Source organism: Streptomyces sp. NPDC005648, from assembly GCF_040605395.1.
Classification (GTDB): Bacteria; Actinomycetota; Actinomycetes; order Streptomycetales; family Streptomycetaceae; genus Streptomyces.
On sequence record NZ_JBEXCS010000035.1, the window covers coordinates 1 to 57,133 of the forward strand.

Annotated in this window: 54 protein-coding genes, 1 tRNA gene and 2 pseudogenes (1 of these 57 cut by a window edge); 10 read left to right on the forward strand and 47 right to left on the reverse strand. The window is 66.3% G+C overall.

The window, feature by feature from the left end:
• Positions 1-129: 129 nt before the first annotated feature.
• From ABZT17_RS21005 to ABZT17_RS21125, 25 genes are all read right to left on the reverse strand, one after another.
• Entirely contained in the window at positions 130-504 is a 375-nt protein-coding gene (locus ABZT17_RS21005; RefSeq protein WP_356350926.1) for a F0F1 ATP synthase subunit epsilon, read from the reverse strand.
• 134 nt (positions 505-638) lie between these two features.
• A complete protein-coding gene (atpD, locus tag ABZT17_RS21010) occupies positions 639-2,075 on the reverse strand; it encodes a F0F1 ATP synthase subunit beta (RefSeq protein ID WP_356350927.1) in 1,437 nt (478 codons plus the stop codon).
• Positions 2,075-2,992 (reverse strand): F0F1 ATP synthase subunit gamma, encoded by a 918-nt coding sequence (locus ABZT17_RS21015; RefSeq protein WP_356350929.1) that lies wholly within the window; start codon positions 2,990-2,992, stop codon positions 2,075-2,077. Before ABZT17_RS21015 ends, atpD begins: the two co-directional genes overlap by 1 nt.
• A 21-nt stretch (positions 2,993-3,013) precedes the next feature.
• Positions 3,014-4,603, reverse strand: coding sequence for a F0F1 ATP synthase subunit alpha (atpA, locus tag ABZT17_RS21020; RefSeq protein ID WP_356350931.1), 1,590 nt, complete (start codon positions 4,601-4,603; stop codon positions 3,014-3,016).
• 155 nt (positions 4,604-4,758) lie between these two features.
• The gene (locus ABZT17_RS21025; RefSeq protein ID WP_356350933.1) at positions 4,759-5,574 is read right to left on the reverse strand and encodes a F0F1 ATP synthase subunit delta; all 816 of its coding nucleotides are present in this window, start codon (positions 5,572-5,574) and stop codon (positions 4,759-4,761) included.
• A complete protein-coding gene (locus ABZT17_RS21030) occupies positions 5,571-6,122 on the reverse strand; it encodes a F0F1 ATP synthase subunit B (RefSeq protein WP_356350935.1) in 552 nt (183 codons plus the stop codon). The genes ABZT17_RS21025 and ABZT17_RS21030 overlap by 4 nt, the downstream gene beginning before the upstream one ends.
• 38 nt (positions 6,123-6,160) lie before the next feature.
• Complete coding sequence (locus ABZT17_RS21035; protein WP_015657805.1) at positions 6,161-6,397, reverse strand: hypothetical protein; 237 nt, start codon at positions 6,395-6,397, stop codon at positions 6,161-6,163.
• A gap of 74 nt (positions 6,398-6,471) precedes the next feature.
• The gene (gene atpB, locus ABZT17_RS21040; RefSeq protein WP_356351023.1) at positions 6,472-7,242 is read right to left on the reverse strand and encodes a F0F1 ATP synthase subunit A; all 771 of its coding nucleotides are present in this window, start codon (positions 7,240-7,242) and stop codon (positions 6,472-6,474) included.
• A gap of 273 nt (positions 7,243-7,515) precedes the next feature.
• The gene (locus tag ABZT17_RS21045; protein ID WP_356350937.1) at positions 7,516-7,953 is read right to left on the reverse strand and encodes a hypothetical protein; all 438 of its coding nucleotides are present in this window, start codon (positions 7,951-7,953) and stop codon (positions 7,516-7,518) included.
• Between the two features lie 304 nt (positions 7,954-8,257).
• A complete protein-coding gene (locus ABZT17_RS21050) occupies positions 8,258-9,610 on the reverse strand; it encodes an MraY family glycosyltransferase (RefSeq protein ID WP_356350939.1) in 1,353 nt (450 codons plus the stop codon).
• A 149-nt stretch (positions 9,611-9,759) separates the two neighbouring features.
• The gene (gene glyA, locus ABZT17_RS21055; protein ID WP_356350940.1) at positions 9,760-11,001 is read right to left on the reverse strand and encodes a serine hydroxymethyltransferase; all 1,242 of its coding nucleotides are present in this window, start codon (positions 10,999-11,001) and stop codon (positions 9,760-9,762) included.
• Positions 11,002-11,109: 108 nt separating this feature from the next.
• Entirely contained in the window at positions 11,110-11,790 is a 681-nt protein-coding gene (locus tag ABZT17_RS21060) for a protein-tyrosine-phosphatase (protein WP_356350942.1), read from the reverse strand.
• The gene (locus tag ABZT17_RS21065) at positions 11,787-12,434 is read right to left on the reverse strand and encodes an L-threonylcarbamoyladenylate synthase (RefSeq protein ID WP_242766302.1); all 648 of its coding nucleotides are present in this window, start codon (positions 12,432-12,434) and stop codon (positions 11,787-11,789) included. Before ABZT17_RS21065 ends, ABZT17_RS21060 begins: the two co-directional genes overlap by 4 nt.
• Positions 12,435-12,513: 79 nt before the next feature.
• Positions 12,514-13,359 carry a peptide chain release factor N(5)-glutamine methyltransferase gene (gene prmC / locus ABZT17_RS21070; protein ID WP_356350944.1) on the reverse strand — a complete coding sequence of 282 codons (846 nt, stop codon included), beginning with the start codon at positions 13,357-13,359 and terminating at the stop codon, positions 12,514-12,516.
• A gap of 51 nt (positions 13,360-13,410) precedes the next feature.
• Positions 13,411-14,487 carry a peptide chain release factor 1 gene (gene prfA, locus ABZT17_RS21075; protein WP_356350946.1) on the reverse strand — a complete coding sequence of 359 codons (1,077 nt, stop codon included), beginning with the start codon at positions 14,485-14,487 and terminating at the stop codon, positions 13,411-13,413.
• A 105-nt stretch (positions 14,488-14,592) separates the two neighbouring features.
• Positions 14,593-14,817 (reverse strand): 50S ribosomal protein L31, encoded by a 225-nt coding sequence (gene rpmE, locus ABZT17_RS21080; RefSeq protein WP_019326867.1) that lies wholly within the window; start codon positions 14,815-14,817, stop codon positions 14,593-14,595.
• 137 nt (positions 14,818-14,954) lie between these two features.
• Complete coding sequence (locus tag ABZT17_RS21085) at positions 14,955-16,091, reverse strand: LCP family protein (RefSeq protein WP_356350948.1); 1,137 nt, start codon at positions 16,089-16,091, stop codon at positions 14,955-14,957.
• 206 nt (positions 16,092-16,297) lie between these two features.
• Positions 16,298-18,073, reverse strand: a complete 1,776-nt coding sequence (locus tag ABZT17_RS21090) for a trypsin-like serine protease (RefSeq protein WP_356351024.1) — start codon at positions 18,071-18,073, stop codon at positions 16,298-16,300.
• Between the two features lie 183 nt (positions 18,074-18,256).
• On the reverse strand, positions 18,257-20,257 hold the full coding sequence (gene rho / locus ABZT17_RS21095) for a transcription termination factor Rho (RefSeq protein WP_356350949.1): 2,001 nt from the start codon (positions 20,255-20,257) through the stop codon (positions 18,257-18,259).
• A gap of 417 nt (positions 20,258-20,674) precedes the next feature.
• The gene (gene thrB, locus ABZT17_RS21100) at positions 20,675-21,604 is read right to left on the reverse strand and encodes a homoserine kinase (protein ID WP_356350951.1); all 930 of its coding nucleotides are present in this window, start codon (positions 21,602-21,604) and stop codon (positions 20,675-20,677) included.
• A gap of 283 nt (positions 21,605-21,887) precedes the next feature.
• Positions 21,888-22,946, reverse strand: coding sequence for a threonine synthase (gene thrC, locus ABZT17_RS21105; RefSeq protein WP_356350952.1), 1,059 nt, complete (start codon positions 22,944-22,946; stop codon positions 21,888-21,890).
• Positions 22,947-22,952: 6 nt separating this feature from the next.
• Positions 22,953-24,245 (reverse strand): homoserine dehydrogenase, encoded by a 1,293-nt coding sequence (locus ABZT17_RS21110; RefSeq protein WP_356350954.1) that lies wholly within the window; start codon positions 24,243-24,245, stop codon positions 22,953-22,955.
• Positions 24,246-24,434: 189 nt separating this feature from the next.
• Positions 24,435-25,826 carry a diaminopimelate decarboxylase gene (lysA, locus tag ABZT17_RS21115; RefSeq protein ID WP_356350955.1) on the reverse strand — a complete coding sequence of 464 codons (1,392 nt, stop codon included), beginning with the start codon at positions 25,824-25,826 and terminating at the stop codon, positions 24,435-24,437.
• Between the two features lie 12 nt (positions 25,827-25,838).
• Positions 25,839-27,047, reverse strand: a complete 1,209-nt coding sequence (gene nrtL / locus ABZT17_RS21120; RefSeq protein WP_356350956.1) for an ArgS-related anticodon-binding protein NrtL — start codon at positions 27,045-27,047, stop codon at positions 25,839-25,841.
• A 231-nt stretch (positions 27,048-27,278) separates the two neighbouring features.
• A complete protein-coding gene (locus ABZT17_RS21125) occupies positions 27,279-27,800 on the reverse strand; it encodes a response regulator (RefSeq protein ID WP_356350958.1) in 522 nt (173 codons plus the stop codon).
• 142 nt (positions 27,801-27,942) lie between these two features.
• On the opposite strand from ABZT17_RS21125, the gene ABZT17_RS21130 reads away from it, so the two are divergent.
• Positions 27,943-28,014 (forward strand) — tRNA-Arg (locus tag ABZT17_RS21130).
• A gap of 217 nt (positions 28,015-28,231) precedes the next feature.
• Here the strand turns inward: ABZT17_RS21130 and ABZT17_RS21135 are convergent.
• The 10 genes from ABZT17_RS21135 to ABZT17_RS21180 form a co-directional block, all read right to left on the reverse strand.
• A complete protein-coding gene (locus ABZT17_RS21135; protein ID WP_356350960.1) occupies positions 28,232-29,086 on the reverse strand; it encodes a nuclease-related domain-containing protein in 855 nt (284 codons plus the stop codon).
• A 180-nt stretch (positions 29,087-29,266) separates the two neighbouring features.
• The gene (locus ABZT17_RS21140; RefSeq protein WP_356350961.1) at positions 29,267-30,640 is read right to left on the reverse strand and encodes a site-specific integrase; all 1,374 of its coding nucleotides are present in this window, start codon (positions 30,638-30,640) and stop codon (positions 29,267-29,269) included.
• Positions 30,637-30,831: a helix-turn-helix domain-containing protein gene (locus tag ABZT17_RS21145; protein ID WP_329293860.1), complete on the reverse strand. Its 195-nt coding sequence runs from the start codon at positions 30,829-30,831 to the stop codon at positions 30,637-30,639. Before ABZT17_RS21145 ends, ABZT17_RS21140 begins: the two co-directional genes overlap by 4 nt.
• Positions 30,807-32,141 (reverse strand): replication initiator, encoded by a 1,335-nt coding sequence (locus ABZT17_RS21150; RefSeq protein ID WP_356350962.1) that lies wholly within the window; start codon positions 32,139-32,141, stop codon positions 30,807-30,809. Before ABZT17_RS21150 ends, ABZT17_RS21145 begins: the two co-directional genes overlap by 25 nt.
• A gap of 120 nt (positions 32,142-32,261) precedes the next feature.
• Positions 32,262-32,510, reverse strand: coding sequence for a SpdD protein (locus ABZT17_RS21155; protein WP_356350964.1), 249 nt, complete (start codon positions 32,508-32,510; stop codon positions 32,262-32,264).
• Positions 32,511-32,544: 34 nt separating this feature from the next.
• Complete coding sequence (locus ABZT17_RS21160) at positions 32,545-32,730, reverse strand: hypothetical protein (RefSeq protein WP_356350966.1); 186 nt, start codon at positions 32,728-32,730, stop codon at positions 32,545-32,547.
• Positions 32,731-32,746: 16 nt separating this feature from the next.
• The gene (locus ABZT17_RS21165) at positions 32,747-32,938 is read right to left on the reverse strand and encodes a mobile element transfer protein (protein ID WP_033531892.1); all 192 of its coding nucleotides are present in this window, start codon (positions 32,936-32,938) and stop codon (positions 32,747-32,749) included.
• Positions 32,939-32,950: 12 nt separating this feature from the next.
• The gene (locus ABZT17_RS21170; protein WP_356350967.1) at positions 32,951-33,583 is read right to left on the reverse strand and encodes a DUF2637 domain-containing protein; all 633 of its coding nucleotides are present in this window, start codon (positions 33,581-33,583) and stop codon (positions 32,951-32,953) included.
• 85 nt (positions 33,584-33,668) lie between these two features.
• The gene (locus ABZT17_RS21175; protein ID WP_356350968.1) at positions 33,669-35,045 is read right to left on the reverse strand and encodes an FtsK/SpoIIIE domain-containing protein; all 1,377 of its coding nucleotides are present in this window, start codon (positions 35,043-35,045) and stop codon (positions 33,669-33,671) included.
• Complete coding sequence (locus tag ABZT17_RS21180) at positions 35,045-35,401, reverse strand: hypothetical protein (protein ID WP_057608710.1); 357 nt, start codon at positions 35,399-35,401, stop codon at positions 35,045-35,047. The genes ABZT17_RS21175 and ABZT17_RS21180 overlap by 1 nt, the downstream gene beginning before the upstream one ends.
• Positions 35,402-35,585: 184 nt before the next feature.
• Between ABZT17_RS21180 and ABZT17_RS21185 the strand changes: the two genes are divergently transcribed.
• Positions 35,586-35,948 (forward strand): hypothetical protein, encoded by a 363-nt coding sequence (locus tag ABZT17_RS21185; RefSeq protein ID WP_356350969.1) that lies wholly within the window; start codon positions 35,586-35,588, stop codon positions 35,946-35,948.
• A gap of 22 nt (positions 35,949-35,970) precedes the next feature.
• Here ABZT17_RS21185 and ABZT17_RS21190 read toward each other — a convergent pair whose 3' ends face one another.
• Positions 35,971-36,762, reverse strand: coding sequence for a GntR family transcriptional regulator (locus tag ABZT17_RS21190; protein ID WP_062244632.1), 792 nt, complete (start codon positions 36,760-36,762; stop codon positions 35,971-35,973).
• A gap of 109 nt (positions 36,763-36,871) precedes the next feature.
• Here ABZT17_RS21190 and ABZT17_RS21195 point away from each other — a divergent pair, with 109 nt between their 5' ends.
• The 3 genes from ABZT17_RS21195 to ABZT17_RS21205 are packed head-to-tail and all read left to right on the forward strand — an operon-like array spanning position 36,872 to position 38,143.
• Positions 36,872-37,279 (forward strand): NUDIX hydrolase, encoded by a 408-nt coding sequence (locus ABZT17_RS21195; protein ID WP_062025426.1) that lies wholly within the window; start codon positions 36,872-36,874, stop codon positions 37,277-37,279.
• A gap of 46 nt (positions 37,280-37,325) precedes the next feature.
• Complete coding sequence (locus tag ABZT17_RS21200; protein ID WP_356350970.1) at positions 37,326-37,754, forward strand: ATP-binding protein; 429 nt, start codon at positions 37,326-37,328, stop codon at positions 37,752-37,754.
• Positions 37,754-38,143: a hypothetical protein gene (locus ABZT17_RS21205; RefSeq protein ID WP_356351026.1), complete on the forward strand. Its 390-nt coding sequence runs from the start codon at positions 37,754-37,756 to the stop codon at positions 38,141-38,143. The genes ABZT17_RS21200 and ABZT17_RS21205 overlap by 1 nt, the downstream gene beginning before the upstream one ends.
• A 61-nt stretch (positions 38,144-38,204) precedes the next feature.
• On the opposite strand, the gene ABZT17_RS21210 is transcribed toward ABZT17_RS21205, so the two are convergent.
• The 4 genes and pseudogenes from ABZT17_RS21210 to ABZT17_RS21225 form a co-directional block, all read right to left on the reverse strand.
• A complete protein-coding gene (locus ABZT17_RS21210; RefSeq protein WP_356350971.1) occupies positions 38,205-40,016 on the reverse strand; it encodes an IS481 family transposase in 1,812 nt (603 codons plus the stop codon).
• A gap of 476 nt (positions 40,017-40,492) precedes the next feature.
• Positions 40,493-42,379, reverse strand: coding sequence for a hypothetical protein (locus ABZT17_RS21215; protein ID WP_356350972.1), 1,887 nt, complete (start codon positions 42,377-42,379; stop codon positions 40,493-40,495).
• 571 nt (positions 42,380-42,950) lie between these two features.
• Positions 42,951-44,204 (reverse strand): dsDNA nuclease domain-containing protein, encoded by a 1,254-nt coding sequence (locus tag ABZT17_RS21220; RefSeq protein ID WP_356350973.1) that lies wholly within the window; start codon positions 44,202-44,204, stop codon positions 42,951-42,953.
• A 1,094-nt stretch (positions 44,205-45,298) separates the two neighbouring features.
• A pseudogene (locus tag ABZT17_RS21225) lies at positions 45,299-46,093 on the reverse strand (ISKra4 family transposase); the annotation flags it as partial.
• Positions 46,094-46,791: 698 nt separating this feature from the next.
• Here ABZT17_RS21225 and ABZT17_RS21230 point away from each other — a divergent pair.
• Positions 46,792-47,253: a hypothetical protein gene (locus ABZT17_RS21230; RefSeq protein WP_356350974.1), complete on the forward strand. Its 462-nt coding sequence runs from the start codon at positions 46,792-46,794 to the stop codon at positions 47,251-47,253.
• 183 nt (positions 47,254-47,436) lie between these two features.
• Positions 47,437-47,560 (forward strand): annotated as a pseudogene (locus ABZT17_RS21235) (GNAT family N-acetyltransferase); the annotation flags it as partial.
• 103 nt (positions 47,561-47,663) lie between these two features.
• Here the strand turns inward: ABZT17_RS21235 and ABZT17_RS21240 are convergent.
• Positions 47,664-48,839 carry a hypothetical protein gene (locus ABZT17_RS21240; RefSeq protein ID WP_356350976.1) on the reverse strand — a complete coding sequence of 392 codons (1,176 nt, stop codon included), beginning with the start codon at positions 48,837-48,839 and terminating at the stop codon, positions 47,664-47,666.
• A 615-nt stretch (positions 48,840-49,454) separates the two neighbouring features.
• Here ABZT17_RS21240 and ABZT17_RS21245 point away from each other — a divergent pair.
• Positions 49,455-49,652, forward strand: coding sequence for a hypothetical protein (locus tag ABZT17_RS21245; RefSeq protein ID WP_356350977.1), 198 nt, complete (start codon positions 49,455-49,457; stop codon positions 49,650-49,652).
• Positions 49,653-49,805: 153 nt separating this feature from the next.
• Here ABZT17_RS21245 and ABZT17_RS21250 read toward each other — a convergent pair whose 3' ends face one another.
• Both ABZT17_RS21250 and ABZT17_RS21255 read right to left on the reverse strand, forming a co-directional pair.
• Entirely contained in the window at positions 49,806-50,168 is a 363-nt protein-coding gene (locus ABZT17_RS21250) for a hypothetical protein (RefSeq protein WP_356350979.1), read from the reverse strand.
• Between the two features lie 391 nt (positions 50,169-50,559).
• Positions 50,560-51,366, reverse strand: a complete 807-nt coding sequence (locus ABZT17_RS21255) for a PIN domain-containing protein (protein WP_356350981.1) — start codon at positions 51,364-51,366, stop codon at positions 50,560-50,562.
• A gap of 455 nt (positions 51,367-51,821) precedes the next feature.
• Between ABZT17_RS21255 and ABZT17_RS21260 the strand changes: the two genes are divergently transcribed.
• Positions 51,822-53,057: a restriction endonuclease gene (locus tag ABZT17_RS21260; protein ID WP_356350982.1), complete on the forward strand. Its 1,236-nt coding sequence runs from the start codon at positions 51,822-51,824 to the stop codon at positions 53,055-53,057.
• A 250-nt stretch (positions 53,058-53,307) separates the two neighbouring features.
• Here the strand turns inward: ABZT17_RS21260 and ABZT17_RS21265 are convergent, their stop codons facing one another.
• The 4 genes from ABZT17_RS21265 to ABZT17_RS21280 form a co-directional block, all read right to left on the reverse strand.
• A complete protein-coding gene (locus ABZT17_RS21265; RefSeq protein ID WP_356350984.1) occupies positions 53,308-54,345 on the reverse strand; it encodes a hypothetical protein in 1,038 nt (345 codons plus the stop codon).
• 730 nt (positions 54,346-55,075) lie between these two features.
• Positions 55,076-55,396 (reverse strand): hypothetical protein, encoded by a 321-nt coding sequence (locus tag ABZT17_RS21270; protein ID WP_356350985.1) that lies wholly within the window; start codon positions 55,394-55,396, stop codon positions 55,076-55,078.
• A 4-nt stretch (positions 55,397-55,400) separates the two neighbouring features.
• The gene (locus ABZT17_RS21275; RefSeq protein WP_356350986.1) at positions 55,401-55,721 is read right to left on the reverse strand and encodes a hypothetical protein; all 321 of its coding nucleotides are present in this window, start codon (positions 55,719-55,721) and stop codon (positions 55,401-55,403) included.
• Entirely contained in the window at positions 55,711-56,271 is a 561-nt protein-coding gene (locus ABZT17_RS21280) for a bifunctional DNA primase/polymerase (RefSeq protein ID WP_356350988.1), read from the reverse strand. The genes ABZT17_RS21275 and ABZT17_RS21280 overlap by 11 nt, the downstream gene beginning before the upstream one ends.
• A gap of 405 nt (positions 56,272-56,676) precedes the next feature.
• On the opposite strand from ABZT17_RS21280, the gene ABZT17_RS21285 reads away from it, so the two are divergent.
• Positions 56,677-57,133, forward strand: partial view of a hypothetical protein gene (locus ABZT17_RS21285; RefSeq protein WP_356350990.1) — the start only. 791 nt of this gene lie beyond the right edge of the window; the window shows 457 of its 1,248 coding nt (coding positions 1-457); the start codon lies at positions 56,677-56,679; the stop codon falls past the right edge of the window.

A 57,133-nucleotide genomic window follows, 5' to 3' on the forward strand; every position in this document is an offset into this window, starting at 1 on the left:
GTGTCTGGAAACCCCCGTCCTCGGGGCGGGCCGCGGAGGCCGCCCGGAACTGGGCGACGACCGTACGGGTGCTCCGGATCGCTCCGGTGCCGACCGCGGCTGAGTGACGTCATACAGTCTCGCGGGTGTTCAGCTCGTCGCCGCCGCACGCAGTCGTACGTCCGCGCGGCGCTCGGCGGCGGCATCGCCCTCCGCCTTCGCCCGCTCCAGCTCGCGCTCCGCGCTCTGGACGTCGATCTCGTCCGACAGCTCGGCGATCTCGGCCAGCAGCGACAGCTTGTTGTCGGCGAACGAGATGAAACCGCCGTGCACCGCGGCGACGACCGTTCCACCCTCACTCGTACGGATGGTCACCGGGCCCGACTCCAGCACACCGAGCAGCGGCTGGTGACCGGGCATGACGCCGATGTCGCCGGACGTGGTGCGCGCGACGACCAGGGTGGCCTCGCCGGACCAGACCTCTCGGTCGGCCGCGACCAGCGCGACGTGCAGCTCAGCAGCCAAGGTGGCTCCTCGGGTCACCACCCGGCGGTTCGGCCGGGTGTTGGGTTACAAGTCTAGTAGGCGTGAAAGAGGGGGCGGGACGTACCCCGCCCCCTCACACATGAGCCGTAGGGCTCAATTCGAACTCAGGGAGTTCAGGAGACGCCCAGCTCCTTGGCGTTGGCCTTCAGGTCCTCGATGCCACCGCACAGGAAGAACGCCTGCTCCGGGAAGTGGTCGTACTCCCCGTCGATGATCGCGTTGAACGCGGTGATCGACTCGTCCAGCGGGACGTCCGACCCGTCGACGCCGGTGAACTGCTTGGCGACGTGGGTGTTCTGGGACAGGAAGCGCTCCACGCGACGGGCACGGTGGACGACGAGCTTGTCCTCCTCGCCGAGCTCGTCGATACCGAGGATCGCGATGATGTCCTGGAGGTCCTTGTACTTCTGGAGGACCGTCTTGACGCGCATCGCGGTCTCGTAGTGGTCCGCCGCGATGTAGCGCGGGTCCAGGATGCGGGACGTGGAGTCCAGCGGGTCCACGGCCGGGTAGATGCCCTTCTCGGAGATCGGACGGGAGAGCACCGTCGTCGCGTCGAGGTGGGCGAAGGTGGTGGCCGGGGCCGGGTCGGTCAGGTCGTCCGCGGGGACGTAGATCGCCTGCATCGAGGTGATCGAGTGACCACGGGTCGAGGTGATGCGCTCCTGGAGGAGACCCATCTCGTCGGCCAGGTTCGGCTGGTAGCCCACCGCGGAGGGCATACGGCCGAGCAGGGTCGAGACCTCGGAACCGGCCTGCGTGAAGCGGAAGATGTTGTCGATGAAGAACAGCACGTCCTGCTTCTGCACATCGCGGAAGTACTCCGCCATGGTCAGACCCGCCAGGGCCACGCGCAGACGGGTGCCCGGGGGCTCGTCCATCTGGCCGAAGACCAGCGCGGTCTTGTCGATGACGCCCGAGTCGGCCATCTCCTCGATGAGGTCGTTGCCCTCACGGGTGCGCTCGCCGACACCGGCGAACACGGAGACACCGTCGTGGTTGTTGGCGACGCGGTAGATCATCTCCTGGATGAGCACCGTCTTGCCGACGCCGGCACCACCGAACAGACCGATCTTGCCGCCCTTGACGTACGGGGTCAGCAGGTCGATGACCTTAACACCGGTCTCGAACATCTCGGTCTTCGACTCGAGCTCGTCGAAGTTCGGGGCCTTGCGGTGGATGGACCAGCGCTCGCCCTCGTACTTCTCGTCGACGTTCAGCACCTCACCGAGGGTGTTGAACACCTTGCCCTTGGTGAAGTCGCCGACCGGGACGGTGATGCCCGTGCCGGTGTCGGTGACGGCGGCCTGGCGGACCAGACCGTCGGTGGGCTGCATGGAGATGGTGCGGACCAGGCCGTCACCCAGGTGCTGGGCGACCTCCAGGGTCAGCGTCTTCTTCTCGCCCTCCTTCGCCGGGTCAAGGACCTCGACGTGCAGAGCGTTGTAGATGTCGGGCATCGCGTCGACGGGGAACTCCACGTCGACGACCGGGCCGATGACCCGGGCGACGCGGCCCGTGGCAACGGCCGTCTCAACTGTCGTCGTCATTACCTGTCACTCCCCGCGGTCGCGTCGGCCAGGGCTGCGGAGCCACCGACGATCTCGCTGATTTCCTGGGTGATTTCGGCCTGGCGGGCCGCGTTGGCAAGTCGGGAGAGCGTGGTGATGAGCTCTCCCGCGTTGTCGGTGGCCGACTTCATCGCACGCCGCGTGGCGGCGTGCTTGGAGGCGGCCGACTGGAGCAGCGCGTTGTAGATGCGGCTCTCCACGTAGCGCGGCAGCAGGGCGTCGAGGACGTCCTCCGCCGAGGGCTCGAAGTCGTACAGCGGGAGGATCTCGCCTTTGGGCGTGGCCTCCTTGGCCACCTCTTCGAGGCTGAGCGGGAGCAGACGGTCGTCGAGCGCCGTCTGCGTCATCATCGACACGAACTCGGTGAAGACGATGTGGAGTTCATCCACGCCGCCCTCGGCCGTCTCCGTCTCGATGGCCTCGATCAGCGGACCCGCGACCTTCTTGGCGTCCGCGTACGTGGGCTCGTCGGTGAAGCCCGACCACGACTCCACGACCTTGCGCTCGCGGAAGTTGTAGTGGGCCAGACCGCGGCGGCCGACGATGTACGTGTCGACCTCCTTGCCCTCGGCCTCAAGGCGCGCCGTCAGCTGCTCGGCGACCTTGATGGCGTTGGAGTTGAAGGCGCCGGCCAGTCCACGGTCGCTCGTCAGGAGCAGCACAGCGGACCGGGTGACCGTCTCGGCCTGGGTGGTCAGCGGGTGCTTCGTGTTCGAACCGGTACCGACCGCCGTGACCGCGCGGGTGAGCTCGGTCGCGTACGGCATGGAGGCCGCCACCTTGCGCTGCGCCTTGACGACGCGCGAGGCGGCGATCATCTCCATCGCCTTGGTGATCTTCTTGGTCGCGGTGACGGATCGGATGCGACGCTTGTAGACCCGGAGCTGGGCTCCCATGAGTCAGGTCCCTTCCTTACGTCACTTGGCCGCGGCCGGGGCGTCCTCGCCGAGAAGCTTGCCGTCCGAGGTCTCGAACTGCTTCTTGAACTCGACGATCGCGTCGGCAACAGCGGTGAGGGTGTCGTCCGACATCTTGCCGCCCTCCTTGATGGAGGTCATGAGGCCCTGCTCCTTGCGGTGCAGGTACTCGAGGAGCTCCTTCTCGAAGCGGCGGATGTCGGCGACCGGGACGTCGTCCATCTTGCCGGTGGTGCCGGCCCACACGGAGACGACCTGGTTCTCGGTCGGCATCGGCTGGTACTGAGCCTGCTTGAGCAGCTCGACCAGGCGCTGACCGCGCTCCAGCTGCGACTTCGACGCGGCGTCCAGGTCGGAACCGAAGGCGGCGAAGGCCTCCAGCTCGCGGTATTGGGCGAGGTCGAGGCGCAGTCGGCCGGAGACCTGCTTCATCGCCTTGTGCTGCGCGGAACCACCGACTCGGGAGACGGAGATACCGACGTTCAGCGCGGGGCGCTGACCGGCGTTGAACAGGTCCGACTCCAGGAAGCACTGGCCGTCGGTGATGGAGATGACGTTGGTCGGGATGAACGCCGAGACGTCGTTGGCCTTGGTCTCGACGATCGGCAGACCGGTCATCGAGCCGGCGCCCATCTCGTCGGAGAGCTTCGCGCAGCGCTCCAGCAGACGGGAGTGCAGGTAGAAGACGTCACCCGGGTAGGCCTCACGGCCCGGCGGGCGGCGCAGCAGCAGGGACACGGCGCGGTAGGCGTCGGCCTGCTTCGAGAGGTCGTCGAAGATGATGAGGACGTGCTTGCCGTCGTACATCCAGTGCTGACCGATGGCCGAACCGGTGTACGGCGCCAGGTACTTGAAGCCGGCCGGGTCGGAGGCCGGGGCGGCGACGATGGTCGTGTACTCCAGCGCACCGGCCTCTTCGAGGGCGCCACGCACCGAGGCGATGGTCGAGCCCTTCTGACCGATGGCGACGTAGACGCAGCGGACCTGCTTCTTCGGGTCGCCCGAGCGCCAGTTGTCACGCTGGTTGATGATCGTGTCGACGGCCAGGGCGGTCTTGCCGGTCTGACGGTCACCGATGATCAGCTGACGCTGGCCACGGCCGATCGGGGTCATCGCGTCGACGGCCTTGTAGCCGGTCTCCATCGGCTCGTGCACCGACTTACGGGCCATGACGCCCGGAGCCTGCAGCTCAAGGGCGCGACGACCACTGGTCTCGATCTCGCCGAGGCCGTCGATCGGGTTGCCGAGCGGGTCGACGACACGGCCGAGGTAGCCCTCGCCGACCGCGACGGAGAGGACCTCACCGGTGCGCCGCACCGGCTGACCCTCCTCGATGCCGCTGAACTCACCGAGGACGATGGCGCCGATCTCGCGCTCTTCCAGGTTCAGCGCGAGGCCGAGGGTGCCGTCCTCGAACTTCAGCAGTTCGTTGGCCATGGCCGAGGGCAGGCCCTCGACCTTCGCGATGCCGTCGCCGGCAAGGGTGACCGTACCGACCTCCTCGCGCGAGGCCGCGTCCGGCTTGTACGACTGGACGAAGTTCTCCAGCGCGTCCCGGATCTCCTCCGGCCGGATCGTGAGCTCCGCCATCTGGGTTCCCTGCTCTCCTTGTTGGGCCCGAAGTTTCAACTTGGGGGGATGGGGACTCCCCCTCAAAGAAGGTGAATCCTCTGCACGACCCAACCGGGCCGTAGGTACGTACTGCTGTACTGCTTGTCTTGCCGTCGTGCTTGTGAAGTTGCTGCTCAGCCCGCCAGGCGGCGGCCGGCGTCCTCGATGCGGTCCGCGATCGAGCCGTTGATGACCTCGTCGCCGACCTGCACCCTGATCCCGCCGAGGATCTCGGGGTCCACGTCGATGTTGAGGTGCATCGTGTGGCCGTAGAGCTTCGCGAGAGCGGCGCCCAGGCGCTGCTTCTGCGTGTCGCTCAGCGGCACCGCCGAGGTGACGACCGCGACCAGGCGGCTGCGGCGCTCGGCGGCGAGCTTGGACAGGGACTCCAGTCCCGACTCCAGGCTACGTCCCCGCGGCGCGGTCACAAGGCGCGTGACCAGACGCTCGGTCGTCGCGTTCGCACGGCCGCCCAGCAGCCGGCGCAGCAGCTCGGCCTTGGCCGAACCGGTGGCGGCGCGGTCGGTCAGCGCGGCGCGCAGCTCGGTGCTGGAGGAGACGATCCGCCCGAAGCGGAACAGCTCGTCCTCCACGTCGTCGAGCGCGCCGGCCTTCTGCGCGGCGGTGAGGTCGGCGGTGTTCGCCAGCTCCTCCAGGGCGTCCACCAGGTCGCGGGACTGCGACCAGCGGGAGCGCACCATGCCGGACACCAGGTCGACGGCGGCGCCGCCGACCTGCGAACCGAGCAGGCGCTGGGCCAGCTCGGCCTTGGCCTCACCGGCCTGCGCCGGGTCGGTCAGGACCCGACGCAGCGACACCTCGCGGTCGAGCAGCGCGGTGACGGCGGCCAGCTCGTCGGCGAGCGTGCCCGCGTCGACGGACGTGGAGTCCGTCAGCGCGTCCAGACGCTCGCGGGCGGCGGCCAGTGCCTCGCGGCTCGCTCCGTTCATCGGGTGGCCTCGGCCTTCTCCTCGAGGTCCTCGAGGAAGCGGTCGATGACACGGCTCTGGCGGGCGTGGTCCTCGAGGGACTCGCCGACGAGCTTGCCGGCCAGCTCGGTCGCGAGGTGACCGACGTCCTGCCGCAGCGCGGACGCGGCGGCCTTGCGGTCGGCCTCGATCTGCGCGTGACCGGCGGCGACGATCTCCTCGCGCTGCCGCTGGCCCTCGGCACGCATCTCGGCGATCAGCGCGGCACCCTGCTCCTGCGCCTCCTGGCGCAGACGCGCGGCTTCGTGCCGGGCCTCGGCGAGCTGGGCCTTGTACTGCTCGAGAACGCTCTGGGCCTCGACCTGAGCCGCCTCGGCCTTCTCGATGCCACCCTCGATCGCCTCGCGGCGCTCCTCCAGAACCTTGTTGATGTTCGGGAGCAGCTTCTTCCAGAAGAAGAAGAACACGATGGCGAAGGCGATGGCGCCGACGAGCAGCTCGGGACCCTCGGGAACCAGCGGGTTTCCGCCGTGCTCAGGGGCCGCCAGCTGTACCAGGTTGGCGATCACATCAGTGCCTTTCGTCGATGCGTGTCAGTAAGGAGTGGTTACTTACCGAACACGAACGGCATAACGATGCCGATGAGGGCGAGCGCCTCACAGAAGGCGAAGCCCAGAATCTGGTTGGCGCGGATCAGACCGGCGGCCTCGGGCTGGCGGGCCAGGGCCTGGGTGCCGTTGCCGAAGATGATGCCGACGCCGACGCCGGGGCCGATGGCGGCGAGGCCGTAGCCGATGGAGCCGAGCGAGCCGGAGACGGCGGCGAGGGTCTCAGTGGCAGCCATGCTGATTCTTCCTTCTCTTTACGGACCGGTGGGAGTTGGCCACCGGACGATCAGGGGGTTGGTGGGGGCGGGACTCAGTGGTGCTCGGCGAGAGCGCCCTGAATGTACGAGCAGGCCAGCAGCACGAAGACGTACGCCTGGACGGCCTGCACGAAGAGCTCGAAGAGGATCATGACCATGGTCATGACGAAGGAGACACCGGCCGCCGGGATCATCGCGCCGTTCAGCAGGTACCAGGAGGCGACGGTGAACATCACCAGCATCAGGTGACCGGCGAACATGTTGGCGAAGAGTCGCACCGCGTGCGTGAACGGGCGGACCAGCAGGTTCGAGAAGAACTCGATGACCATGACGAGCGGCAGCACCGCGCCGAGCGACTTGTCGTAACCCGTGACGTTCTTGAAGAAGCCGACGAAGCCGTGCTTCTTGAAGGTCAGTGCCACCCACGTGATGTAGACGACGGCGGCCAGGACGATCGGGTACGCGATGATCGACGACACCGGGAACTGTGCCAGCGGGATCACGGACCAGACGTTCATGATCCAGATGAAGAAGAAGAGCGAGACCATCAGCGGGACGTACTTCTCGCCCTCGCGCTTGCCGAGCGTCTCGTAGACGATGCCGCGGCGCACGAAGTCGTAGCCGGCCTCGCCGACCATCTGCAGCTTGCCCGGGACCACCTTGGCCTTGCCGAACGCCACCGTGAAGAACGTGATGACGAGCAGGGTGGTCAGCAGGACGAGCAGCATCACCTTGTTGAAATCGAACCCGCCGACCGTGAAGAGCGGCTGGAACAGGAACGAGTGCAGGCCCGGAGCCGGGAAGCCACACCCGTTGTCGGACATGATCCGACAACTCCAGTCAAAGGCGAGCTGGGTCTGGTCAGCACTCACCGCGGGCTCCTTCGGCGTGACGCATGGGTACGGCAACCTCGTTGTGTCGGCGCGGCATGCTGCCGCGGGTCGGCACCGGACTGGTGTGACGAATGTGGGGGCGGCTGAGGGGCTTCGAGCCTCGCGCTTGAGCAGGCGTCAGCTCGAATGCCCGCGCCCGCGATGCCGCAGTTGGCACCGGACGATAGCAGGAGATCTCGCAAGCCTTTATTCCGCCCCTACCCCTCACGACGAGGACCCTGTCTTCTCGGGCTTCTCGCTCTTCGCGGAGGCGGGGTCGACGTAGAAGATCTTGGCCTTCATGTACGCACGAGCCTGTGCGGCCATCCACACGACGGTCGCGACGACGAGCGAGATCGCGAACGCCTTCGCGTTGAAGAGAGAGGTGTCCTTGAAGAGGGCCACGAAGATGAGGAGCAACAGCAGTTGAGCGACATAGAGCATCAGCCCCATGGCCTGGAAGAGCTGCGGGAGCGTTTTTGCCGTCCACTGCAGCACGTACAGGCCGATCCCCATGAACAGGATCGCGAGCACCACCCCGACCGCCGCGCCGAGCGCACCTTTGCCGCCGGCGACCGCAGCGCTGACGGCGACAGTGAGCGCGCCGACAGCCGCTGTGGGCACAGCGGTCTGCAAGAGGTTCCGGACGTCATTGGACGGCATGGCGGCAACTCCGCTTTCACAGGGGGGCGGGGGGGTGTCGTCATGGACGAGCGTAGTCCCGGGGCGAGTGGGGAACTCGCGGCCAATGGACCGTCGCACTACGGTCCTTCGGCTCTGTCCGGGGTTCTCGTGAACCGTATCACAAACTATTTGATGCGGTCTTTACCAAGTGGGTGTGCTCGCCGTCACACATGAGAGTGACAGTGCCCGTCTGTGCAAAAACAGGGGCGACTTGTCTGGTATTGGGGATCTTTGCTCCCCCACGACTTGGCAATGCTCTAGTCAGATTCTTACCTTGCCGACGTCAGCGCGACGTTCCGGCCTTGCGCCTGTCCAGGAAGCGCGGACGGGCGCCCAGGGCCGTCGCTCCATTGACTCCCGCCACACCGGCCGCCACCGGAGTGCGCGCCTCCGCGTCCTCGTCGGCGGTGTGAGCGGCCTCAACTGCCGTCTCCCGCAAGGGAGCTGAGGCGGCGATGCGGGCGGCGCGACGGCGCCGGTAGCGGGGCGGCACGAAGGCCTCGGCCCAGCGCGGGGTGCGGGGCGTGAAGCGCGGCAGCAGCAGAAGGACCAGGCCGATCGCGCTGAGGATCACGATGCCGAGCACGATCCACATTGACGCGGAGTTGACCGAGTAGGCGAGCGCCCCGAAGGCGATCAGCGCCGACCAGAAGTACATGATCAGCACCGCCCGGCTGTGCGAGTGGCCGATCTCCAGGAGCCGGTGGTGCAGATGCCCCCGGTCCGCGGCGAACGGCGACTGGCCGCGCCAGGTGCGCCGTACGATCGCCAGGACCAGGTCGGCGGCCGGGATCGCGATGATCGTCAGCGGCAGCAGCAGCGGGATGTAGACCGGCACCGTCTGGTGCACGGCCGCCTTCTCGGACCCGGCGAACAGCTTCAGCGCGTCCGGGTCGACCTGTCCCGTGATGGAGATCGCGCCCGCGGCCAGCACCAGCCCGATCAGCATCGAGCCGGAGTCCCCCATGAAGATCCGCGCCGGGTGCATGTTGTGCGGCAGGAAGCCGATGCACATGCCCATCAGGATCGCCGAGAACAGCGTGGCCGGGGCGGCCGCCTCGATGCCGTACGAGTACCAGATGCGGTAGGCGTACAGGAAGAACGCGGCGGCCGCGATGCACACCATGCCGGAGGCGAGACCGTCGAGGCCGTCGACGAAGTTCACCGCGTTGATGGTGATGACCACGAGCGCCACCGTCAGCAGGGTGCCCTGCCACTGGGTCAGCGCCACGTTGCCGGCGCCGGGGACCGGCAGCCACAGGATCGTCAGACCCTGCATCACCATCACACCGGCGGCGATCATCTGACCGCCGAGCTTGATCAGCGCGTCGATCTCGAACTTGTCGTCGAGGACGCCGATGAGCCAGATGAGAGCCGCTCCGGAGAGCAGCGCCCGCGGTTCGTTCGACTTCTCGAAGACCTGGTTGAGGTTGGTCAGATGGTCCGCGACCAGCAGGCCCGCGCACAGACCGAAGAACATCGCGATACCGCCGAGACGCGGAGTGGGCTCCCGGTGCACGTCACGGGCCCTGATCTCCGGCATGGCTCCGGCCACGATCGCGAACTTCCGTACCGGCCCAGTCAGCAGATACGTCACCGCGGCCGTGATGCAGAGCGTCAGCAGGTATTCACGCACAGGCTTCCCCACAGGTCTCGCTGGCCATCTCAGCCCCACACCCTAGCGACGGACGCATAACAGTGGGGACTTCCGGGTAGCGACGATGGTTGCACGCGTGGCTGTGCGTGCGGTTGCACGCAGATGTACGCAGGTGCGCCTACCCCCGCTCAGCCGGGATACGGCTGAAATCTACCGGCCAGCTCACGGACTTGATCACGCGCCTTCTGGCTCTCGGTCTCTCCGCGCAGCACACCTGCGAACAAAGTGGCGATATATACCATCTCCTCCTCGCCCATTCCCTGGGTCGTCACGGCCGCGGTCCCGAGCCGCAGTCCGCGCGCGTCGCCGTGCGGCAGGGCGCAGCAGTCGAGCACCATCCCGGCCGCGGCGAGCCGTCCGCGCGCGGTGCGGCCGTCGACGCCGAGGGGCGCGGCGTCGGCGGTGATGAGATGCGTGTCGGTCCCGCCGGTCGTCACGACCAGTCCCTCGGCGGCGAGCCCGGCCGCGAGAACCCTCGCATTGGCGACCACCTGATGGGCGTACGCGGTGAACGCCGGTGTTGCCGCCTCGCCGAACGCGACGGCCTTCGCGGCGATGGTGTGCATCTGCGCCCCGCCCTGGGTGAAGGGGAAGACGGCCCGGTCGACCCGCTCGGCGAGCTCCGCGCCGCACAGGATCATCCCGCCCCGCGGCCCCCGCAGCACCTTGTGCGTGGTCGCGCAGACGACATCGGCGTACGGCACCGGACTGGGCGCCGCCTTCCCGGCGACGAGCCCGATGGGGTGGGCGGCGTCGGCGATGAGGTAGGCCCCGACCTCGTCCGCCACCTCCCGGAAGAGCGCGTAGTCGATGTGCCGGGGGTAGGCGATGGAGCCGCACACGATCGCCTTGGGCCGGTGGCCGAGGGCGAGCGTGCGCACCTGGTCGTAGTCGATGAGCCCGGTCTCGGCGTCGACGCCGTACCCGATGAAGTCGAACCAGCGGCCGGAGAAGTTGGCGGGCGAGCCATGGGTGAGGTGGCCGCCGTAGGGCAGTCCGAGGGCGAGGACGGTGTCACCCGGCCGCAGCAGCGCGGCGTACGCGGCGAGGACCGCCGACGACCCCGAATGGGACTGCACATTGGCGTGCTCGGCCCCGAACAGCGCCTTCGCCCGGTCGACGGCGACCCGCTCCGCCACGTCGACGATCTCGCACCCGCCGTGGTACCGGGCGCCCGGATACCCCTCGGCGTACTTGTTCGCGAGCGGCGACCCGAGCGCGGCCAGCACCGCCGGCGAGGAGAAGTTCTCGGCGGCGATCAGCTGCAGCGTCGTCGACTGCCGGTCGAGCTCCCCGAGCAGGATCTCGGCCAGCTCGGGGTCCTGCCGCCGCAGGACGTCGGCGGTCTCAGGGGCATGGGTGACCGGCATGGTGGACTCCGAGCGACGCTGTTTCGGGCGGTTCGCCCGATGACGTACGACCAATGTAGGCCGGGGACGTCTGGGGCGCCCGGTGTTGACGCCTACCGCTTTCGCCGCCTACGCCCGCGCCGGCACACCCGTCAGCGCCGTCACCACCGGATCCAGCGCCTGGTGTATCTCGTCCCCCACCGAACGGAAGAAGCCCAGAGGGGCGCCGTACGGGTCGTAGACCTCGTCCGCCTCCAGGGTGGGGGCCAGGAGCCACCCGCGTAGAGCCGCCGCCGCCCGGACCAGGGCGCGTGCGCGGACCACCACGCCGTCCTCCAGGGGCGGCAGGGTCGCCGGGTCTATCGCCCGGACCAGACGGGTGAACTCCTTCAGGGTGAAGGTGCGCAGGCCCGCCGAGTGGCCCATGGAGATGACCTGGGCGCGGTGGTCGCGGGTCGCCGTGAGGACGAGGTCGGCCATGATGACGTGCTCGTCGAGGAGCTCCCGGCCGAAGAAGCCGGAGGCGTCCGCGCCGAAGTCGGCCAGCACGGTCTCCGCGTTGGCCTCCATGGGGGCGCCCTCATGGCCCCAGGTGCCCGCGCTCTCCACGATCAGCCCGCCGCCCAGGATGCCGAGCCGCTGTTTCACGTAATGCCGGGTCAGCCGCTCGGTGATGGGCGAGCGGCACACATTGCCGGTGCTGACGTGGAGGATGCGGAAGCTGTCGCGCGGCAGCCCCACGAACGTCGTCGTGATCTCCGCCGCGCTTTCCCCGTTGCCTATGCCACGCCCCGCGTCAGGGGCTGTCAATTGGCCACCTCGAGGTCTGGGACGACCTTGCGCAGCTCGTCGGGCGAGAGGGCGCCCTCGCGCAGCAGCACGGGTACGGGGCCCGTGACGTCGACGATCGAGGACGGCACGTTGCCCGGGGTGGGGCCGCCGTCGAGATAGACGGAGACCGAGTCGCCGAGCATCTCCTGGGCGGCGTCGCAGTCCTCCGGCGCCGGGTGGCCCGTCAGGTTCGCCGAGGAGACGGCCATGGGGCCGACCTCCGTCAGCAGCTCGATGGCGACCGGGTGCAGCGGCATGCGCACGGCGACCGTGCCCCGGGTGTCGCCCAGGTCCCACTGGAGGGACGGCTGGTGCTTGGCGACGAGCGTGAGCGCGCCCGGCCAGAAGGCGTCGACCAGCTCCCAGGCCAGCTCGGAGAAGTCGGTGACGAGACCGTGGAGGGTGTTCGGGGATCCGATCAGCACGGGGGTGGGCATGTTGCGGCCCCGCCCCTTGGCGTCGAGCAGGTCCGCGACCGCCTCCGAGGAGAACGCGTCCGCGCCGATGCCGTACACCGTGTCGGTCGGGAGGACCACGAGCTCGCCACGGCGGACGGCGGACGCGGCTTCGCGCAGACCGGTCGTACGGTCCGTCGCGTCGTTGGTGTCGTATCGCCGTGCCATATCTAGCGGTCTCCTTTTTTCGTAGCTCGGTCGGCCTCCGGGGCGCCTGTCGCCGCTGCTTCCGTAGCGGGCGCGGCTGTCACGGCAGTGCCTTGCGGGCCGTGGCGAAACGGGGGCGGTTGTTGAGGTCCGGGTGGTCGGCCGCGTCGGCCCAGCCCCGCTCCTCCGTGAAGATCCACGGCACCTGGCCGCCCTGGGTGTCGGCGTGCTCGACGACGACGACGCCGCCGGGGCGCAGGAGCCGGTGCGCGGTCCGTTCCAGACCGCGGATGAGGTCGAGGCCGTCCTCCCCCGAGAACAGGGCGAGTTCGGGATCGTAGTCCCGCGCCTCGGGAGCGACGTACTCCCATTCCGTCAGCGGAATGTAGGGCGGGTTGGAGATGACCAGGTCGACATGGCCGTCGAGGTCGTGGAAGGCGTCGAGGGCGTTGCCCTGGCGCAGGTCGACCCGCGATCCCTCGACGTTCTTACGGGTCCACTGCAGCGCATCCTCGGACAGCTCCACGGCGTGCACGCGCGAGCGCGGGACCTCCTGCGCCAGGGCGAGCGCGATGGCGCCGGAGCCGGTGCACAGATCGACGATGCGGGGCTCCACGACGTCCATGGCGCGTACCGCGTCTATGGCCCAGCCGACCACGGACTCGGTCTCCGGGCGCGGCACGAACACGCCCGGCCCCACCTGGAGTTCGAGGTAGCGGAAGTAGGCCCGCCCGGTGATGTGCTGCAGCGGCTCGCGCTGCTCGCGACGGGCGATGACCTCCCAGTAGCGGGCGTCGAAGTCGGAGTCCTTCACGGAGTGCAGCGCGCCCCGCTTCACGCCGTGCACGAACGCGGCGAGCTCCTCCGCGTCGTTGCGCGGCGAGGGCACGCCGGCGTCGGCCAGCCGCTGGGTGGCCTGTGCCACCTCTGCGAGCAGCAGGTTCACGCAAGTCCTCCGTGTCTTACTGGGTCGTGCGCAGGTACCTCTTCCGCGGCCTTACGCGGCCGCCAGCTTCGCCGCCGAGTCCGCGTCGACGCAGGCCTGGATCACCGCGTCGAGGTCGCCGTCCAGGACCTGGTCCAGGTTGTACGACTTGAAGCCGACGCGGTGGTCCGAGATGCGATTCTCCGGGAAGTTGTACGTGCGGATCTTCTCGGAGCGGTCGACGGTGCGGACCTGGCTGCGGCGGGCGTCGGCGGCTTCCTTCTCCGCCTCCTCCTGTGCCGCGGCGAGCAGCCTGGAGCGCAGGATACGCAAGGCCTGCTCCTTGTTCTGCAGCTGGCTCTTCTCGTTCTGGCAGGAGGCGACGACTCCGGTGGGGAGGTGCGTGATGCGCACGGCGGAGTCGGTGGTGTTGACGGACTGTCCGCCGGGCCCGGAGGACCGGTAGACGTCGATCCGCAGGTCGTTGGGGTTGATCTCGACGTCGACCTCCTCGGCCTCGGGCGTGACCAGCACACCGGCCGCGGAGGTGTGGATACGGCCCTGCGACTCGGTGGCCGGCACGCGCTGCACCCGGTGCACGCCGCCCTCGTACTTCAGCCGAGCCCAGACGCCCTGTCCGGGCTCGGTGGCGCCCTGACCGCCCTTGGTCTTCACGGCGACCTGGACGTCCTTGTAGCCGCCCAGCTCGGACTCGGTGGAGTCGATGATCTCGGTCTTCCAGCCGACCCGCTCGGCGTACCGCAGGTACATGCGCAGCAGGTCGCCGGCGAAGAGGGCGGACTCGTCGCCGCCCGCGCCGGCCTTGATCTCCAGAATGACGTCCTTGTCGTCACTCGGGTCACGGGGCACGAGCAGCAGCCGCAGCTTCTCCGTGAGGTCCTCGCGCTGCTTCTCCAGGTCCTTGACCTCGGCCGCGAAGTCGGGGTCGTCGGCGGCGAGTTCCTTCGCCGTGCCGATGTCGTCACCGGTCTGCTTCCAGGAGCGGTACGTGGCGACGATCGGGGTGAGCTCGGCGTAGCGCTTGTTCAGCTTGCGCGCGTTGGCCTGGTCGGCGAAGACCGACGGATCTGCGAGCTTCTTCTCCAGGTCGGCGTGCTCAGTGACCAGTTCCTCGACGGCCTCGAACATCTTGGGCTCCTGTATGCGTACGGGGGTGAAGTGCGGGCGACCAAAAACGCCGGTCCCGGCGCGCCTGTTTCAGGGCGCGGCCGTGGACCGGCGGATTGGAGCTCGCTACTTCTTGGAGCCGGCTGCAGCCTTGCCGAAGCGGGCCTCGAAGCGGGCCACACGGCCACCGGTGTCGAGGATCTTCTGCTTGCCCGTGTAGAACGGGTGGCACTCGGAGCAGACCTCGGCGCGGATGGTGCCGCTCTCGATCGTGCTGCGGGTGGTGAACGACGCGCCACAGGTGCAGCTGACCTGCGTCTCGACGTACTCGGGGTGGATGTCGCGCTTCAAGGTGTCTCCTAGTATCGGGAGGGCGCCGGGTCGCAGCCGCGGGATGCGGAGGCGTGAACCGGAGCCGACGTACCAGTCTGCCAGGACTGGCGCCATCTCCCAAAACGGGGGGTGACCGTCGTTTGTTCCCCGCGCCCCTAACCGGCGTGGACGACGCCCTTGGCCTCGCCCGTGGCCGTGCCCTTGGTGGCCGAGGCCGGGACCGGCAGGTCGTTCTTCAGGGCCGTCCACACCTGCTGGGCCTTGGCCTGCTGCACGATCACCCGGTTGGGGTTGGCCGGGTCGTACTCGACCGGCATGGTGATCATGTGCATGTTCGAGGAGCTGATGCCCTTGAGGCCATTGGCGAAGGAGGCCAGAGCGCCCACCGAGCCGAGGCCGGAGTCGGTCGTGACAGAGCTGGTGGCGGTGTCGGCGAGCTGGTAGAGCTTCTCCGGGCTGGTGAAGATGCCGACGTGCTTGACCTGGGTGACCAGGGCCTTGATGAAGGCCTGCTGGAGCTGGATGCGGCCGAGGTCGGAGCCGTCACCGACGCCGTGGCGGGTGCGGACGAGCCCGAGTGCCTGCCGGCCGTTGAGCGTGTGGGTGCCGGCCTTGAGGTTCAGATGGCTCTGCTTGTCGCTGATGTTCTTGGTCGTGGTGACCGGGACCCCGCCGAGGTCGTTGATGAGCTTCTCGAAGCCGCTGAAGTCGACCTCGAGGTAGTGGTCCATGCGCAGTCCGGTGAGCGACTCGACGGTCTTCACCGCACAGGCCGCGCCTCCGGTGGTGTACGCGCTGTTGAACATCACACCGGACGCCGCGTCGTGCCTGGTGCCCTTGGTGTCGGTGCACTCGGGCCGGTCGATGAGGGTGTCCCGGGGGATCGAGACCACGTCGGCCTTCTTGTGGCCCTTGTACACATGGATGATCATCGCCGTGTCGGAGCGGGCGCTGCCGTCGTCCGGGCCGCCACCCAGCTTCCGGTTGCTGCCGGAGCGCGAGTCCGAGCCGAGGACCAGGATGTTCTCGGAGCCGTTGTCGACCTTCCGCGGCCGGTCCGTGCCGAGCGCGCCGTTGATGTCGACGCTCTTGATGTTGCCGTTGAGCTTGAAGTACAGATAACCGGCGCCGGTACCGCCCAGCACGACGATGCCCGCAGCGGTCCAGGCCATCAGCCTCAGCGCCTTGCTGTGCTCGCTGCGCTGCTTGCGGGGGCCCTTGGCGCGGTGGCGCGGGCCGTCGGTGCCGGGCTCCCCCGGTATGCCGGGCTCCGGCGTGCTCTCGGCGGACATGTGCTCCTCGAATCTCGTCCGGTCGGTTACCCCCTGCTTTCAGGGACGGGCCTGGATCGGCGCGGTTGGTACCGCTCCATCGTCGCTCCGTCGGGTCAGACGGGGAAACTCGAGAAAGGGTTGCACAACGCTCTGTGCCCACCTCGTGGAGAATTGGACACAGAGTGTGATCGCGTCACCGGGTCGGACCCGGCTCACCTGCGGCTTCAGCCGAAGATGTCGTACTGCTGGAAACCGGTACCGACCGAGACTCTTGTGGCAAAGATCTCGCTCGTGGCCTTACCGGTGCCCTTGTACAGGTACAGGGTTCCTCCGGACGTACGGGCCAGGAAGTCCGCCTTGCCGTCGCCGTTGACGTCACCGACCGCGTCGAAGGCGTTGTAGCCCTTCCACCCGGTGCGCACCTTGACGCGGGCCGAGAAGGCGCCCGTGCCCGCCGTGCCGGTGCCCTTGTACAGGTACAGGTCGCCGGTGCTGTGGTTGCGGGCGAGCAGGTCGGTCTTGCCGTCGCCGCTGAAGTCGCCCTTGCCGCGCACCATGTCGTACTGGTTCCAGCCGCTGCCGACCTTCACCCGCGCCGCGAAGGTGCCGTTGCCCTTGCCGGGGTAGATCCACAGGGTGCCGCCGGAGTCGACCGACAGCAGGTCGGGCAGATAGTCGCCGGTGACATCGCCCGGCGCGATGATGCGGGTCCGGGTCGACCAGTCGCTGTAGATCTTCGTCTTGGACCAGGAGTCGCTGGACGGCACGTAGTGCATCCAGTACACGTCACCGCCCGAGCTCTGACGCAGGATCAGGTCCTGGTAGCCGTCCCGGTTCAGGTCGGTCTGCAGGACGAGGTTGACACCGGAGTACGACCCCAGGGAGATCCGCGCCGCGAACGACGTGCCCTTGGAGTCCTTCTCGAACGCCTCCTTGGTGGAGGAGCTGCGCACGAACAGGTCGGCCTTGCCGTCCGTGTAGCTGAGGTTGGTGTCGTCGACGTTCGCGTAGGCGGCACCGACGTAGGTGCTGACCTTGGTGAAGACGCTGTAGTAGCCCTTGTCGACGCAGTCCTGGACACCCCATGACACGACACCGACGATCCGGTTGTTCACCACCAGCGGTCCGCCGGAGTCACCGTTGCAGGAGGCCTTGGTGCCGCTGTCGGTGCCGCTCTGCGTACCGGCGCAGATCATATGACCCGCGACGTAGTCGGAGCCCCAGGCGCTGGAGCAGGTGGCGTCGGTGTGGATCGTCAGCGAGGCCGACTTCAGGGTGTCGGAGATGTCGTCGCTGCCGGAGCTGGTACGCCCCCAGCCGTAGAGCGTGGCCGTGGTGCCGCCGGGGTACGAGCCGCCGGAGGTCGCCATCCGCAGCGGGGTCGCCTTGATCGGCGAGGCGAGGGTGACGACGGCGATGTCGTTGTTGACGGTCGCCAGGTTGAAGGAGGGGTGGTTCCACTGCCTCAGGGGCAGTGAGACGGTGCCCCCGTGCACATCGGTGTTGCCCGAGCTGTCCGTCGTCGGCAGCTGGCTGGTGCCCGTCAGAACAGCCCCGTGCGCACTCCAGCTGACGGTGTTGCCCTTCTCGTCCTTCATGCAGTGCGCGGCCGTGAGGATCTTCGTCGGTGATACGACCGTGCCCCCGCAGAAGAAGCCGATGTCGTCCGAGGTGTCGTCGCTGGTGCCGTTGTCGTCGTAGTACCAGAGCTGCGCCATCCAGGGCGCGGAGGTGATGGCGGTGTCGGTGCCGCCGATGACGTATGGCGTCTTGGCCGTGCTCGTGCTGTACGTCGACTTCGGCGCGCTCGTCCCGGCGGTGCCGTCGGTGGCGAGCGCCCCGGCGATCCGCTCCGTCAGCGCGGCGGTCGACACCGAGCGGGTGGCGGGCTTGGTGCTCGGCGTCGGCACGGAGGTCGCCGCACTGGCCGAGAAGGTCATCAGCGCGGCGCCGACGGCCGCGGCGACGCCGGCGGCGGCGACGGGCAGCGCGAAACGCATCCGGCGCCTGTGACGACCGCTGCCGGACAGGGATGTGGACAAGGAGGTTCCCCTCGGGACACAAGTGACAGGAGGGGCGTGACAGCACGCCCGTTCCTATCAGCGCCAAAAAGCCGCCCCCCGTCACACATGCGACGGGGGGCGGCTTTGGCACCCTAGGGGCGCCGGGAACGGAAACGGCGCTCAGTCACCGTTGCCCGGCATGGGCGTCGTCTTCTGGATCTGCAGCAGGAACTCCGCGTTCGACTTCGTCTGCTTCATCTTGTCGAGCAGCAGCTCGATCGCCTGCTGCTGGTCGAGCGCGTGCAGCACCCGCCGCAGCTTCCACACGATCGCGAGTTCGTCGGAGCCGAGCAGGATCTCCTCCTTGCGGGTACCGGACGCGTCCACGTCCACCGCCGGGAAGATGCGCTTGTCGGCGAGCTTGCGGTCGAGCTTCAGCTCGGCGTTGCCCGTGCCCTTGAACTCCTCGAAGATCACCTCGTCCATGCGGGACCCGGTGTCGACGAGAGCCGTCGCGAGGATGGTCAGCGAGCCGCCGTCCTCGATGTTGCGGGCGGCACCGAAGAAGCGCTTCGGCGGGTACAGCGCGGTGGAGTCGACACCACCGGAGAGGATGCGGCCGGACGCCGGAGCGGCCAGGTTGTACGCACGGCCCAGACGGGTGATCGAGTCGAGCAGCACGACGACGTCGTGGCCCAGCTCCACCAGCCGCTTGGCACGCTCGATGGCGAGCTCGGCGACCGTGGTGTGGTCCTCGGCCGGGCGGTCGAAGGTCGAGGAGATGACCTCGCCCTTCACCGACCGCTGCATGTCGGTGACCTCTTCCGGACGCTCGTCGACCAGGACGACCATCAGGTGGCACTCGGGGTTGTTGTGCGTGATCGCGTTGGCGATCGCCTGCATGATCATGGTCTTGCCGGTCTTCGGCGGAGCCACGATCAGACCGCGCTGGCCCTTACCGATCGGCGCGACGAGGTCGATGATGCGGGTGGTGAGGACACCGGGGTCCGTCTCCAGGCGGAGGCGGTCCTGCGGGTACAGCGGGGTGAGCTTGTTGAACTCCGGGCGGCCACGGCCGTGTTCGGGCGCCATGCCGTTGACGGAGTCGAGCCGCACCAGCGCGTTGAACTTCTCGCGCCGCTCGCCCTCCTTGGGCTGACGGACCGCGCCAGTGACGTGGTCGCCCTTGCGCAGGCCGTTCTTGCGGACCTGGGCGAGGGAGACGTACACGTCGTTCGGGCCCGGCAGGTAGCCGGAGGTCCGGATGAACGCGTAGTTGTCGAGGATGTCGAGGATGCCCGCGACCGGGATCAGGACGTCGTCGTCGGCGACCTGCGGCTCGGCGCCGCCGATCTCGTCACGGCCACGACGGCCGCGGCGGTCCCGGTAACGCCCGCGACGGCCGCGCCGGCCGCCCTCGAAGTCGTCGTCGTCCTGGGGGCCGTTGTCGCGCTGCTGACGGTCCTGACGGCCGCCGCCCTGCTGCTGGCTCTGCTGCTGGCCGCGCTGGCCGCCCTGCTTGTCGTCGCCGCCCTGGCGACGGTCACCGCGGTCAGCGCGCTCGCCGCGGTCACGGCCACGGTCCCGGCGGTCACGACGGCCACGGGCGTCGCCGTCACCGGCGTCGTTCTGCGCCTGCGGGGCGGGCGTCTCGGCCTTCGGCTCGCTCTTCGCCTCGGCGACGACGGTCTCGACGCTCGTGGCGGCCGCCGGGGCGCCGGCCTCGGCGGTGGCACGGCGACGACGGCGCTCGGTGGGCGCGTCGTCGCTGGCGGGCTGGCCGGGAATCTCGATCTGCTGCTGGGCCACGGCCTTCTCGGCGGGGGCCTCGGCCGACTTCTGGTCGGCGGCGGGCGCGGCGTCGTCGCCGGAACGGGCCTTGGAGGTGGCCCGGCGCTTCGGCTTGGTCTCGGCGGCGGCCTCGCTCTTCGGAGCCGCGGCACCTCCCCCTGCCTGCGCTTCCTTGATGACCTCGATCAGCTGGCTCTTGCGCATACGCGCCGTGCCCTTGATGCCGAGGCCCGATGCGACCTGCTGCAGCTCGGCCAGCACCATGCCCTCGAGGCCGGTACCGCGGCGCCGCCGGGAGCCGGCACCGGTGGCAGGCGCGGAGGCGTCCGTGGCGGGCGCGGCAGCGGTCTCCTCGACACGTGCGCCCATCAGATCGGTGGTGTCGCTCACGAAGGGTCCTTCCCTGGAGCGGACGTCGGCCTGTCTGGCTCGGCGACCGGTTGTGCTGTCCGGCAGTGGTCCTTGCTGTGTGGACCGTGCCGGGGCGGTGGTCCGCCAAAGGTGGCGGAGGGAATATCTGGGATGGCGCTTACCGAGACCTGGGCCGTGGCACCGGGTGCCGGTGTCACGTGGTTCGGTAGCACCGATTCCGGAGCGTGCCCGGCAAGTCGCTCAGTGCTCGCGTACGAGGTACTGCCCGCGTACGTCGTACGGAACACAGTGCGGCTTGGGAGGCTCCCGGAAGAATGTCTGTCCCGGACGGGGACACGAAGCACCTCGCCATGGTGGGGTCGGGTGCAGACTTGAGATTAACACTACCGGATCCAACAAACATTCCCCCTCTCGAAATCCGGTGACAGCACGCTTTCAGATGTCACCGGACGGTGCGAGCGGCAACACGCTCGCTCCCTGTGCGTCGAGGTCGAGCCGGTTCGCGGCCCAGCCCTCCCCTGCCAGATGAGCCACCTTGTCGGCGCTGTCGGCGTCTGCCAGCGCCAGCACGGTGGGTCCTGCTCCTGAGATGACTGCCGGGACTCCGTCGGCCCGCAGTCGCTCCACCAGCGCGGCGCTCTCCGGCATGGCGGGAGCGCGGTATTCCTGGTGGAGACGGTCCTCGGTGGCGGGCAGCAGCAGCTCGGGGCGCCTGGTCAGGGCCTCGACGAGCAGGGCCGCCCGGCCCGCGTTGGCGGCGGCGTCGACGTGCGGCACGGTGCGCGGGAGCAGTCCGCGCGCGGTCTCGGTCAGGACCGGCTTTCCGGGCACGAAAACCACCGGAACGATGGAATCGCAGGGCTCCATCCTGATCGCCCGCGCGGCGCCCGACTCCATCCAGGAGAGGGTGAATCCGCCGAGCAGACAGGCCGCCACATTGTCGGGATGCCCCTCGATCTCGGTCGCGAGCTCGAGCAGCGCGGCATCGTCGAGCCGCGCCTCCCCGCCTATGGTCACGGCGCGCGCGGCGACGATGCCGGCGCAGATCGCGGCGGACGAGGAGCCCAGGCCACGGCCGTGCGGGATGCGGTTGGCGCACACGATCTCGAGGCCGCGGGGCTGCCCGCCGAGCAGGTCGAAGGCGGTGCGCAGGGACCGTACGAGAAGGTGGTTCTCGTCGCGCGGCAGCGTCTCGCTGCCCTCGCCCGCGATGTCGATGTGCAGCCCGGAGTCGGCCACCCGGACGACGACGTCGTCGTAGAGCCCCAACGACAGGCCCAGGGCGTCGAAGCCCGGGCCGAGGTTGGCGCTGGTGGCGGGGACGCGCACCCTTACGGCGGCGGCGCGGAACGCTGGACCGGCCATCGCTCGATGACTCTCCTTGAGCTGCGTGATTGTCGAAGACATTCGATGTCGTACGAAGACCCTTCGGGCCGTGGAGACGGCGCGGCACCCCGCCATACGCGAAGGCATATGCAGCGGGCGGGTTCGGTACAGCCTATCGAAGGAAGGTTCTGTGGCGACATAGGGCGCACAGGAGGCGCACGATGCGTGTCGTAAGCCCCCTGTGCACCCCTGCGCGGGAATCCCCCGTGGGGGCTTCCGTCAGGCTCGGGACCGGGGTGGGGATCCGGATTCCGGTACGGGCTCAGGCGAGGCCGAGGCGGTCGGCCGCCGTCGCCGCGTCGACCGGTACGGTCACCGGCTGCGGGGCGCCGGCGACGGCCCAGTCCGGGTCCTTGAGGCCGTTGCCCGTGACGGTGCACACGATGGTCTGCCCGGGGTCGACCTTGCCCTGCTCGGCGGCCTTCAGCAGACCGGCGACGGACGCGGCCGACGCGGGCTCGACGAAGACACCCTCCTGCGCGGCCAACATCCGGTAGGCGCGCAGGATCTCACGGTCCGTCACCTCGTCGATGAAGCCACCGGACTCGTCCCGCGCGGCGAGCGCGTACTGCCAGGAGGCCGGGTTGCCGATACGGATCGCGGTGGCGATCGTGGACGGGTCCTTGACGATCTCGCCGCGCACGATCGGGGCGGAGCCGGAGGCCTGGAAACCCCACATCCGGGGGGTCCGCTTCGAGACACCGTCGGCGGCGTACTCCGTGTAGCCCTTCCAGTACGCGGTGATGTTGCCCGCGTTGCCCACCGGGAGGACATGGATGTCGGGGGCGTCGCCCAGCATGTCCACGATCTCGAAGGAGGCCGTCTTCTGCCCCTCGATACGCACCGGGTTGACCGAATTGACCAGCGCCACGGGGTAGTTGTCGCTCAGCGAGCGGGCCAGCGTGAGGCAGTCGTCGAAGTTGCCGTCGACCTGGAGGATCTTGGCGCCGTGGACCAGGGCCTGGCCCATCTTGCCCAGGGCGATCTTGCCCCGCGGCACGAGAACGGCCGAAACCATGCCCGCACGGACGGCGTACGCCGCCGCACTCGCCGACGTGTTGCCGGTGGAGGCGCAGATCACAGCCTTAGCGCCCTCCTCCTTGGCCCGTGTGATGGCCATGGTCATACCGCGGTCCTTGAAGGACCCGGTGGGATTGGCGCCCTCGACCTTGAGGTGAACCTCACAGCCCGTGCGCTCGGAGAGCACCTGCGCGGGCACGAGCGGCGTGCCGCCCTCGCGGAGGGTCACGACCGGCGTGGTGTCGGACACCGGCAACCGGTCCCGATACTCCTCGATGATTCCGCGCCACTGGTGGGTCATTGCTGCTTACTCTCCTTCAACCCGCATGATGCTGGCGACACCCCGCACGGTGTCGAGCTTGCGCAGCGCCTCGACGGTCCCGGACAGGGAGGCGTCGGAGGCTCGGTGGGTGACGACGACGAGCGATGCCTCGCCGTCCTTGCCCTGCTGGCGAACCGTATCGATGGAAACCCCGTGCTCGGCGAACACGGTGGCAACCTGGGCGAGAACACCCGGTTTGTCGGCGACGTCGAGGCTGATGTGGTAGCGGGTGACGACGTCACCCATCCCCGACACGGGCAGCGCGGCGTACGACGACTCGCCGGGCCCGGTCGCTCCGTTGAGCCGGTTCCGGCAGACGGCGACGAGGTCGCCGAGGACAGCGGACGCGGTCGGCGCACCGCCGGCACCGGGCCCGTAGAACATCAGCTGCCCGCTCGCGTCGGACTCGACGAACACGGCGTTGTACGCGCCGCGCACGGAGGCGAGCGGATGGGTCAGCGGAATCATGGCGGGGTGCACGCGCGCGGTGACCGACTGGCCGTCCTCGGCCCGCTCGCAGATGGCGAGCAGCTTGATGGTGCAGCCCATCTCCTTGGCCGAGCGGAAGTCGGCGGAGGTGACCTCGGTCATGCCCTCGCGGTAGACGTCGTCGAGGCGCACCCGCGAGTGGAAGGCGATACCGGCCAGGATGGCGGCCTTGGCGGCGGCGTCGAAACCCTCGACGTCGGCGGTGGGGTCGGCCTCCGCGTACCCCAGGGCGGTGGCCTCGTCGAGGGCCTCCTGGTATCCCGCCCCCGTGCTGTCCATCTTGTCGAGGATGAAGTTGGTCGTGCCGTTGACGATGCCCAGCACCCGGTTGACCTTGTCGCCGGCGAGGGACTCGCGCAGCGGCCGGATCAGCGGGATGGCACCGGCGACGGCGGCCTCGTAGTAGAGGTCCCGCCCGTGCTGCTCGGCGGCGGCGTGCAGGGCGGCACCGTCCTGGGCGAGGAGCGCCTTGTTGGCGGAGACGACCGAGGCGCCGTGCTCGAAGGCGGTGGTGATGAGCGACCGGGCGGGCTCGATCCCCCCGATGACCTCGACCACCACATCGATGTCGCCCCGTTTGACGAGGGCGGTGGCGTCGGTGGTGACCAGCTCCGCCGGGATGCCTTCCCGCACCTTGGAGGGCCGCCGTACCGCGACACCCGCGAGCTCGATCGGGGCCCCGATCCGCGCGGCGAGGTCGTCGGCGTGCGTCGTCATGATGCGCGCCACCTCTGAGCCGACAACCCCACAGCCCAGCAGCGCCACCTTCAGCGGACGCGTACGCATCATCCGACCTCGTTTCCTCATACCGTCTACGGTGGGACCAGTCTCACTCACCGGACGGGAGTTTCTGCCCCTCGTCCGAATCATGAGACATCGATTTCATTTGTACCGGGGTGGAAGACCGCAGATCTTCCACCCCGTTCGTCCCCCCCGGGGACTCGGCTTCTTCCCGCGCGCTCAGCCGACCCCTCGCGCTCAGCCGACGTCGAGCCGCAGCAGATCCTCCTCCGTCTCGCGCCGGACGATGACCCGGGCCTCGCCGTCGTTCACGGCGACGACCGGCGGGCGCGGCACATGGTTGTAGTTGCTGGCCATGGAGCGGCAGTACGCGCCCGTCGCCGGCACCGCGATCAGGTCACCCGGTGCCAGGTCGGAGGGCAGGAACGCGTCCTTCACCACGATGTCCCCGCTCTCGCAGTGCTTGCCGACGACGCGGCAGAGCATCGGCTCGGCATCACTGGCCCGCGACACCAGGGCGACGCTGTACTCGGCGTCGTACAACGCGGTGCGGATGTTGTCGGACATGCCGCCGTCGACGGAGACGTACGTACGCAGCCCGTCGAGCGGCTTGATGGTGCCGACCTCGTAGAGGGTGAAGGCGGTGGGCCCGACGATGGCGCGCCCGGGCTCCACGGAGATCCGGGGCGTACGCAGCTTGGCGGCCTCGCACTCACGGGTGACGATCTCGGTGAGCGCCTTGGCGATCTCGTGGGGCTCGCGGGGATCGTCCTCGCTGGTGTACGCGATCCCGAGCCCGCCTCCGAGATCGATCTCGGGCAGTTCGACCCCGTGCTCGTCCCGGATGTCCTTCAGCAGCCCGACGACCCGATGCGCGGCCACCTCGAACCCGGACATGTCGAAGATCTGCGACCCGATGTGGGAGTGGATCCCGATGAGTTCGAGCCCGTCGAGCCGGAGCGCCCGCCGGACGGCCTCGGCGGCCTGCCCACCCGCCAGCGGAATCCCGAACTTCTGGTCCTCGTGGGCGGTGGCGATGAACTCGTGGGTGTGTGCCTCCACCCCCACGGTGATACGGATCTGAACCCGCTGCCGCTTCCCGAGCGACTCGGCGACATGCGCGACCCGCACGATCTCCTGGAAGGAGTCGAGCACGATCCGCCCGACGCCGGCGCGCACGGCCCGCTCGATCTCCTCCGTCGACTTGTTGTTGCCGTGGAAGGCGATGCGGTCGGCGGGCATCCCGGCGGAGAGGGCCGTGGCCAGCTCCCCACCGGAACAGACGTCCAGATTGAGCCCTTCCTCGTGCAGCCAGCGCACGACGGCCCGCGAGAGGAAGGCCTTGCCGGCGTAGAAGACGTCGGCGTCATGCCCGAACGCGGTACGCCACGCACGCGCGCGTTCCCGGAAGTCGGCCTCGTCGAGGATGTAGGCGGGCGTCCCGTGCTCCTCCGCGAGGCTCTTGACGTCGATACCCCCGACGCTGACGACACCTTGGGCGTCACGCGTGACCGTATGGGCCCAGACCTTGGGGTCGAGCGCGTTGAGATCGGTCGGCGGCCCTGAGTAGTGCCCCTCGGGGAGGACATCGGCGTGACGGGGCCCGGCGGGGTGTGCGGAACGGCTCATCTTTGTCGTCTTTCAGAGGTGTTCGGGTGCGTCGATGCCGAGCAGGGACAGGCCACCGGCCAGCACCGCCCCGACGGCTTCGGCAAGCGCCAGCCGGGCACGGTGGGCGGCCGAGGGTTTCTCCTCGCCGATCGGAAGAACGGTGAGGAGAAAGGGAAGCGCGGCATCGGCAACGGCAACGAGATGCCGGGCCAGCCGGTCGGGGGCACGGTGCACGGCGGCCTGGGCGAGGACTCGGGGGTGGTCGGCGAGGGTGGTGAGGAGGGGGGTGGGGAGGAGTGGGGTGGGGAGGGTGGTGGGACTGTGAGCAGAGCCGGGATCGGTGCTGTGGGCAGGGCCGTGATCGGTGCCATGGCCGGCGCCGTGATCGGAAACGCGATCGGAGATGTGTACGTCTCCCGGTTCCGCGGTGAGGCCCAGATCGGCGGCGTTGCGGCTGAGGGCCCGGGTGCGGGCGTACGCGTAACGCACACGGAAGAGAGGGTTGCTCTCGCGCTGGACCAGGTGGTCGGCGGTGATACGGGGCCGGTCGTGGGCGGCGGGGTGCAGCAGCGCCCAGCGGGCGGCGTCGGGGCCGAGGGGGGTGGGATCCTCGGGGGCCGGGACGGGGTGGAGGTCGACGGGCTCGCGGTGGTCGGTTTCGGTGCGGGGGGTGTCGGGGCCGAGGGGGGTGGCCGGAAGAGTGGGCGCAAGGGCGGCGGGAAGGGTGGCGCCACCTGAGGTGGGGGCAGGCCGGAGAGTGGGCGGCTTGCGGTGTTCGACCTCGGTGCGGCCGCCTTGGGAGGCGATGATGCGGGTGAGCGCGTCGGCGACGACTTCGGCACGGATGTCGTACGGGATACGCAGCCGGATGATCTGGCCGGCGAGGGTGTCGCTGTGGCCGTAGGCCGAGCCCCGGTCGAGGATCTCGCGGACGAGAGCGGCAGCGGAGGTCGCCGAGTCACGCAGGCTGATGTTGATGAACCCGGGTCCGGTGACGGTGACGTCGGTGAGGCCGGCGGTGTCGGCCAGATGCCGCCGCAGGATCTCAGCGACCCGCAGGGGCGGTTGCCCGGCCGGGCGGGCGAGCTGGAGGGCGATGTTGGTGGCGTAGTCACCACAACCACCGGGACCGGGCGGGGTGACCACAGCCCGTGCCGGCACGGCGACGCTCAGCTCCCCTCCGTCAACAGCACGACGCACCGCGCACAGCACGGTACGGGAGAGCTCGACGGGGGTCACGGGGACAAGCGTATGGGAGGAGGGGGGTGGGTAGGCGAGCCGGTTTCGGGGACGGTCCGGGATGTGGGACGACGGGCTGGAGGGTGGCCGTATCCAGCCTCTTCGCGAGTTGTAGCCAGCCTCTTCGCGAGCGAACCCTGATGGGAGAACTGAAGCCGGCTGTGGAGGCGCAGGCGAACCCGGGCCCGTAGTCGCCCCTAGGAGGCGGATGAGGACGAGGCGATGCCTGGCTCAGGCGCCGGCTCGCCCGGCCCTCTCGGCCTCGCCAACGCCGAGGACGGGCCCGAGGGAGGACGCATCCTCGTCTCCCCCAGCACCACCCCCACCTCTCCCGCGCCGCATCAACTGCTGTACGAGACGCACAAGTTCGGCAGGCTCAAACGGCTTGGCGAGAAACGCGTCGACGCCGACATCGAGCCCGGTCTCGACCTCGTAGGAGGTACAGGCACTGACGATGGCAAGGGGAAGATCCCGGGTACGCGGATCAGAACGCAGCCGAGCCGCAGTCCGCAGCCCATCCAACCGAGGCATGACCACATCCAGCGTCACGACGTCGGGCCGCACCTGATGAACGACATCCAGACACTCGGCACCATCGGCCGCGGTCACGACCTCAAGCCCCTCCAGCTCGAGATTGACCCTGATCAACTGCCGGATGACCTTGTTGTCGTCCACAACGAGGACCCGGCCTGAAGCGCCTGGCACAACTCGAGAGTAGGTCGAGACCGGCCACCGCGTCCGGCTTTTCCCCACTTCTGCCTCGTCCGGGGGACACGGGGACGCGCCCCGCCACCACCCCTCCCCCACCACGCCCCGCCCCCATAAACCCGTTCATGAACACCCCGAAGGAGCTGGTAGGGTTCTACCCGTCGCCGCCAAGCAAGGCGCCCGACACGCCCCCGTAGCTCAGGGGATAGAGCAACGGCCTCCGGAGCCGTGTGCGCAGGTTCGAATCCTGCCGGGGGCACCTTGATTTAGGTGCCCAAAGACCCCGTCACCAGCGGAAACGCTGAGGCCGGGGTCTTCGCGTATGTGCAGGTGTATGCGGCCCGAAGCGGCTCTATGTCGAGGTCTGTGGACGAGGCGTGGACGGGATCTTGGAGCATCGCCGCAGGTGAGCCCTCAAGTAGCGGGAGGCGGCCACAACGCTAGCCGACGCCGGACGCGGGCGCTCAGCACTCGACTCAGGCCCGCCGCCACGCCTGTCGATGTCGAGCCACGCTGTAGACCTGCTCGACCTGATCAGGCTTCAGCGCGCCGGAGAGCGGCGCGAGAGCCGACACCTGGCGCTCCTGGTACACCCGCACGCTCAGTTGCGTGGCGACCACCTTCAGATCGGTGACCCCGACGAAGACGAGGACCGGCTCGACGGGCACGGGGAACGGACAGTAGGTCTCAAGGACCCTGGCGACGCGGCGGGCCTCCGCCCGGCTCTTGCGCGCGTAGGGCGCCGGCTTGCCATGGTCGACCTTCACCGAGTCGTCGCCGACCCATACGGCTCTCCCCTGGTGGTGCTTGGTGTTGACGCTGAACACGCCGCCGGGCCCGATCAGCAGGTGATCGAGATCTACGTCGTTGGCCAGAGGTATGGAGTGCAGGACATGCCAGCCGTGGCGTTTCAAGCGGTCGAGTTCGGCTCCGACTCGCTTCTCCCCCGCCAGCCCCTTGCGCCAGGAGTCCCATTCCGAAGGACGCCTCAGAAGTAGGGACACGAGTCGCCGCCAGGTGCTCGGGCCGGAAGTGTCGAGCAGATCCTGTAGGGACTTACCAGGGCGACTGACGGACAAGTCGTCGGCCGGAGTCAGGGGCGGCAGCTCGGGCGTCGGCTCAGCCTCATCCTTCACGACGGTCGGCACAGGATGAGGCGCGATCTGTAATCGCCGGGTGAGCGCAGCTATTACGTCGTCGCGGTACTCAACTCGCAAGACCGTGAGGTCTCCGGTTTTGACGTCAGCCCAGCCAACAGGGGTTCCGTCGGGAAGGTTCGCATACCAGCGATCGTGCCCGTATCGCCTCCACCGCGTGATCCTCAGCTCCATGAGGTCCCCTTCCTCGTTAGCGCCACCGCCCTCATGGCAGCAGTAAGGAAGGGGCGATCACAAGACAGCAAGGCAGGCCACGGCGTAGCGCCGCGATCTCGGAAGTGCCATCAGAGGATGGCCGAAGAACGGACGACGCCCCCGGCATGCTGCCGAGGGCGTCACTTGTGTTGCTGTCGTTCACTCGTACTCGCGTAGCAGGTCCTCAATACGCCGGTTGGCGACGTCTTGCCGTCCGTCGAGGCACTTCGCATACCGGGTCAGCAGGACCTCAACGCTGTTGCCAGCGCGCTCGGCAACTTCGGTGGGATCCACTCCCGCATTGAGCCACGTCGACAGCGCCGAGTGCCGCAGGTCATACGGCCTACTCGCGAGCGGCGAGGCCGCGACGGCCGGCGGAAGCGCTAGGAGCCGGGCCTCCTGCCAGACGCGGTAGTACGTCGAGGACGGGACGACCGAACCTTTCTCGCTGAAGAACAGGCGCCCGTCGTCCGCCGTGCCAAAAGTGGCCAGGTGCTCACGGAACACGGCTACGAGGTGAGGCGGAATAGGTACTCGCCGGACGTCCTCGGTCGGCCGGTTCTTCAGCCCGCGGTCGTCGTGGGTCTCCCCCGAGTCGGTCCACTGCTTGCCGACCGACGGGCGGGTCCGGTGAAGCAGCGCGGAGCCCCAGCCCTGTGCCGGGAGGATCAGGTCCGTCTCGGCAAGGCCGACCGCTTCAGCCGGCCGGAGACCGCCGAAGTACATCGCGGCAAACAGACCCACGAGACGACGGCCGCGGGCACGCCGGTATCCACCCACATAGGAGACGGCCGCCAGGAGGTTGCGAGCCTGCTCCGGGTTGGCGACGACCCGCGGGTCAACCTGGTTGGACACCTTCGGTTTCTGCCAGCGGACAGCCGTAATGGGGTTCTCGCGCAGCTCCCCCAGGTCAACCGCATAGTTCGCGGCGTTGACGAGGGTCCGACGCTTGCGCCGCACGGTCTCTGCCGCTGCCGCCGTGCCGTCGAGCTTGAGCTTCAGCGAGTCGAGGACCGCGCGGGCCGTGGCTGGATCAGCAAGATCGGCGAGCGGTCGGGAGGCCTTGGACACCCAGTGGAGAATGTTCCGTACGTCGTCCGGGATTTCTCGATCGTCGGGCCCCGGCAAGACGAAGGCCCAGTTGCGTAGCGCTTTGCGGATCACCTCATCGGACGGCCTTCCGGCGCGCTCGTCGAGGAGCTCCAGTGTCACGCTGGTGAGGGATTCATTGATGCCGTCCCTCGTGTTGGGGGCGGCATGGGGCCATTTCATGGCGAGGTATCTGAGGGCGAAGGCGTACCAGGACACGGCCGACTTCTTCTCTTCCATCGAGGCCGGAAGGCCCGACTCGGTGTCGAACTCTTCACCGTCACGCATCGCTCGCATGAGCTTCGTGCGGTAGTGGTCAGCGAGCGCTTTGGTACGGAAGGAATCAGAGAAGACGTTGCCAGCCACGGACCAGCGAACCCCGTACGAAGGCGTCTTGGTGTCCCGCTTGCGCACGCCCCAGACCTTGACGTCGAGCGACTTCACGCGGCCTCCTCCAACTGCCGAAGCCAGCTGGCGAAGTCGCTGCGCCAGACCCGAAGCTCCCCGTTAGGAAGTTTGAACGCGGCAGGCCCCTGGCCCAACTCACGCCAGCGGTAGAAGGTCCGTCGAGAGACCCCACCAAGTTCGTTCAAGACCTGGCGAACAGTCATCAATTCGTCGCGGCGGGCGTCCATGTGGGCTCTCCTTCCAAGCCAGGGGCGGGTTCGAGGGATGCGGACAGCCAGGCTTCGGCAGAGGACAGGCCGGCTCCGGCGAAGACCCAGTGGGCGAGGACGTATGTCGTCTCCGGTTGACGGTCAGTGGCTGCTGCGGTTTGGGCTCGGCGCCATTCGGCGCGGGCGTCGCGAAGGGCTCCGAGGGTGGTGGAGTAGCGGCGGGACTTGGTGGAGAAGTGGCCGCGGAAGCCGAGCATGTGGGCCCAGGCGCGTAGGCGGAGGTGTTCGAGGCTCTTGCGGGCGCCGAGGGTCCAGGCGGTTCGGATGAGTTGGCGGGCGTGGTCGCTGATGTCGAGCTGGGCGAGTTCGGCGACGAACTTGAGCGGGCGGTCGAGAGCTCCCGTAGCGGTTTCGGCGCCCTTGGTGGCGTACTTGGCGATGTAGGCGGCTACGGCTCGTTCGGTGAGCTCCTGCCCGTCGTTGAAGTCGGCGGAGGGGATGGTGCGGACGTCGAGTTGGCGGCCGAAGGTGAAGGTGTGGGTGCGGCCGTCGATGACCGGGCCGTCGACACGGACCTTGGTCGCGGCGGTTTCTATTGCGTCGGTGAGCAGTTCGGCCGTGGCCCAGGCCGGCGGTGGGGTACTGCCACCCTCCGGACCGTCGATGCGGATGACCGCGTGGAAGTGGACGGCGCCGCGCTTTTGGTATTCGGCGACCTTGGCGAAGGACACGCGGGCGTGGTCGCGGAGGCAGCGTTGGCTCAGGCCCGCTCGCTTGGCAACTTCTCGGCGGAGGTAGATCGAGAAGCGGCGCCAGAGGGCGCCTGCGTGGGCGTTCCAGAGGACGGCGGCTTCGTAGTCGTAGGTGTCGGTGTTGAGCGGGGTGCCAAGGGTCTGGTCGTCCTGGTCGTGGCGGCGGCCGCAGCGGCAGGGGCGGCCGTCGGTGCGGCGGTTGTGGACCGGGCCGAAGCCGGGGGCGGTGAAGGTGGCGAACACGCGGGGGTGGGTGCCGACTTGCGGTGGGGTGCCTTTGCCGCCGCGCAGTCCGGCGGTGATGAGGTGGAAGGTGTCGCGGCGGTAGACCTCGGCGCAGGCCGGGCAGCGGGTGGTGCGGCGGTTGTTGCAGCGGACGAGGAGTTGGCCAGCTGGGAGGCTGGTCGAGTCGAGCTGGTGGAGGATGCGGCCGATCTCGCCGGTTGCAGTGTTGAGGTCGAATTCGGTGCGGTGGCCGTCGAGGCGGATGGGGTGGGTGCAGCCGCCGAGGCCGGACAGTTGGCGGAGGATACCGGGGAGGGTGCCCTGGGCGGCCAGGTTCGCGAGTTCCGGCATGGGGGCCGGGGTGGTGCGGGTGAAGATGGCGTTTCCCTTCTGACTGGCTCGGTCGGGAGGAAGGCCCTGGGGCGGCGTAATGCTTGGTCGTGTGCCGTCGCCCCGGAGGCCGGGCGGGATCTAGCGGCGGTGCTGGTCGCGGAGCAGGGAGCGCAGGACCACGGCGGCCACGGCGACCGAGATAGCCGTGACGGCGACGGCGGCCAGGAGCGCGGTGAGGACGACTCCACCGACGACCAGGGCCGCGACCGTCTTCTGATCGATGGACACCGAGGGCAGCGAGCGGCGGGCGGGTGCCGGGTCGGTGGCTGCGCTGTGGGTGTGTGTGGGCGGCGGGGTGGGGTTGTCGGGGTACTTGGGCAGGAACACGGCCGGAGGCTCCTTATCTACTCGTCTAGATGTGTCAGCCGTTTATGACGGTCACGCCGGAGCGCGTGCCGGATTCGATGGCGGGGGCGAGGAAGGTGTGGGAGAGCCAGAAGCCGAAGAGGGCGATCAGGACGACGATCCAGGTGCGGACGCCAAGGAACTTGACCGCTCCCCAGGCAAAAAGGCCGAGGACGACGACGAGGGGCAGGCTGACGGTCACGGGGTGGTGGGTCCTTTCAGCGGACGGGGCAGCGGTGGGTGCGGGCGGCCAGTTCGGCGGCGGCGCGGCTGTCGTAGTCGGCGGAGAAGTTGCAGCGCGGGGCAGTGCAGGCGGCGGTGTGCTTCTCACGGCCCCGACCGTCGTACGACGTGGCGACCTGAACGGGGCCGATGCGGGTGACGTTGCGGAAGCGGCGGTTCGCGGACACGTGAGTCTCCTCTCAGAGTTGGGCGGCGATGGCTTCGGCGAGTGGCGCCGGGACACCGAGGCGGGCACGGAGGGTCGGGGTGTCGATTGGAGCGCCGGTGCGGGTGCGGTGTTCGGCGGCGACCTTGCGGGCGTGGTCGACGAGTGCGGTCGGAACCGGCACGGGCGGGGTGGGCCGAGGTGGCTCGATGGCGGCGGGTTGGGCGGGCGTTTCGGGGGTGGTTTCGGGCTCGTCCTCCTGGTCCTCGATGAGTTCCATTCCGTTCTCCTCGGTGGCCGTTTTCGGCGCGGAGTGCGCGAGGAGGGTCCCGCCGAGGAATGCGACCGCGGGCCAGCCGGCGACGAGGATGCGCAGCCAGGCCGGCACGTCGGTCATGTCGAGGAGTCCGGCGGTGGCGACGTTGGCGCCGAGGGAGGCGGTGAGGGCGATGACGAACCAGCACCAGGCAGCCGTTTTGGCCGTACCGGAGCGGAGTCGACGCCATGCGGCGACGAGCAGCAGGTCAACGCTGATCGGGTAGGCCCACGCCTTCCATCCGTCCTGTCCGGCCGCCATGGCGATGTCGTGGATGTGGGCGAAGGACAGTGCGGCGGCGATGAGCGCCTGGACCAACACCGCGTCGACACGGGACAGATGGGCGCGCACGGTCCGGCTCCTTTCGGTTTCGGGCATGGCAGGGGTAGGGACGTGGCGCGAGGCGGTCACGCCGACCGGGTGAAGAGGGGGTGCCTCAGTCGGTCACCGGGCGCGGCAGCACTGCCGGAGCCGGGGTCTCGACGGGGCGTACAGGGATGGCGGGCCGGAAGGGCTTGAGCGCGGGCAGGTCGGGCACCAGGTGCGCCGATTCTCGGCAGATTTCGGCTGCGTCGCCGAGGGAGAGGTAGGGCGTGCGGATGCGGGACCAGCCGCCTGAGGTGTCGCCCGCGACGGCGAGGCCGGGCAGTTCGGGGGCGATGGCGCAGGCGGCGGAGACCGCTTCGGGGGCGATGTCGCCGAGGGCCATCTTGGCGGAGGCTTCGTCGTTGACGCGGTGGCAGACCCGGCCGGTGAGCTGGGCTCGGAGCATGGTGGCGCCCTTGCCGAGTTCGGCGCCGAAGCGCTGGCCGCAGACCTCCAGGTAGATGCCGGCCGCCCGGCCGAGCTGGGCGAGGCGGATGAGCTGGGTGACCATCTCGTCGCGGCGTTCCTCGTCCTTGCGGGTGGCGGTGAGGAAGAGTTCGGCCACCTCGTCGACGAACAGGACGATGGGGGTGGGTCGTTCGCTCTCTGGCAGGCCCCAGATGTCGGAGGTGATCTCCTCGTCGGGGGTGTCGGGTGCGATGCCCTGCCGGGTTTTGATCAGGTCGTATCGGTCCTCCATTTCCTTGACCAGGGCGGGCAGGAGTTCGGCGGCTTCGTCGGGGTCGGTGGCGAGGGCGGACAGGCGGGCGGCGAAGGGCGCCAGTTCGACGCCGCGCTTGCAGTCGATCCCGACGAGGGCGACCGCCTCAGGAGCCAGTCCGGTGATGAGGTGGCGCAGGTACATGGACTTGCCGGACAGGGTGGCGCCGAGGGTGAGTTGGTGGGGAACTGTCCGGTAGTCCCGTACGAAGGGAGTGGCGTCCTCCCGCAGAGCAACCGGCACCTTGAGGAACCCGGAGTCGGTCTTGCGCGGCATGCGGACCCGCCGCAAGACGTCATAGCCGACGAGCCGCAGTTCGACGACACCGGGCTTGACGGTGGTGACGTAGACGGCGTGAACGCCCCAGGCATGCCGCAGGCGTTCGGCCGAGGCGGCGACGTCGGCGGGTTCCTGGCCGGGGGCGAGCCGCAGCCGGATGCGCAGACCGGTCGTGGTCGGCCGGATGATGCCCCGGCGGGGCGGCACCGGCCGGACCTCCCGCCGTGTGGTGGCCTTGACGGCGAGGACCCGCAGCCGGGACGGGGCGACGGTCAGGCCGCACGCTTCCATGACGGAGCTGTACGAGCTGAGCAGGCGGGCGGTGGATATCGGCCCGCCGACGGCGGACCAGTAGACGGCCGGGTACTTGGCCCGGGCGTAGGCGGTCCCGCCGCCGAGCGCAGCGAGAGGACCACCCACCTCCAGGAGTGTCGTCAGGTCGGTCATCAGGCGGTGGCCCCCATGGCGGCCGGGAACGCGGCCGGGGTGACGGCGGCGGCCCGGTAGGCGATGCCGTGGCGCTGCTGGCCGTTGAACACGGACTCCCACGGCCGGGCGATGAGCCCCGGCAGCGAGACCGGAGCGCCCAGGTTCAGGCCCTCGGAGACACCGCCCTCGGGCACGGTGACCTTGATCAGCGAGGACTCGCCGTCCTCGATGTAGACGACGCCGAGCGTCATCAGCGCCTCACCGCTGACGGCGTCCTTGGCAATCTCGCCGGTCTGACGGTCGCGGACCTTGGGCTCGGGAGCCTCGGTGAGGAGGATCGTGGCGGCGGAGGTCTCAACACGGATGGTGCGCAAGATAGTTTCCCCATCTACTCGTCTATACATGTAGCGATCTGCGAGCCCGATCTCTCGGGCTCACGACAACCACCCTGCCACACAACTTGCCCACTCGTCTATACGAGTATGCATGCTGAGGTGTACGAGTTCGGGAAGCCTGACGGACCGGACCGTTGTCAGTGCCCTCGGGCATGCTCTGCCCATGCTGATTGCGACCAACAGCCGGGGCCACGCGGTAAATCGCCCTTCGAAGCCGAAGATAGGAACGATGCTCGCCGACCTGGATCAGGGTGATCACCTGCTCCTTGAACGGCAAGACGAGAGCCAGGAAGGCAACTGGTACATCCAGGTGCTGTTCCGCGACAACAACACCTACCAGTTGGAGTACCGGGACGGCGTTCCCGCGGAGCACTACCAGACGCAGACGGTGTCGCAAGAGAAGGTCCTGCAAGCACTCCTCGACTGGGCGGCCGCCAGGCCCGCGTGGCGGGAGGGGTTCATGTGGACCAACATCGGCCACTGGTTCACTCCGGCCCCTGAGGATGAGGACGATCCGACCGTCTAGAACTGCGCCGCCGCCCATGCGATCAGGTCGCGGGGAGCTGGTACGACAGGACGTAGGCGTCTGCCGCCATGACCGTGTCGCAGACTTCGACGGCCCGTCCCTCGGTGTCGAAGGCGGTGCGGACGAGATGGATGACGGGCACGCCGGAGGCCAGCCGGAGCGTCTTGACCTCGTCCGGCGAAGGCATCCGGGCCCGGATCTCCTCCTCGAAGTGGTCCAGGCGGTGACCGAGTTCTTCGAGACGGGCGTAGATGCCGCCCGGCCCGGGGTTGGGTTCGGCGATCTGCGTACCGCGGGCGATGTCGAGGGGGAGGTAGGAGGTGGCGAACTCGACCGGCCGACCGTCCAGGAGATAGCGGCGCCGGCGAGCGAGGACCCGCCGCACCGAGCCGAGCCGGGTGGAGATGTCCTGACTGGCCTTCTCTTCCTTGACCTCAAGGCTGTCGACCTGGGGATGACTGCCGACTGTGTCCGCCTCGACGATGAACGCGGACTTCCCCTGCTCGCGATGCCGGCGGGCGAAACGGTCGGAGGCGAGCCGCCGCACGGGCGGACGGGGCCGGACGAAGACGCCCTTGCCGTGTTCGGCGTGGACGAGTCCTTCCCCCTGGAGGATGGAGAAGGAGTTTCGCACGGTCATCCGGGATACCCCGTAGTGGTCCACAAGCTCCGCCTCGGAGGGCAACTTCTCGCCCTCCCTGAATCGCCCACGATCAATGGCCTCGCGCAGCTGGTCGGCGATCTGCCGGAAGACCGCACGATCGCTCGTGGGGTCGAGATCACCGAGCTGGCCGGAGGGAAGAGCAGGGGTCACGAGTGCACTCCTTTAGGTATCTAGACGTGTGGGCGAGTGTTGTTGCTACGGTGGAGAGCCTAGCCATCCGAGAGGGCCGAGGAACGTGAGCACAGAACGCCCGCACTCCGTGAGCGTCGCCGGAGTCGTCATCGACGACTCGGGCCGGGCCCTCCTGATCCAGCGCCGCGACAACGGCAAGTGGGAGCCCCCGGGCGGCGTCCTCGAACGCGAGGAGACCATCCCCGAGGCCCTGCAACGCGAAGTCCTCGAAGAGACCGGAATCAAGATCGCCCTTCCGGCGACTCTGACCGGCGTCTACAAGAACATGACCGGCCTGATCGTCTCCCTGGTCTTCCGCTGCCAGGCCGCCGACGGCACGCCCACCACCGGCGACGAGACCCGCGCCCTGCGCTGGGCCACCCGCGAAGAAGTCTCCGAGCTTGCCGACGAGGCGTACGCCATCCGCGTCCTGGACGCGATGGACGCGGCGTCTCCACCTGCCATCCGCGCCCACGACGGCGTGAAACTCGTCTAGCCCGAACCCGCTGCACATGGCGGCCTACCAGCACGAAGGAACTTGTATGCACGAGTATACGAGTACAGCCCAGGTCTGGGGACTCACTTGCCCAGGTTTCCCGGAAGAGGTCAGCCGGGCCCGCCGCTGGACCCGCGACATCCTGCGCGGATCGCCATGGGCCGAGGACGCCGAACTGATCGTGAGCGAGCTGAGCGCGAACGCGATCCTGCACACGGCCAGCGGCCAGGACTCGGGCAGCTTCCATCTGGCCCTAGCGGTATCGGCACAGGCCATCGCCTTGTCCGTCACGGACGACGGAGGCGCCGGCACCACACCGAAGGTCGAGCGCCGGGACCAGGACGACGAGCACGGCCGGGGCCTCAGCATGGTCAGCGTGATCGCCCACCGTGTCGTGGTCCACGAGAGCGACGGCGGCCACACGGTCACCGCGGAGTTGTTCACGGCTCCGCCCGCGGGAGGCCACCCGTGCTGATGGACAAGCCGCAGCGGGGCTACTGGTGTGAATGCTGGACCCAGGACGTCACCGAGGAGACCAGGCCGGTTCTCCGAGCGTCCTTCGACGCGTATTCGGCGCCGCAGGCCGACAGATGGGTAGCGGTCGCACTGCGCACGATCTCACCGGCACTGGACCCCGACGCCTCACAGGAAGCGTGGGAATGGCTGTACGACGGCCGCATCACGACGAGGAAGGCATTGCTGCGCGCTGAGCCCTGCACAGTGACGCTCACCCAGACCCGCACCCGCATCACATGGACGATACGGCCCGTGATCTTCCTACCGCAGACACATCGCCAAGGGACTGAACTCCCGTCCTGCGCCCACGTCTTCACACCGTGCCCGAAGCCGCACGCACCTCAGTAGGCCGTGTCGGATCCCAGTTGATGCCTGACGTTCTGGTCCCAGGTGATGCTTCACGGTGGGCCTAGACAACATAGGGAGCCCCGTGGGGCTTGTTGGCTTTCACGTTACGGACCGGGACGTCGGTCGTGCGCCGGATGACCCGGATCTGCCCGTCCAGTTCGACGGTGATCGTGGTGTCCGATACGTGCACGGTTACCGTCCGGCCTGCGTAGGGGCGGCCGAGGGAGACGGTCTGGCGGCAGACCATGACCGTGCCCACCGCGCTGACCCGCCGCTGCACGCGGACTGGCTCGATCCGGGGCCGGGGCGGCGGGCCCGCGGGCCGCAGGCCGTGCAACCGCTGAACCTTCTCGCTGTTGAGGGGGTTGGGCCGCACCCGCAGCAGCTCCCGCGAGGACAGGTCGAAGAACGACAGCGTCTCCTCGTCGATCCGGATGCCGACCTGGCGGCCGCCGAGGATCTCCGCAGCCAGTACCTGGCGCCCGCCCAGGTTCACCAGCCCGCTGTTGTTCACCACCCGGTCCACCTCGAACGCGGCCCCGTCCCCGGCAGGCAGCGGAGACGGACCAGCCGCGCGACCTCCCCGGGCGGCAAGCTGCACGAGATCCGCCACCGACAGGTGCGACCGCACGCTCTTGATCCGCGCCCCGGCGACCAGCAGGTGGATCACCGAGGTATCCGCCCAGAACGTCACCGTCAGCCCCGAACGGGACGGCCCCAGCCAGAACTGCTTGCCTGCGACCTGCAGATTCCCACTCGCAGGCACCACCCGCTCGAACTCCACCGGCCCGCCCTCGTCCACCTGCACCGCCTCAGGAAGAGGGACAGAAACAGGCACCATCCCGACCGGATCCGGCACCGCAGCGCGAGCCGTCCGCTGCTGCGGGACCAGGGCGAGCACCCCGGGGATCTTCAGGCCCAATACGTCCCGTTCCTGCTCGGGGACCGGGGTGAACCGGTCAGCGGGAGAGTGCATGTCCAGGGCCTGATGCGGCCGGACCAAGTTGTACTCGTGAACCCACTCGTCCAGCGCCGCCTGAGCTGCCCCGATGCTCTCGAACGCGCCGCAGTCGTCGAGGAGTTCACGCCGCAGCGTCTGATGGAACCGCTCGACCTTGCCCGTCGTGGTCGGCGACGCCGGCTGGGTGAGGCGGTGCGCGATCCCGTTCTCCCGGCAGATTCGGTCGAACAGCACCTCACCACCACGGCCAAACCGGGCGGTGAACTGCTTGCCGTTGTCGGTGAGCACCTCTTCCGGCACCCCGAACGTCTGCAGGGCCCGGGCGAAGGCCGCGCAGACCGCCCGTCCGGTCGCCCGCTCGACCACCGACGCGATCACGCAGTACCGGGAATGGTCATCCACCCCCGTCACGATCTTCGCCTCGGTCAGCTCGCCGGTCACCGTGTCGACGAGCATCACCCCGCCCACGATGTCCATCTGCCACAACTGCATCGCACGCTCGCGCTGCCAGCGCTTGTACTCCGACCGCTTCCGCCGCCGCACCCCCGGCTCCACCAGCCCATGCCGGACCAGGATCCGATACACAGTCATCCGCGACGGCACCGGGCTCACCACCCCGGACCGCTCCAGCACATGAGCGATCCGCCGCGGACCCCAGCGAGGGTGCTTGCGCCGCAGCTCGCACACCGCCGCCTCCACCTCGGCGGATGCCTGATGCGGACACGAGGCCGGCCTGCGTGACCGGTCCGCCAGACCCGCCAGCCCCTCGGCTTCATACCGGGACTTCCACCCGCTGACCGTCTGCCGCGACACCCCGAGCGATGCGGCGACCTCAGTCACCGTCGCGCCCGCCAACACCGCCAGCACAGCCCGGTATCTCTGCTCGACAACCGACAACTCCACCAGAGCCAATCCCGGCCTCCCGCCACACGCCGCAACGACGTGCACAGAAAAGCCGATCACGGCCCCCGTCAACCATCAGCTGGGATCGAACTGTCAAGCATCACCCGGGATCGGACATCTAGTCCGAGCCCGAACTGGCTCAGATTTTCTCCACGTAATCAAGGCGGCTCGCTTCGCTCCCCGGGCGCGGCACGGCCCCCGGCCGTGCCTGCGCTCCTGTCTCCGCCCCGCTCCAGCCCGGCCGGCGCCCGTGCCGCGCTCCAAGCAAGCAGCCGCCTGATGCCGGAGAAGGGGTGCGTCGTGGCTGGGGCGGTCGGCTACGCGGCTTTACGGAGCCACTTTGGCGCGAGCCTCGAAGATCATGGCCCCAACGTCGTGCTTTAACGGGCAGGTCCACAGACTGCCCGACGCGCCGGAAGCTTACGGGGCCATGATCACTCGCGCCAAAGCAGCGCCACCCCAAAGCCGCTCCACCGACCTCTGCGCTACTCAAAACGGATCAGACGGTCGCTCTCAGAAAGCCGAAGGACGACCTTGTCTTCCAGAAATTCTGGCGCATCATTATCGATCACGATGATTTGCAGTTTATCTCTGTACTGGCCGGCCACTTCAGCGAGCAATCGGAAAGCGTTGTCCTCCCGCCGCGCATCCCAACCTTCTCGCCCCGTATTGCTGCTAATTCCATCGAGAACGAGCAATCCGGGCATCGGCAAACTTCGATCGATGCACACCGTGTGCACGGCCAGAGAGTATGCAATGTTCACAAGAACTTGCATACCTTGACTGGAGATCTCATCGAATGATCGACCGCCAACCAAGGGGAGGAAGTTTCGTTTATCAATTTCCACGCCCAGCTCTGCGCCCCCAATCTGTGGTGGCTCAAGCTGTACGAGGTATTCACCGAACCTCTCCTCAAGAGCGCTCAGGTTGTCTTCTGCCACCGACGAGTTATCTCTGCTTGACAAGTCGGCAGTGAGGGAGTCCTTCAATTGTTGCAGGACTTGAGCGTCCTCCATGATCTCTGCTCGTCGCGCAAGGATTGTCAAGTAATCTCGGACCCGTGCCTGCTCCTCCAAGTTCCGGGCCCGGCGCGCTCCCAACTCACTAATCTCATCGCCATGAGTGCTAACATACGATCGAGTCCGGTACTCCAACTCTGCGCGGGCAGTTTCTAGTTCGGCAGACCGCAGGGACAGAAGAGAATCAATGCCTTCCAGCTCCTCCTTGCGGAACCTTTGAACATCGTTGGTTTCTGCAATTTGAGCCTGGATTCTTCCCTGCTCTTTGATCAGAGCAGCACGTCGGTCGCTTTGGTCGACTAGCGGTTGGGTACACAACCGGCAGTGATCATGATCGCCCTCCCGTTCGGCAGGGAGATCCTGTCCACACCGAGGACAAACAATGAAGTCAAAGTCCAACAAGTTGTCCTCAGCGACAATGGCGCGCGAGAGCTTCACCACCTGCGAATGCAATTGCATCCTCAGTTGCTCAAGATCACCCAACTGTCGAGAGACAGCACCCTTCTCTTCGTTCAGATCAACACAAGCCTGCTCCAAGCGAATTACAGAGTCGCGCAGACTGTCTGTTCCGAGTCTACTGTGAAGACCTTCGGCGCTATTGTAATCCTCAGACTCGAATTGGCTGGATTCTTCAATCAATTGCTGCAGACGAGTCTCGAGGTCCTCTCTGCTGGCAAGTGCGGTACCACGCATTAGCTTGTCGAAAGCACTACTCTGCTGGGCAACGAAATTTAGGCGACTTTCCACAGACTTGAGTTCCGCCTGCAGACGGGCCATTTCCGTATCATACAAGCCAAAGGCGATCTCAAAGACGTAACGCCGCTTGATGTTGCGAAATGGATCCCGATGCCCAAACACCATGTTGTCGATCTCGGCCCCAGCGATCAACGAGTAATTCAGCCAGTCATTGATCGACACTGGCACATACTCGCTAGACTCGGGCCGGCTGCGGGATGTTGGCACCTCGACAAGAGGAAGCCCCAGTTGCTCAAGCATCCACTGGGAGTATGTCTTATCTGCCGTCCCGTCATTCTTTACGGCAGGAAGCCGCAGAGCGGCGTCCACTCCTGCGATATCAACTTTTGCCGTTTGTGTGGTCACTCGTGGGCGCGAGATAAGCCACTCGCCGGTACCCGTCTCCAAACGTCCGGTGATGGCACTAACATTACTCACCTCAGGGGGCAGGCTCTTTGGAACCGCTCCAAGGAACGCACGAATTAGCCGCAGGAGCGTGGATTTCCCTGTGGCAATCTCGCCTTGGACGATACTCAGGTCTGGATTAAAACGTACCTCTCTGTTACCCCCAACAAGCCTTACATAATCGATGCATAGCGAGTGATTCTGCTTGGCCATTAGATGCTTCTCCCCCAGGAAGATCCTGCAATATCGGGAAACAGGGAGTAAACCAGCTTCTTCAAAGTCTCTCCTGAAACGTCAAAGTGGCGTTTCAGGAGAGCAGCACGAGCCTGATATTCCACCCAAGACTCGTCTTCCAAGAGACGCTCAACGAAAGCGGCCCCCTTGGGAGTGCTTCGGTATCCAAGCCCTCGCGAATTTACCTTGACCACCTCTACCAGGTCACGCCCAATTAGGCTACCTAGGAGAGAGTAATAAGATGGGTCCCATGGGCCATATCGATATCTGACCATTCGTTCGTCAATGGGAACCCCTTCCTCTGTTGCCATGGCAATCGCTTCAGGACTGACACCCTTACTCCGCAAAGCCACCGCCAGGCGTTCGGGGTATCTCAAGAAGAAGTCCAACTTTGCAAGTTTTGTGCGACCTTCCAGATTAGCGCTATTTCCCTTCTGCCGACTGAAGGTGTCAATCAACAGCAACAACCTTGCTGCGCCTTCCGCCGACGGTCGGTATTTTTCGCGCTCTGCCGCTACGCGACGGGCTCGCCTGGCTTCCAATGGTGTACTCATGAGGCCCTCCATGAGTATTCACACTCATCTGAGAGGCAGCACAGATAGCCGAGTTGCCCATGGCGCGAGGGGAACAGGCCCTCAACATCCAGCTGTCGCAGAATTAGACGATCATGTTTCAGGTCTAGGAATACTTCCTGCCCGGGAATGGTGGAGTTCGCTCGCCTCGATGCGACAGTTCTCCCGTGATCGAGAACTTCTTCTGCCAGTTCCGCCAGTTTCTCTTCTGCAGAGATTGAGGAGGCCAGAATTTCGAGACGCCGTGAATCAGCGACAGCTTGAAGAGATGCAGCCTCCGCCTGCACTTCTTGACTAGCACAGGCCAATATCAGCTTGCGGCGGAGATTAGAGATTGGGTTTCCTGATGTCAGCAGGGCGTTTAGTTGCGCCTGACCGAGAGCAGGGTCGTCGGGAAGCAGAGAAATGAGCTCTTGGCGTGTTAGTGTCTGGCGCTCAAGCGGATTTTTGCCGGTCGAGGGAGCAAGTCCGACTGCCAGCATGAATTCTTGCGCTTTCCTGGTCACCAATGTGCCAGCTTGAGCATCCTCTGCGCGCTGCACGAGTTTAATCCCGGCTTGCACAACGTTAATCACCCTGGTATTGGGGAGAGCCTCAGCCAAAGCCGCGAAGAGCATATTGTCAATGTCTTGCTCATTGACACGATTAGACAAAATTGCGAGAGCACCTAGGAAGCCGACGACGTCCTCATCATTGAAGGTGCACTTCTGGTCGTCGGCCACGGCGCGCGCAAGGGAAAGTACCTTGCTTCGGTCGTCGCCAGAAACCGAATTTGGCTGCTTGAAGAATTTGGCTGTTTGGTCTTTGAGGGAGGATGCTCCCTCAAGCCACAGCGAGAATGCGGCAGTCACATTCAGGCCGCTGGAGCCTTTCTGGAAGGCGAGGTGAGACCGCATCAATGAGTCAATGCCGCCGCCGTCTTTACATACTTCGGAAAAAGTCCAACTCGCTCTGCCAGGAATTCTGGTCTTGACCTGACGGAACTCGACCCGGTCTTCCCATACCAGAACAATGTCGTCAATGTGCTCGCAAATAATTGCTACGGGTCCCTCGTCCTGGAGACAAGAGAGCCACAGTAGTGCTGCAACCTTGGCCTGATACCGGTACTTTCCGAAGGTCACAATCCCGCTATTGTCCGGAGAAGGAGTCGCCTCCAGAGCGGCCAGTGCCACTCCTTCGTTCTCTTCAGGTTCCTCGCCCTCGGAAATCCCAGCAGGAGAGATCACGCGCACCCCCGATTACTTTGCGCTGCACCGCCGTCACACAGGGGGACACCGTACAACCGTCAATGATCCTTGCGCTAGAGATGGTCCAGGTTTACCACGGTTGGCTGGATGTCTCGCCTGGTGCATGGGTTTGCAGTGCCTGGTCGCAGGCCGACACGCGGCCAAGGGCGTGTCGGGTGATGTTAGATCAACCGTTCGTTTCCAGGCCCCACAGCTCAGGCACGGTGCTTCAGTGACTTCCGCCCAGTCAGTCTCCAGCCCGGACCGGCGGAGAGACTTGGTGGTGCCCACCACGCTGTGGGCCAGGCCCAGGAGCTCGCCGCCCACGGGCACTCGCCGGCCCGCAATGGCACAACGGTTGGACGATCATGCGGATCGGACCAGTCATGTCTTCAGGATCATCGTGTAGTCGACAGGAGGAGCCTGAACTCCGGCGCCTGGGTTGGGCGTAACTCCTGAGGTTCCTTCAAAGTAGGACCAGAACGGCCAAGAGCCGCATCTCCCCTCTTTGAGGTAGTTAGGGTGGCCGCATGACTCCTGCGGAACGATTCCTCAAGCAACATCAGGACGTAATTCGCGCGGCACTCGACCACTACGCACTGACTTGCACGAAGGCACTCCTTGAACGAGGCACATCGGGTGATCCCATCGTCGTCGACGAAGTGAAGGAGCAACTTGCGGATGCTCAGCGCGCTCGGGACGAGTTGTCTGGAGCCCTAGGGACTCGTTGATCGACGGGACGAAGATTTGAAAGGCCGTGCTTGACAGCAGTTCTGGCGTCCCCTGAGAGCCGCAGTGGATCCGGCTACCCGACGCGCTGACATCCTGCGATGACAAGGGCGGCGGTCTTCAAAAGCCACCAGGACGCAGCATTGGTGAGTGTCTAACTGCGTGACAACGCCAGCGAACGACGGCGGACGAGCGCGGACGCCTGCGGACCATCGCAGCAGGTAAGGGAGACATCAGCACAAGGCAGCGGCCACACCCAAGTTGCTTCGGGACGAAGAAGTCACCCGCCTATGGGTCTCCGAGGGACTCCATCATCACGCGGTGAGCGTCTCCGGCCGTTGGGTGCGGCTCCTCTGAAGTGATCGTCGGGATCAAGCAGTGAGGCTGTAGTTCTCCTGGTCGGGGCTGGGGTAGAGGCGCTGATGCTCGCGGGCCGTGTGGAAGGTCCAGTAGTCCTCGAAGTCGCCGTTCGTGATCAGTGCGCGGAGTTGGAGGACGGCTTCGGCCCCGTCGAGGCCCCAGCGGGCGCCGGTGATGTCGAGGCGGTCGGCGATCAGGTGGCGGCAGGCGCCCTCGATGGCGCCGGTGGCGATCGGCCAGCCGGACGCGAGGGCAGTGTCGTAGTGGAGCTGGGCGAGGTGGCCGGTGAGGTAGCGGTGGCAGGTGGTGACGGCCTCGCGACGGGTGGCGGGAAGCTGCTCTGCCGCGGCTTGGACGGTCATCTCGGCGGCGGCGCGGTCGGCGTGTCCGGCGAGGATCGCGGTGAGTTTGTCCGCCGCCCAGGTCTCGGCCTCGCGGCTGCCGACCGGGTGGAAGGCGTGGGCTGCCGTCCAGCAGTACTCGGCAACGTGCACGAAGTCGAGCAGGACGTGCAGGCGGATGTGGCGGCGGGAAGCCTCATTTCGTGCGGTCGGCGCGGGGCGGGCGCGGTGTCGAAGACGCAGGCCACCGGCGCCATGCGCTTGCGGTTGGGTTTCTCTCCCGGAGCCAAGCCGCCCGCGCCGTCCGGCCGCCGCACTCTTGGCCGCGGCCCGGCGGGTGGCCTCGCGCAGGGCTTCGGGGCGCATCACCACGCCTTTGCCGTCGACCTGGAGGACCAGCGGCATCTCGCGGGTGCACGGAGCGGGGATCTTCACCGTGTAGTAGGCGGCGATGTCGACGGCGGCCTGGTCAGGCAACCACGGAACCACGGGACGCGGGTCAGGCTTGGGACGCCGAACGGTCCGCGCGCCGCACGGGTTGCGCGACAACAGCGCATCGTCGACGGCGGCAGACAGGACCGACTGAACGTCCGCGAAGATGTTCCGCGCCTAGGACGGTCCGCCACCACTTGGATCGGGCCTGGTGTCGGCGGCGCCAGTCGGACCAACGGAGACTCCCGGCGAGCCGGCCGAGGGCTGATGTAGTCAGCGGGTGGAGGTGCGGTACTCGCCGGTGTGCTGGACTGGATGCGTCGAGTGAGACGCGCGTGAGCCCCTCCCTGCGCCGCGGACGACTGGGAGGGGCTCAATGCGTGGTGCCGGTTCCGGAGTCGGCGCGAGCACTGCGCACCGCCACCACTCGCCCGGGCATCCGACGACAAGGAATCACCCGATCGGCCGATGTAGGCCCCGTCCCCGTGTGCGGCGACCCCCGTATGGACGCACGGTGAATGTGGCTGGCTTGCCGTTGAGCGAGAGCGGTGTTCCGGCTACGTGGGGAGGTGCCGTGGCTGTGATAGCTCTGCTTGTCCCAGTGGTACTGCTTCTCATGCTGTTCGAGCTGCCTGCCCTGGAGGATTCTCTGTTCCCGCCGCAAGATCAGGCGGGCCCGGAGCGGTCTGATGGTTGACGCTCTGGCGCCCTTCCCGGAGGTGAGGTGGCGCATGGACATCGAGCTGACTTACGACATGCTCGGGGGCCGATTGCGGAAGATTGGTGATGCCACGATCTCCTACGACCAGTTGGGCAACCGGCCTTGTGCCCTTGGGAGTTGGGCGCTTGGGTATGACCGCCTGGGTGGGCGTCTGCGTACAGTGGGTGGCGCCCAGATCACATATAGCAGATTGGGTCGGATTCTCGCTGTCGGCGAGTGGAGCTGCGAGTACAGCAGGCTCGGCCAACGTCTGCTGCGGATTGGCCCCTATGAGCTGAGGCACGACCACCGGGGTAGCCGAGTGCGTGCGATCGGTCCTCTTGAGATCTTCTACGACCGGCTCGGTTCGCGTCCCAATCTGGTCAGGCTGCCGGGCGAGAGTCCGGCGCTGTCCGATGACCTCCTCCTGGCGCTCTTCCTTGTTTTGCACCGGCAGAGGGTGGCCGCGAGGCAGGCGTCTCGACGAGAGTGAATCGGCGCCCGGAGCGCTGGATGCTTCGGCGTATGCCGTCAGCGGGTGGAGAGCCGGTATTCACCGGCGTACGGCATGGCGGCCAGTGCGACCCGTTTCCGGTCTCGGGCCTGTCGCACGGCAGTTGGTAGCGGCGGCGTCGCATGACCTTGCGCAGTGCGCGGCCGCGGTCCGGGTACGGGCGGCATCGCGGTGAACGGCGGGCCCCGCGTCTCCGGTTGGCTCGGGCAGCGGGCGGCACAGCTGGCGGACCATGGATTCACGGACCATCACACCGCAGCCCGCGCGGCTCCGGTTCGCTGCTTGAGTCGGGTCCGTGGGATGCCTGCGGCAATCCTCCGGTGTTCTTCCACCGGTCGCGCTGGGTGTCTCAGTAGGCACAGACCATTCCGTGTGCACAGCATCAGGAATCAATACCAGAACTCGTCCATGGGGCCTGGCGGGCAAGAGGGCATTCCTAGGAGGTTGTTGCTGACCTTGCTGTCAGTATCAGTTTGCACATAATACCAAGGCCTGCCGGACCGATAACCTCCCTGAACGGCACGGACCTCCAATTCCCTACCGTCATCACCTTCTACATAGAAGGAATGCTTGCCTTCGAGGATAGCGTTGGCTGCTTCCTCACGCGTCAAGTACCAACGAGTCTCACCTTCAACGCCGCCGATTCCGCTCACGCGACTCTGCATGGACGACGTGAAACGTTTGGACGAGCAAGACACCTTAAGTCGATGGCCAACGGGGAATCCCTTTCGCACCAAGCGATGGTGAGCCCAGGCTCGCCCATGGACAGTGTAGGCCCATTCCGGCATATTCCATATTTTCTCATTGATCTCAATCGACTGCCCGTCCCCCTTACCTGGCGTGTATTCTCGCGTACCAGCGAGCTCAGCCTGGCCAAAGGTGCGACTGAATGTCCCCATTGGCTTATCACGGTCTATTGCGGTCCCGATGAATCCACCCAGGTCAAGATTCTCAAGTACGGTCACGGCGGCGGCGGCTGGTGCGGCAACTTCGAAGAGGTCATAGACTGGCTTCATTCTCCGATTTAGGACGTCGCTCGCTGCCTGGGAGATGCTGTGATTGGTAAGTGCGACCTCGGCAGCCGTGTCCGCAGCGAATCCCGCAAGCCCCAAGCTGTCAATCACGCTTTTCGCTGTGCGGGTAATGAGATCCTCCGTTGAGAAGTGAGCCTTCTCTACTGCCTCGTCCGGCGTCATGTTCTCTTCCAGTAGCACTCCGGCGCAGATGATTACGCCAGGTATCTGCGTGAGTTCCTGACCTGCTAGTGATATCGGGATCGGGTTCATCGAGGTTGTCCATTGCCCGATTGATGCCGGAATGGGGCGGCTGCCTTGAAGGATTGGGCCACCGATGTCGCCGTGACTTCCCCAACTGAAGAAGAATGAGGGAGTGCCGACCAACTGATTCCCTTGCTGAAACAGCAACTCGCCGTCGATCTTCATCATGATGACCCAGAGGTACGGCTCGGACTCCGGACCCATCACGTTGTCGATATCGTCGCCCTGGAAGCAAAAGAGGCTGTCGAGGGAAATGGTCAGGTTGAAGTCATTGGGACCGCTTGCCATCAGATCTCCAAAGTAGATCCCCCCTGCGGTTGATGTTGGCGTCCCGCGCTGAGGCCGGCCGACTCGCGGAAGGCACATCCGCAGAAATCCCGTTTACTCACAGTGTGATCTATCCAGCCACTTTTTGCATCTCGGCAGGCGCTATCCCGGAGGCCGATGGGTTCTGTTACATCGTCACCGACGGACTCCACAAGCTGCTCACGTACGGGTGGAGTTGGACTGCTGGCTCCGGAGTGGCCACCTGGGCGCTGCTCAACTGGCTCGGTCGCCGGCGCGCATCGAGCTCGCAGGTGACGCCGCCCCCTCCGAGGAGTGACCGATCATCACTTCCTGCGCAACAACGGTCCTGGTGGGACGGGGGCCGCAGTGGTCAAGTTCCCTTGGTTGTTGCCGCTCTCAACTCCCGAGCGGAATCGCCGGGCGACCCCTGGGGCCAAGCACCGGGGAGTGAACGGGGAGTGGATCAAGAAAATCATGCCGCACGACAACCTGTGCTAACCAACGCGCACCAGACCCTGACCTGCGCATACATTCGACGGTCCTGGTCAGCGATCTTTCCGCACATTATTCGGGACGAAGAGGTCGTATTACCCAGGCCAGCCATAGGGTGAGGGCATGCGAAACGACCGACACGACGAGCCTCTCTCCGACGATGAGCTGGAACTCTTCCTGCAGTACCTCCATCGTTTCGCCAAGCACGACGTCGACCAGTTCGTGCTTATGGAAGTAGGCGACCCCGACCACCCGTGCTACCTGGACCTGTCCCGGGCTCCGGCACCCGGAACCGACCCTGCTGTCTACCGTCGCCCGTAGCCGCACCGGCGGAACACCTGACATCCATGGCTGACATCAACAGCGATGGACGCCAGCAACTCCGGGCGGTCGTAGACGTCAGCTCAAGCCTCACAGCAGCCGACCGCTGAGGGCGTCGGATCGAACTCCTAAAGCGGGTGTCAAGGGCCGACGTCATTCCTCACGGTGCTGAGCGAACACCTGCTGCTGCTCGTCCCGCCAGCTCCAGTTGGCCAGCCGGGAGAAGGGCAGGCTTCGGGCGAGGCCGGAGAACTGGTCGGATGGCTCCCGGCTGGCCTTGTTCACCACGATCGCCGAGAGCATCGGTGCTCGTCCGTCCTCGTTGCGGTGAAGGCAGACATCCTTGAGCAGATAGGTCATGACCCCGCGGTAAGGCGGGATGGAGTCGAAGCCCTGTGCCGCCAACTCGGCGCTCAGCTCCCCGTAGGTAATGGTCTGTCCCTGCCGGGCCCGCTTCCGCAGGATCTCCACGGCCGCTTCGACCGCTGCCGGGTAGTCCGAGTCCTTGATCCTCACTGCCCCTCCCCCATTGCGTGGACACTGCCCAGCATGCGCATCGTACCGGCCAGACACCTGCTACAAGCGATACAGCAGCGGAGTACAGCAACCTTCCTGACCTCAGCCGACCACCGACGGCCATCAGAGGCTTTCCGACCAGCTCACTGACCCACGATGGGCTTTCAGCCAGCAGTTCGGGACGACGGGGTCGTGCCAGAACCGTGCCAGATCGTGCGGGGAACGGCGGGGGCCACGTCGCCAGCCGGTCATGCCCGTAGCTGCTCCGCCGCAGTTCAACCCGGAGGTCACCCGTAGAGAACCCGAGCTTCCAAGTTGGGGGCGCGAGTTCAGATCGAGTTACCCATCTCAGTGCGGAAGCCTCAGCTCACAGACATGGAGGTCTTCGAGGTCAGATGGTGGCCTTGGCGGCCTGTGGAGGGAGCGGTACCTCGAACACCTTCAGGCCGTTCTCCAAGGCCCGGAACTCCATGCCGGCATCTACGCACGCGAGAGTGATCTCGTGAGGCACCATCTTCTGGATCTTGAGTGCTTGGTGGATGATCTCGTCGTCAGCGATAGGGTGCCGCTGCTGCCACCCGTCGTCGAGAAAGATCTCGACAGTCACCTTGTCACGGACCTGGGCCGGGATACCGGGACCAGTGGCGCGACGCTTTTCGCGGAGACGCTTCAGAACCTTCCTGGCACGGTCACCAGCGCGTGTGTTGCCTCCGTCCTTGAGCCTGTCCAACTGTTCGACCACGATGATGGGGACGACAAGCCGAACGGAACCCTTGGCACCCATCTTTGTGGGCCACACGAGGTCAGTGAAAATTTCGCCCTGGATGAACGCCGAGGTGTCCGGTACGACGATGGCGCCAGGGTGGGTCGCGAATGTGCGGATACGGGTGAGTGACCCAAGCGCGGCCTCGATGTCGCGGATCCGGCTCTCGATCTCGCGGTAGATCAGGGGGTAGGGGCGCGGAGTTACCTGAGTGATCCGGCGAATCTCCCAGTATCCCGCCGAGTACAGGTCATCCGCCATGCTCTCGTCGTCGAAGAGGCTACGGAATTGGCTGTCAGCCTTCTCGACCCAGGACAGGTAGTTATCCCGAGCGGAGACAACAGCCGTGCCATTTCTGAGGTTTCCGCACTCGTTCATTAGCTGCTGGAGCGTCAGCTCGGCGGCATCGATGGCGCCCACGTTCCTGAGTTGCATGGCGTACAGCCTGTCACCCAGGCAGGCCTCATGCACACGCGATTCGACAGCCATCCAGAGTGGGAGTGGACCTGGGCTGCCCCGGGCCGTGTAAGGCCGCTCGGCAGTGACCAACGACGACCGTTGAGAACCCCTCGGACGCGCACGACCAGTAACCACCCAGCTCCCCAAGATCTCCGAGAAGACCCAGAGCAAGGAGACCGCTGAACACAGCAGACGGCCGTGCCAGATCATATGGGAGGCGCACTGTCGGCCTTCACACCACCGTGTGCCAGAGTCCTGCACGAGGAGGGCGCACGACGCGTTGCACCCCAGGTCAGCGAGGAGCTGGCAACGGATACCTGGCACAGTGCTGGCTGGGACTTCGGACCGCCCGAGCGGGGCCGCCCGTGTCCGAGTCCCAGATGATCGGCAGAACACCCACCTCTGTCAGTCCCCGGCCGTACTCTTCGGTCATGCGCAAAGGAGCGATCACACGGCAGTCCGTACTCAAGGCAATCGCAGAGTACGACGAGTTGGGGCGCGAGGCATTCCTGTCGAAGTACGGCTACAGCAAGGCCCGCACATATGTCCTCGCACATGAGGGCAGGGAGTATGACACCAAGGCGATCGCCGGAGTCGCGCATAAGTGGGACCAGGGACGCGCCCTCAAGCCTGCCGAGTTCAGCGGTGGAAAGGCGCACGCCGTGACCTGGTTGGAGCGCCTTGGATTCCAAGTCCAAGGCGGAGCTCCCGATTTCAGTGAGCTCGAATTCACTCACTTCCTCGTACAGCTACTCAAAAAAACCGGCCACCGGAATGTATCGCAAGACGTTCTATTGGGTCCAGGAGCTCGCGCGGATATTATCGCCGAGTCACAGGACGCCGTGCTTATCATCGAGGTCAAACGCGTTTCACCACAAACGAACCCTCGCATTGAAGATGCCGTAAACCAGGTGAGACATTACGGCGCTCTCGCCCGGGCGGCACAGTATGGGGACCATAGACAGCGCCTCGTTGTGGCAGCTCCTGGAATCTTGGCAAACAAGAGCGCGGAGCTACTCAGGAAAAACGGGGTTGAAATATGGGATGGGGCATGGATCGCTGAAAGGTCGGTAGCAGCGGGCCTGCAAGACGAGGCGTCCAAGTTCCTCACTCCAGAGTACTTCGACGCTACTCAACAGAGCGAAGCCCTTGACTTGACTGACAAACTCATACAGATGCCGGCCGGGCGAGGATCTTGGTCGGCCTATCAGCGACTTTGCCGAGACATCGCAGAATATCTATTCTGCCCTCCTTTGAAATCCCCTGTATGGGAAAGCTTTGATGATGACGAGATGAACCGACGGGACTTCATCCTACCCAATTACGCCGAGAATGGGTTTTGGAAATTCATCAGAGAAAAATACTTCGCAGACTATGTAGTCGCAGACGCTAAGAACTACACTCGCGGGATCGAGAAACAGGAGGTAATCCAGGTTGCCAATTATCTATCTAAGCATGGAACGGGACTATTTGCTCTAATCATGACGCGTATAGATCCGCAAGAATCCGCAGTCCACGCAATCAAGAACCAATGGATCCAACACGACAAGATGATCGTGACCATTACCGATTCCGACATCGTCCAAATGCTAACCGACGCGTCCTTCGGAAACGATCCTAGCGAGGTGATCCGCCAGAAGATCGAGGATTTTCGCCTGGGAGTTTGACGCCATTGCATAACGTAAGTCGCTCGACGCCCCCCATCGCTGCTATTACGGGCACAGCACGCCAGGGGCAGCTGTCTGGGCATAAACGCGGACGAGCCACCGGACCGTATTCACGAGCTACACGCTTCGCGTACCCCAGAGCACTTCGCAGCAATTCCGCGAAGCAGGTGTCACACGAATCGGCCAGAACAATACTCACTATCACTCTGGAATTTCTAACAAACGGACTTGATAAGCACCCGTGCAGTCGCTATAGCTTCGTGAGCACCTCAAGGAAGAGGAGATCGGCGTCTACTCCGACGAACTGAGCGACGCAATGAATCTGCTGCAATTCCTTCCCGATTCCATTCAGCGAAGACAGTTCATGTGCTTGCATATGCCAGGCCCAGGAGACCTCCATTCCAAGGCAATTTCTTTCCCGAAGTCGCCCCATTATGGATTTAGTGAAGGCGTCACGCCATCCACCATAGGCGCAAACCACAACATATTTATTTCGCAGCCTCTCCCTGATTGAGCCATCCAGTTCCATCCTGTCTCGCCCAAGTTGAGATTGTGTATGCAGTGTACCTCCTCGCCTCCAATATCCGTGCATATGGATTACATCAATCGCATCATCGGAATCAAAGTCTGAAATGCTCCCATCCTCGACCATCCATTGCACGGCAGGGCGGGCGCCCGCGGAACGGATCGAGACTTCAATTAGTGGATCGAAGTTAGTAGTGAGGACGGGCCCCCTCTTCTCTGGCGGAATGAGTGTCAACAAAAGGCCGAAAGCCTCGACTCCAATCCCTAGATTCCACGTCCCCTCTTTTTCCAAAAGCCTAAGAAGGCTTTCATCTTTCACTAGCTCATCAATCTCATCCTCAGGCATACTATCCACATCGCGGCAGGCCCTTATCACGCCTTTCCGAATTATTTGATTCAAGTGATCTTGGTCTTTGACGTGTGAAATAAAAGCAGCAGCTTGCTGATACTTCTCTGTCCACGTGGGTCCTGTTATCTCTTCATCAAATCGAGCAGAAAGCCACGGCTCACTTTCCAAGCTTTTGCGCATCATTGCTACGTATTCACTCACCCCGGGAACTGTTTCCCGCGTCAGACCTGAGCCCACCACAAATGCGACCTGATGTCCCTTCGATGCACTCCTGATCTTGTATAGGAGTTGCTCGCGGAGATGAAAAGAGTTCCCATAGTTCACTGCAAACCCCATCATGGCGTCAGGCACTATCACTGCCGCATCTGGTGTTGCACCTGCAGGCCCGGCTGCTCTTAAGAAGTCTACCCGCATCAGGAATGTGGTGCATCCTGAAGGTGATTTAGGAATTGACTAGGTAGCCCGAATTATCGCTTGGATATTCGCCGCCTTCGCTCCGATCAAGCTGAGATAATCCTGATGTTTGGCGCAAGTGAAACCCATCGCTTGATCACCAGAGCGCCACGCTGGCCAGCGAGGCCAGCACGTCAACCATCAGCTGGGACCGAACTGTCAAGCCTCTACCGGGACCGAAAACGGTTGTGTCAAATCAAACCGTTATGAATCGGGCCTGGTGGAGACAGCTTCTCTGCTGAGCGCTGCGGCATCGTCGTTCCGGGTCAACCGTCGCGGCTTGCTCTGGTCGACGGCACCGCCAGAGTGGCTGAGGTCGGTGGGGGTGCAGCGAGTCACACGCGCGCCCAGTCAGTTGGCGTACCCGCCATCGTGGCTGACTTTCGTCGGCTGAGGCTCAAGCGGGCCTCATCGAACCCGTCGCCGTCAGTCGAGCGCGGCACCGAAGCTGATCAAGTCTGGGCCTTTATTGGGCTCCGTGCCAGACCCATGCCAGATACTGCGGGGAACAGCGGTCACCCCACCCGAGCACGTCCTAAGGTCACGACGCTGCCCCACAACAGGTCAGCGAGCCTATCGACCCCACAGAACCCGAGCTTCCCAAGCTGATGGCCCTGCCGTTCGTCCGGGCTGCGGCGCTGGGGCGCCGGTCCCGGACGAGCGGCAGGGCAACAGACCGCCGAGGAGCGGTTCAAGCCGCAGGCGCTTCCCGGGGAGGGAGCAGGGGCACGTGCGTCATCGTGTCCGCCGATTCCGCGGCTAGTCCGGCCGTGATCAGCCTCGCCAGCAGCTCAGCCGCTTCAGGACGGACGGTCCCGAGCAGCACCAGCCCATCACCGAAGACGTTCACGTCGGCTTCCAGGCCGGGGAAGTCCGAGTCCAGCCCGAATAGCACGAGCTGATCAGCCAGGGCGCCAGCGCCTTGACGTGCACGGTTCCAGCCGCGGACGTAAGGCACGTCAGGCGCCAGGTTCTCCGCTCGTTTGGCTACCACTCCGCGCCGGTCGGTCATGACGTCAGGCCTTTCCCTTGTGTTCTTCGGCGACGGTCGATTCATCACCGTCGTCGTTACGGTCTCGGCCGAAGCCGCTCGCGAGTGCCAGGCGCAGGAGCTCTGCGAGACGCTCCGCCGTGGCTGGGGATACCCGGCCCAGCTCGACGAGGCCGTGCCCGAAGGCGTTCAGGTCCGCACGCAGGTAGGGGAAGTCTCTCTCCAAGCCGGCGCGAACAAGGACGTCTCGAAGTGCAGTGGTCGCGTTTCGGGCCGCGTACCAGCCGTCGCTGTCGAGGGGCGACCACGCGGCAGCGTCACGCCCGTCGGTCGGCTCAGTCGGCATCCGTACTCGTCTCCTCGGAGAGCGCGGCGACCGCCGCGTACGGCGTCGGGTACTGCTCGTCGAAGCGGTCGATCCTTGCCAGGAGTTCGGCGGAGGCGACTAGCGCGGTGGCGAGGGCGACGGGGCGCAGTGGGTTCGCTTCCGGTCGGCGTGTAGGTGCACGGAGCCACTGATAGCGGTCATCGGACAGCGGGATGGGGCCCGGTACGACGACGGCACAGTCGTGGCTCAGGTACCGGTACGGCGGTGGCGATGACGTTTCGCGTTCGAGGTAGTGCGTGAAGGTCTCGCGGCTCTGCGAGCACAGGAAGAATCCGACTCGCTGTGCCCTGCGGTCGACAACGGTCGGTCCGAAGGGCATCGCACTTCGCAGGAGGCGGTCAAACATCTCCATCCCGAGGCGCTGTTCCACGCTCACCACGTCGAAGTAGCGGCCGGTCGGCAACAGGCAAGGCATCCGAGGATCGTCTGCCCAAATCTGCCGGCACTCGGCAGGGTTGTCCGCTGCTGCCGACAGCCACTCCAGGCCCCTCCTGGTCATCCTCTGCATGTCAACTCACCTCGGTCGAGACTCGGTTGCGGCCGCAATGCCGCCCTGTGTCCAGGCTCGGGGTCGCCACCGTGGCCAGGACAGATGACGAGAGGTGACGGGGGATGACGTGTCACACGGGGACGCGTCATCCCCCCTCACGGACCAACAGCCCACGATCTCCGGTTACTTGCAGCGCGCAGCGGTGAACAGCGCGTACATTCGGTCGTGAGGCTAAAGAGTCGTGCGCCCCAGAAGTCGCACCCGTGCTCAGATGGGGAGGGAACGGTCACGTCTTCGCTGGAGCCTGTCAGCGTTCGCTTACGTCAAGCGCGTGTGGGCCGCGGCTGGAGTCAGCCGCGGTTGGTGTGCGAGTTGCGTCAGGTTGCGCTCCGCCGCGGGCATCAACTTCCGTCGGACGCCAGCGTGAAACGCCGTATCGCCAGCTGGGAGAACGGCCACAGCACGCCGGACGACTTCTACGGTCCGCTGCTGTGCGAGGCGTACGACCTCAGCGCCGCCGAGTTAGGGCTGAAGTACGAGGGCGAACGGGACACAGGGCTCTTGGACGCCAGTTACCCGGCGAGCCCCGAAGGAGCGATCAATACAGTCGGGCAGCTGTGGCGCGCCGATCTCAACCGGTACGAGCCCCTACTGCAGGCCGAGCCGTCCGAACCTGCGTGGAACGAAGCCTCGCTCCGATGGTTGGTCGCACCCGAGCCGGCCGTTCCTAGGCAGCGTCAGGACGGAATGCGTGTCGGTTTCGGCGACGTTGCGGCCATCAAGACCACCGCGGACATGTTCGCCGAGTTGGACGACCGTTTCGGAGGAGACCACGCGCGGCACGCGGCAGTCCAGTACCTCAGCACCGAGGTGACGCCGC

What these genes read in the sequence shown, in the direction of transcription:
- ABZT17_RS21150 (WP_356350962.1), bottom strand. Translation starts at nt 32,141, where the DNA reads ATGCCGGAACTCGCGAACCTGGCCGCCCAGGGCACCCTCCCCGGTATC.
- ABZT17_RS21240 (WP_356350976.1), bottom strand. Translation starts at nt 48,839, where the DNA reads ATGGCAAGCGGTCCCAATGACTTCAACCTGACCATTTCCCTCGACAGC.
- ABZT17_RS21085 (WP_356350948.1), bottom strand. Translation starts at nt 16,091, where the DNA reads ATGTCCGCCGAGAGCACGCCGGAGCCCGGCATACCGGGGGAGCCCGGC.
- ABZT17_RS21185 (WP_356350969.1), top strand. Translation starts at nt 35,586, where the DNA reads ATGCTGATTGCGACCAACAGCCGGGGCCACGCGGTAAATCGCCCTTCG.
- ABZT17_RS21260 (WP_356350982.1), top strand. Translation starts at nt 51,822, where the DNA reads ATGCGCAAAGGAGCGATCACACGGCAGTCCGTACTCAAGGCAATCGCA.
- ABZT17_RS21270 (WP_356350985.1), bottom strand. Translation starts at nt 55,396, where the DNA reads ATGACCGACCGGCGCGGAGTGGTAGCCAAACGAGCGGAGAACCTGGCG.
- ABZT17_RS21280 (WP_356350988.1), bottom strand. Translation starts at nt 56,271, where the DNA reads ATGCAGAGGATGACCAGGAGGGGCCTGGAGTGGCTGTCGGCAGCAGCG.
- ABZT17_RS21065 (WP_242766302.1), bottom strand. Translation starts at nt 12,434, where the DNA reads ATGGCACGGCGATACGACACCAACGACGCGACGGACCGTACGACCGGT.
- thrB (WP_356350951.1), bottom strand. Translation starts at nt 21,604, where the DNA reads ATGGCCGGTCCAGCGTTCCGCGCCGCCGCCGTAAGGGTGCGCGTCCCC.
- ABZT17_RS21045 (WP_356350937.1), bottom strand. Translation starts at nt 7,953, where the DNA reads ATGCCGTCCAATGACGTCCGGAACCTCTTGCAGACCGCTGTGCCCACA.
- ABZT17_RS21145 (WP_329293860.1), bottom strand. Translation starts at nt 30,831, where the DNA reads ATGGACGCCCGCCGCGACGAATTGATGACTGTTCGCCAGGTCTTGAAC.
- ABZT17_RS21275 (WP_356350986.1), bottom strand. Translation starts at nt 55,721, where the DNA reads ATGCCGACTGAGCCGACCGACGGGCGTGACGCTGCCGCGTGGTCGCCC.
- ABZT17_RS21135 (WP_356350960.1), bottom strand. Translation starts at nt 29,086, where the DNA reads ATGGAGCTGAGGATCACGCGGTGGAGGCGATACGGGCACGATCGCTGG.
- ABZT17_RS21035 (WP_015657805.1), bottom strand. Translation starts at nt 6,397, where the DNA reads ATGGCTGCCACTGAGACCCTCGCCGCCGTCTCCGGCTCGCTCGGCTCC.
- ABZT17_RS21205 (WP_356351026.1), top strand. Translation starts at nt 37,754, where the DNA reads ATGGACAAGCCGCAGCGGGGCTACTGGTGTGAATGCTGGACCCAGGAC.
- ABZT17_RS21090 (WP_356351024.1), bottom strand. Translation starts at nt 18,073, where the DNA reads ATGCGTTTCGCGCTGCCCGTCGCCGCCGCCGGCGTCGCCGCGGCCGTC.
- prfA (WP_356350946.1), bottom strand. Translation starts at nt 14,487, where the DNA reads ATGTTCGAGGCCGTCGAGGAACTGGTCACTGAGCACGCCGACCTGGAG.
- ABZT17_RS21025 (WP_356350933.1), bottom strand. Translation starts at nt 5,574, where the DNA reads ATGAACGGAGCGAGCCGCGAGGCACTGGCCGCCGCCCGCGAGCGTCTG.
- ABZT17_RS21015 (WP_356350929.1), bottom strand. Translation starts at nt 2,992, where the DNA reads ATGGGAGCCCAGCTCCGGGTCTACAAGCGTCGCATCCGATCCGTCACC.
- ABZT17_RS21255 (WP_356350981.1), bottom strand. Translation starts at nt 51,366, where the DNA reads ATGCAACTCAGGAACGTGGGCGCCATCGATGCCGCCGAGCTGACGCTC.
- ABZT17_RS21265 (WP_356350984.1), bottom strand. Translation starts at nt 54,345, where the DNA reads ATGCGGGTAGACTTCTTAAGAGCAGCCGGGCCTGCAGGTGCAACACCA.
- atpB (WP_356351023.1), bottom strand. Translation starts at nt 7,242, where the DNA reads ATGTCCGACAACGGGTGTGGCTTCCCGGCTCCGGGCCTGCACTCGTTC.
- glyA (WP_356350940.1), bottom strand. Translation starts at nt 11,001, where the DNA reads ATGCCGGTCACCCATGCCCCTGAGACCGCCGACGTCCTGCGGCGGCAG.
- ABZT17_RS21230 (WP_356350974.1), top strand. Translation starts at nt 46,792, where the DNA reads ATGGACATCGAGCTGACTTACGACATGCTCGGGGGCCGATTGCGGAAG.
- ABZT17_RS21215 (WP_356350972.1), bottom strand. Translation starts at nt 42,379, where the DNA reads ATGGCCAAGCAGAATCACTCGCTATGCATCGATTATGTAAGGCTTGTT.
- lysA (WP_356350955.1), bottom strand. Translation starts at nt 25,826, where the DNA reads ATGAGCCGTTCCGCACACCCCGCCGGGCCCCGTCACGCCGATGTCCTC.
- ABZT17_RS21200 (WP_356350970.1), top strand. Translation starts at nt 37,326, where the DNA reads ATGCACGAGTATACGAGTACAGCCCAGGTCTGGGGACTCACTTGCCCA.
- atpD (WP_356350927.1), bottom strand. Translation starts at nt 2,075, where the DNA reads ATGACGACGACAGTTGAGACGGCCGTTGCCACGGGCCGCGTCGCCCGG.
- ABZT17_RS21110 (WP_356350954.1), bottom strand. Translation starts at nt 24,245, where the DNA reads ATGATGCGTACGCGTCCGCTGAAGGTGGCGCTGCTGGGCTGTGGGGTT.
- thrC (WP_356350952.1), bottom strand. Translation starts at nt 22,946, where the DNA reads ATGACCCACCAGTGGCGCGGAATCATCGAGGAGTATCGGGACCGGTTG.
- atpA (WP_356350931.1), bottom strand. Translation starts at nt 4,603, where the DNA reads ATGGCGGAGCTCACGATCCGGCCGGAGGAGATCCGGGACGCGCTGGAG.
- ABZT17_RS21175 (WP_356350968.1), bottom strand. Translation starts at nt 35,045, where the DNA reads ATGACCGACCTGACGACACTCCTGGAGGTGGGTGGTCCTCTCGCTGCG.
- ABZT17_RS21245 (WP_356350977.1), top strand. Translation starts at nt 49,455, where the DNA reads ATGCGAAACGACCGACACGACGAGCCTCTCTCCGACGATGAGCTGGAA.